The following is a 48,921-nucleotide window of genomic DNA, read 5'->3' as shown; positions in this document are numbered from 1 at the left end:
CGTTTTGCCGGGCGCGAGAGTTTTTCGGAAAAATCTAACTCCACCACGCAGCCCTAGGAATGGAAGACGGATGAATTTTTTACAGCTAAACACTTGCCGAGGAGCCATCCAAACCAAGTTTTTTCAGCATGCTGCGAACGTGAGCAAGGGACGCGGCTTCGAGGCGCGGTGCCGCGAAACGTTTCTCCAAAATCTCATCAGCATCGATCAATGTCTCGCCGTTCAGCCCTTCGTGGCGCTCCAGCGATCCAAACTCCAGCATTGCATCCACCCAAGTAATAGGGACATCCATCATGTCGGCAGCTTCCTGTCGGGTCAGCAGGCTCATGTCTTCTTCTCCTTTCAATCACATTTCACCTATATAGCAGAAAACCTTGTCGCAAGCAATTGTTATTTATGGGTTTTTGCCAGCAGTATTTTCAGCCCATCGACTTGCGTGAAAAAAATCGCGTTCATGATAATAGTAGTTATCATGAATGAGATATCGGCGCAAAGCACGCCGCCGGCGGATATGTTTTGCTCAGACCACCTAACTGTCTGTCGCGCGCCGGATTTTTGCGTCGAGGGTGGCGACCTATCCACAGAATTTGTGAGTCAAGTCCAAATTTTGCTGTAAATTCGCTTTGCTCCAGAACGTTGCCATATAAGCAGAACACGTAACAATCACCCGAGAGTGGATTGAGTAATGTGTGACAGCCTTCGCACTCGTAGAACCACTGACAAGCGTCGAGCGGCACGGTTTCGAGCTTGGTATGGCCACAGTAAGGACAAGTCAAACTCGATTACAGGACGGGCACGGCGACCATGGTCCGATTGACTCCCAAACCGCCACTGCTGTTGATCAATCGGACGAAGCGACGAGGATCAGCCGCCGTGCCGACTCGCTGTCGGCCCCAGGCCGGCGGATGGCGGCTCCGGAAGGAGTTGCGGCCTCTCGCATCGGACCGCACTCCATGCGCAAGATCCGCGCGGCCCGGGGTTTGCGTCCGGATGCCGGTTCGCCGGAAAGCCCCGCCGCGCGATTGAGCGCTATCCGGAACTCGAAAAACGTCTCCCACATCATGGCCGAAATGCGCAGGCAGGCCTTCAGCGGTGTGCGGGCGCGGAAGCGCTCCGCGTCCACCCGCCACTGCATGCGGCGCATGCGTTGCGGATCGTTTCCCCTGACGATGGCCCTTTCGATGAGTTCGCGTCTGGCGACCTCGAAAGCGGCCGGATCGGTATGTGCAAGACGCACCCAGGCGCGGAAGTCGAAATCTTCAAGCATGGCACAGCAGCGCCGTGTCGCCTTCGGCGCTCGTCGCGATCTTCTCCAGGGCGGTCACGACCTTGAGGCTCGCCGCCTCCATCTCGCCGACGCGGGCAAAGCAGGTCTCCATGTCGCCCCCCTCGTTGGCGCGCAGCGCGGCCAGCCCGGCGTCATGGAATTCCCGGTGCGGCGATTCCATTTCCGCGTAGCCGGGCAGCTTCGAGAAGCAGTCGCGGCCCTCGCCCTCGTAATACCACTTGCCGAGTCGGCAGGCGGTGTGCGGCGCGAAATCGCCGACGGTCTTCTGCGACACGCCCATCAGCACGCGATAGACCTCGAACTTGTAGACGAGATGGTCGATCTTCGCCACCTCGACGAAGCTGCGGAGCGCCGAGGCGGCGATGGTGCCCTCCATGCGCCGCGAGAGGTCGAACAGCGAGCGCATGCTGCCCGTGGCCGCCGTTCCCTCTTCGCCGAAGGAGGCGGTGCGGCGCGTCCATTGCTCCATCTGCTCCCGCGTCTGACGGGTCTCTCCCTGGATGGCGGTGACCAGCCCGGAAATCTCGTTGGTCGCCGCCGTGGTTTTCTCGGCCAGTTTTCGCACCTCGTCCGCCACGACCGCGAAGCCGCGTCCCTGCTCGCCGGCGCGCGCCGCCTCGATGGCGGCGTTCAAGGCCAGGAGGTTCGTCTGGTCGGCGATCTCGCGGATCAACTGGACGATGCCGCCGATCTGGTTGGCGCGATCCGACAGTCCTTCCACGTTGCCGGCCATCGAGGCGCTGTCGCTGGCCATGACCGACAGGCTCTCGGCGATCTTCTCCATCGACTGGCGGCAGCTGCCCGAAACGGTCGCCGCCTCGACGGCATGCCGCTTCTCCTCGCGCATGGCGCCGGCGATCGCCGCCTGCGAACGCTGGATTTCCAGAAACGAATCGCCGAAGGACTGCATGGTGAGGTAGATGCGCCGGCAGCGATCCAGATCCCGGTGCGTTCCGGCCAGGTTCGCTTCCGCATCGCCCCGCGCCGACTCCGCCGCTGCCAGACGCGCCTCGGCCGCCTCCCGTCGGGCGCGTTCTTCGCGTAGCTCGGTTTCCAGCGCCTCGATTTTCTTCTTGTAGCCATTGCAAAACATCGTTTTCTCTCCCCTCCAGTCAGCCAACCACCTTGAACTGTCCCACCACCTGGCGCAGTTCCTCCGCCGCGTTCTTCATGGCATCTGCTGCGACCTTGGCCTGACGAGCCGCTTCGAGATTGCCGTCGATGAGCTGGGCGATCTTTTCCATGTTCTGCGCCACCTGCTCCGAGGCGATCGCCTGCTCCTTCGCGGCATCGGCGATGTGATGCGAGCGGTCGGTGACGTCGCGGCTGGTGTCGGTGATGCGTGAGAGTCCCACGACGCTTTCCTGGATCATGCCGATGCCCTGCTCGACCTCGACCACCGCATGGTTCATCGAGGAGACCGCGCTGTCGGCCACTTGACGGATCTCCGCGACCGTGGCCGTGATGTCCGCCGTCGAGGCCGCAGTGCGCTCGGCGAGTTTCCTCACTTCGTCGGCCACTACAGCAAACCCCCTGCCCATCTCGCCGGCCCTGGCCGCTTCGATGGCCGCATTCAGGGCGAGCAGGTTGGTTTGATCGGCGATTTCCTTGATGGTCTGACTGATGTCGCCGATCTTCGCGACGGCCTGGTTGAGGTCGGCGATGGTGCGGGAGGACGACTGCACGGCCTCGACCACCCGTCCCGTCGCTGCCGAGCTTTTCGTCATGCTCGCCTGCGCCTCGGCGATCTGTCCCTGCGCCTGATCGGCCGCCCGCGCCGCGTGGTCGGCGTCGTCAGCGACCTGGCGCACCGATTGCGAGAACTCCTCCGTGGCGGCGGCGATATCGGCGGCGCGATCGCGCTGCTGCTCCGACTGGTCGACCACCGAGGCGGTCTGTTGCTCGACCCGTCCCGACTGCTCGTCGATGGCGCGCGCCGCCGCGTGGATCTCATCCAGCATCACTTTCAGGTGCACCTGCATGGCCGCCAGCTGCGTGAGCACCTTGCCGGCCTCGTCGCGCCCCGAGATGTCGATGCGGTCGGTCAGATTGCCCTGCGCCATGCGGTCGAAATGCCCGATGACGCGGTTGAGCGGTCGGGCGATGGCGGTAATCAAATTCCACGCGGCGGCGGCGACGATGAGCAAAGCGATTAGCGTGCCCGCGACCGCCAAGTTGCGCAGCCTTTCATAGCGCGTCTGCGCGGCGGCGTATTCGTCGCGCGCTGCTTTCTTGAGCGCGTCCTGGATTTCCCGTGCGAGATTCGCCGCCTGGGTGTAGTTCGGATTCACCTTGGTGAGCAGGATCTGGTTGGCGCGGTCGAAGTCGCCGGCGAGGATAGCCTCGCGCGCCGGCACGAGTCCATCATTGACATAGGCCTTCCTCGCTTCCGCATAACGCACGAGCAGGGGCTTGAGGTTCTCTCCAAGCTCGCGCTTGTCGAGCTCGGCCACCAGCGCGCTGATTTCGTCGCGGTTCTTGACGATCGCGTCGGTATGCAGCGTCACCGGATGATCGTGCAGCTTCGCAAACGGGTTGGCCGGATTGTGCTGGAGGGCCAGCATCACCTGCCGGCTGTTGTCCGACATCAGGGTCGAGATGCGGCCGATCATGTCGACCGGTTCCAGCCGCGCCTGGTAGGTGCGGTCGAGGGCATTGTTGGTGAGCGCGATGCCGCCGATGCCGATTGCCGCGCCGACGACGAGCAGCGCGCCCATGAAGGCCATCGTCGCCAAGAGCCGCGCCCGGATCGAGATCCGCTTCACGAGCGGCGGCCGGGTGTCGAGCCTGGCCTTGCTCTCATTGAGTTTCTGGTAGAGCGCCTCGGCGGCGGCGATGTCGGCACGCGAAGGTTCCTGACGCACCGACATGTAGCCGACGGTTTGGTCGTTCTCGCGCACCGGCACGACGAAGGCGTCGACCCAGTAGTGGTCGCCGTCCTTGGCGCGGTTCTTGACTATCCCGCGCCAGGGCAGCCCCTGCTTCACGGTGGCCCACAAATCCTCGAAGGCAGCGGGCGGCATGTCCGGGTGGCGCACGACATTGTGGTTCTTGCCAATGAGTTCCTCGCGGGAAAATCCCGAGAGTTCGACGAAGGCGTCGTTGGCGTAGGTGATGATGCCCTTGAGGTCGGTTTTGGAGACGAGATAACGCCCAGGCGGGTAGGGCTTTTCCCGCTGGGTGACCGGCTGATTCACTTTCAACGCAGGCTCCTTGTTCGTGTTCTTGGCGTCGAACAAGGGAGAATCCTCCGGTCGCCGGCAGGATCGCGCCAGAAAATCCCCCCCTTTCCTGGCATCCCCTCGACCATGGGCACCCGCGATCCCAAGGTGCCGACAGGCCGGGGCTTTGCGCCTCCGCCTTTCGCGCGGAGTGGCCCCTGCAGGTCCGCGATGCGCGTCTTCACGGCGCATGCGCCGCGCGATATTACTTTTGGATTGGGTTCTACAGCAAAAAATAAAACTTTTTACATCATAAAATATTTTAATCAACTTGCAGCCCCGGAAAAAGAAATACGGCCTGGATGCCGGCACCCTTGGCAAGATCGTCCTGGCGCGCTGCCTCGCGCAACCGCTGAACGCATACGAACGTTCGATCATGCGAATCGAAGCCTCGCCATCGTTCCGCAGCGCATACTGGGCACGGGCCGCCCTCGTTTCAGGTGCGAGCGTCGATGCGACACTCGCCATGCGCCAATCCGCTTCCCCGGTCCTCGGCAGGATCGTCCCTCGTGAAGACGGGCTTGCATTCATCTATCGACATGAGGTTCTCGCCCGCGAATACCATCTCGACGAGCACGCTCTCTCCGGTGTCGTCGGAAACGGGATGTCCGCGTTGGTGCATCGTTTGCGATTGATCAACAGCCGCAACCGGCTGACCCATGCGCTGATCGCGGCGCTGCTGGAGCTTCAACGCGATTTTCTTGTCACCGGCAACCCGCTTGCGCTCGTCCCGCTGCCGCAGGCGCGCATGTCGAGACATCTTTCCGAACGGGCGGGATTGCCCATGGCGGCCGATCCGGGACGCATCTCCAGGCTCGTGCGCGGTCTCGCCGTCGCTCTGCCCGACGGCAGGAGCCTGGCTCTGATCAAGTTGTTCCCCAGCGAACGGCTACTGCATTGTCATCGTCTCGATTTCTTGGTAAAAAAGGAAAAACAACTGCTCCTTGCAGGCGAGATCGCGCGCCCATGGTCCGACGCACAGCTCGTCGCGCTTCTGGAGCAACAACACGGAATCCGCCTTTCGCGGCGATCGATCGCCGCCATCCGTCACCAACTCGCGGTTCCCGACTGCCGCCGTCGCGCGGCGCTCGCGGACTATCGGGCGGCAACGGAAGGATTCTCCGCGTTGCTGCCCCTGACGCCGTCGGCCTTGGCAACGCATGTGCCGCCCCGGTCGGGTGTCTACGAGATTCGCGCGCCCGTCGGCGCCGACGAAAACCGATGCTCGACCGACGCGGTCGAGCGGCTGCCGGTGGTGTATATCGGCTCGACGCGCGATTTGCGCAAGCGGCTTTCCGATCACCTGCGGGGCAACAGCGGCAACATGACGCTTCACCGCCATCTGGCGGAAGGGAGGGCGAAGGTGAGGTTTCGGATCGTCGAAGAACACTGGCGTCATCTCGAACGACGCTTGTATCTCGCATACCGCGAGACCTTCGGTGTCCCACCGCCGTGCAACCGGATGAGTCCATGAACAACAAGAACTACCGTGAATTGGAAAGCGTCTTGCGCAAGCAAGCAAGCAAGCAAGCAAGCCTGACGGTCATTTCGTGTCGCCGGAATGGATGGCTGCGCGGGCGGGGGCGATGAAGCCGGCCGACGAGATTGCCCATGCGATGATGGCCGCGCTCGGTCTCGACGAGGGCGGTATCGCCAAACGCAAAACGTTTCTGGAATTCACGGACGAGGATGCCGCCCGGCTCGAACGCCTGCATGCGCTGCTGGCAGGCCAAGAGCAAGATTTCGCGCGGCGATTTTACGACCATCTGTTGCGTTTTGAAGAAACGCGGCGCTTCATTCCCGACCAAGCGGCGCTCGACCACCTCCGAACCACCCAGGCGCAGTATTTCGAGACCCTCACGGCCGGGACCTACGATGCCGAGTACGTGCGCCATCGTCTGCGCGTGGGGCTCGCGCATCAGCGCATCGGCCTGGAAACGCAATGGTATCTCGGGGCGTACGCCAAGTATCTGTCCGATGCGCTGCCCGACCTGTGGCAACGTCTCGGCGGCGATCCCGACCTGGCCATCGCGACGCTCCAGTCCCTGCTCAAGATCGTCCTATTCGACATGGGGCTGGCGATGGACACCTATGTCCACGCGGACCGGCAGGCGATCCTGTCCCTGCGGGAATACGCGGAACTGGTGTTTTCGGCGATCCCGGATGGACTGGCCGTGCTGACGGCCGACCTCACGGTCATCTCGATCAACCGCGCCTTCGCCCGGCGCTTCGAGTTGAGCGAAGCGGACGCCCACGGCCGCCCGCTCGCGACGCTGATCCGGGCGGAAGGGCTCGACCGACACCTGCGCGAGGTTCGGGAAAGCGGCATCGTCAAACGCGACCTGCTGTTCGAAATGGCGCGCGTACCCGATGGCCCGCTCATCCCGGTGCGTGCCACCCTGACTGGCATCCGCCTTGCGGAAGAAGAAGAAGAAGAAGAAGCCCGTTTGCTGCTCATCGTCGAGGACATGACCGAGCAGGCCCGGCTCCAGGACGCCTTGCTTGAAAGCGAGGCGACCCTGTTGCGCGCCCAGGAGGTCGCCCGCATCGGCAGTTGGCGGCTTGATCTCGTCGGTGGCGACTTGACGTGGTCGCCGGAGGTCTTCCGCATCTTCGGCATCGACAGGAATACATCCGTCAGTTATGCGGTCTTTCTTGCCTGCGTCCACCCGGAGGATCGGGAGATGGTGGATGCGGCCTGGCAGGCGGCGCTCGCGGGCGCACCCTATCACCTTCAGCACCGCATCCTCGCGGCCGGCGAGACGCGCTGGGTGGAGGAGCGCGCGCAGATCGAATTCGACGACGAACGACGACCGATCAAGGCGGTGGGGACGGTGCAGGACATCACCGACCGCAAGGCGGCCGAGACGCGGATCGAGTATCTGGCGTTCTACGATCCGCTGACCGGCTTGCCCAATCGCGCGCTCTTCATGGACAGGCTGCATCATGAGCTGGCTGCCGCCGAACGGCGCGGTCAACGACTCGCCGTGCTCTTCCTCGATCTTGATCGCTTCAAGGATATCAATGACACGCTAGGACACGACGCGGGCGACCGCGTCCTCGTCGAGGTGGCAAGACGTTTCCGCGATGCCTTGCGCGAGGAGGAAACGCTGGCGCGGTTGTCGGGCGACGAGTTCGTCGTTATCGCCTCAGACTCGGGTAAGGCCGCCGTCCGGATCGCAGAACGGGTCGCCCAGGCACTGGCGCATCCGATCAACGCCGGCCGTCAGGAATTCGGTATCTCCGCGAGCATCGGCATCGCGATTTTCCCGGAAGACGGTAAGTCCAGCGAAGAACTACTGAAAGCCGCCGATATCGCCATGTATCGCGCCAAGGGCGGCGGAGGGGGTGGCTACCGCTTCTATCGGGCCGAGATGGGCGAGGAACTGGCGCGCCGCCTCGCGATCGCACAGCGACTGGAAAAGGCGCTTTTCGCCGGACGGCTGCAACTCCATTACCAGCCGCAGGTGAATCTGATGAGCAGAAGCCTGATTGGCGCAGAAGCCCTGGCGCGGTGGACGGATTCCGAATGGGGTGCCGTCAGTCCCGCCGATTTCATCCCCATCGCCGAAGAACGCGGCCTGATCGTTCCCTTGGGCGAATGGGCGCTCGCCACGGCATGCCGGCAAGTGCGGCAGTGGGAGGCTCGCGGTTGTCCCGCGTCCTTCCGGGTAGCGGTCAATGTCTCGGCCCGACAATTCGAGGACGACGGCTTCGTTGACGCTGCCATACGGATTGCCCGGGAAAACAAGACTCGCCCCGCTCTTGTCGAGCTCGAGCTGACGGAATCCGGCATGATGCGCGACCCGGACAGAGCCGTCGAGATCACCCATGCCCTGGCAGCCGCCGGATTCGCACTCTCCATCGACGACTTCGGTACCGGCTATTCCTCGCTGACCTATCTCAAGCGGTTCCCGGTGAAGAGGTTGAAGATCGACATTTCCTTCGTGCGCGACATGCTCAGCGACCGCAATGATCGCACCATCGTCGGCACCGTCATCGCGATGGGTTCCAGCATGGACATGGAAACCCTGGCCGAAGGCGTCGAGCATGCCGATCAGGCGTCGGCCCTGTTGGCCATGGGATGCTCCCTGGCGCAAGGCTTCCATTTCGGCAGGCCAGAGCCGGCCGACGGTTTCGAGGCGCGCTGGCTAGCCAAGGGGTAATCCGGTCCCCGCCAACCGGCCAACTCATCATGCCACTACATATAGTGCCCTCAGTCGTTACTCGCACTATATCTAGTAGGTTCCACTTGACAGTACGACATTCACAAAAGTAGACTCCCCCGCGTCGTCCATGATCGGACGACGCAAGCGTCGCGGTCGCCCCCCCCGCAAGGGGTGAGGCGCGAAGAGGGAATCCGGTGACGAATCTTGGATTCGAAATCCGGGGCTGCCCCCGCAACTGTGATCGGCGAGTCTGGCGCCAACCCATGCCACTGGAACTTTTCCGGGAAGGCGGGCGCGAGATGACGACCCGAGAGCCAGGAGACCTGCCGCGACATCGGTGGTTCGTTGTTGTTGGGCGGGGTGTCCCTGGCACGAGGTCGATGATGTTTGCGTTGGTTTTTTCCTCCTTGCGCGTTTCTGCGCGACCGGCTCACGCCAGTCGCGTCTCCTCGTCCTGTCCGGTTGCCACAATTCGAGGAGAGCACGCATGGAACGTTCCCACATCGACCTGAATCTGGCCGCCCCCCCAGATGGTTCGCCGCAGCGGCGAGGGGGCGCCGCGCATACGTCCGGCAACTTTGACGTCTGCAATACTGTCTCCGCAGCATCGACATTGATTTTCCAAACCAGCGGTCTCCCCATACGCATCGTCAAGCGCAACGGCCGCGACGAACCCTTCGATGCTGCGCGCATCGCCTCGGCGTTGATACGCGCCGGCGCGGCCAGCGGCGAGTACGACGAGAATGAAGCGCACTTGCTGACCGCGCGGGTGCTCAAGGTGCTGCGCCACCGCCACGGCGGCACGGCGCCGACCGTGGAACAAATACAGGACATCGTCGAGCAGACGCTGGTGGACGCCAACCACCTCGGCACCTTCCGCGCCTACGTCGCCTACCGCGACCAGCACCGCCGCCTGCGCGAAGACCGCAAGACCCTGGTGGACGTCGCCGCCGCCGTCGACGAATACGTCGGTCGCGCCGACTGGCGCGTGCAGGCCAACGCCAACCAGGGGTATTCGCTCGGTGGCCTGATCCTCAACGTCTCCGGCAAGGTGGTGGCCAACTACTGGCTTTCCCACGTCTATCCGCCCGAGATCGGCCAGGCCCACCGCGACGCCGACATGCACATCCACGACCTCGACATGCTCTCCGGTTACTGCGCCGGCTGGTCGCTGCGCCAGCTGCTGCACGAAGGTTTCAACGGCGTGCCCGGCAAGCCCGAGGCCGATCCGCCCAGGCACTTCTCCAGCGCGCTCGGCCAAATGGTGAACTTCCTTGGTACCTTGCAAAACGAATGGGCCGGCGCGCAGGCTTTCAGCTCTTTCGACACCTACCTCGCGCCTTTCGTGCGCAAGGACAAGCTCGACTACGACGCCGTGCGCCAGGGTATGCAGGAGTTCATCTACAACCTCAACGTGCCCTCGCGCTGGGGCACGCAGACGCCGTTCACCAACCTGACCTTCGACTGGGTCTGCCCGGAAGACCTGCGCGAGCAGATCCCGACCATCGGCGGCGTCGAGATGCCCTTCGCCTACGGCGACCTGCAGGTCGAGATGGACCTCATTAACCGCGCCTACATCGAGGTGATGAGTGCCGGCGACCGGCGCGGCCGCGTATTCACATTTCCGATCCCGACCTACAACATCACCGAGGATTTTCCCTGGGAATCGGAAAACGCCGAGCGACTGTTCGCCATGACCGCGAAATACGGTCTGCCCTACTTCCAGAACTTCATCAACTCCGACATGAAGCCGAACCAGATCCGCTCGATGTGCTGCCGCCTGCAGCTCGACCTGCGTGAGCTACTGAAGCGCGGTAACGGCTTGTTCGGCTCGGCCGAGCAGACCGGCTCGATCGGCGTCGTGACCATCAACTGTGCCCGTCTCGGCTACCTGCATGCCGGCGACGAGGCGGCGCTGATGGCGCGCCTCGATCGCCTTGCCGACATGGCGAAGGACAGCCTGGAGATCAAGCGCAAGGTGGTCCAGCGCCTGATGGATGATGGGCTGTTTCCCTATACGAAACGCTACCTCGGCACGCTGCGCAACCACTTCTCCACCATCGGCGTGAATGGCATCAACGAGATGGTGCGCAACTTCACCGGCGACGCGCACGACATCACGCATACCGAGGGCCACGCGCTGGCGCTGCGCCTGCTCGACCGCCTGCGCGAGAAGATGCGCGACTACCAGGAACAGACCGGCAACCTCTACAACCTGGAGGCGACGCCGGCCGAGGGCACCACCTACCGCTTCGCCAAGGAGGACAGGAAGCGCTGGCCCGGCATCCTGCAGGCGGGCACGCCGGAGAAGCCCTACTACACCAACTCCTCGCAGCTGCCGGTCGGCTTCACCGACGACCCCTTCGAGGCGCTGATCCGCCAGGACGAACTACAGACGCGCTACACCGGCGGCACGGTGTTGCATCTCTACATGCGCGAGCGCATCTCCTCACCCGCAGCCTGCCGGCAACTGGTGCGCACGGCGCTGACGCGCTTTCGCCTGCCCTATATCACCGTCACGCCGACCTTCTCGATCTGCCCGAAACACGGCTATCTGGAAGGCGAGCACGAGTTCTGCCCGAAGTGCGACGCGGAAGTCCTCGCCCGCAAGGCCGCCGTCCACTGATTTTTTCTCACGCCACGAAAGGAAACGCCATGTCCGAAAACACCCATACCACCCCCCTGCAGGACCACGAGCGCCAGCGCTGCGAAATCTGGACGCGCGTCATGGGCTACCACCGCCCGGTGTCCGAGTTCAATCCCGGCAAGCAAAGCGAGCACCACGAGCGCCGCCATTTCGCCGAACCCTGCGCGCCGGCGCGTGCCTGAGCCAACGCTGGCGGTGGGCGGCCTGGTGCCGTTCACCACCATCGACTTTCCCGGCCGGCTCGCCGCCGTGGTGTTCTGCCAGGGCTGCCCCTGGCGCTGCACCTACTGCCACAACCCGCACCTGCTACCGCGCGGTCCGGGAGCCTTAGCTTGGCCCGACGTGTTCGGCTGGCTGGCCAGCCGGCGCGGCCTGCTCGACGGCGTGGTCTTCAGCGGCGGCGAACCGCTCCTGCAACGCGATCTGCCGGCCGCGCTCACCGAAGTGCGTGCGCTGGGCTTCGCCACGGCGCTGCACACGGCCGGCGCCTATCCGGAGCGGCTGGCCGCCGCGCTGCCGCTGCTTGACTGGGTTGGCTTCGACGTCAAGGCGCCGTTCGCCGAATATGCGCCGATCGTCGGCTGCGCCGCCGGCTGCGCCGCCCGTCAATCGCTCGAACTGCTGCTCGCCTCTGGGGTACCACACGAAATCCGCTGTACCGTGCCGCCGCAGCTCGACGAAGCAACGCTCGGTCGCATGGCTGCCGAGTTGGCTGGTTTCGGAGTGGCGCATTTCACACAGCAGGTCTGCCGCCCCGCGACTCTCCCCATGAAGCATCCCGAATGAACCGCCATTCGAAGATCATGCTGTTACCTCCGTCCCGCCCGCGCAGACTTTTCGGTCCTTCGTGTCTTTATCTATCCATGATTCGCATCGCCCACTGATCGAAAACCTGCTTTCCCAAGCGCTCTCGACGTGAAAGCGCTTAGAAAAGCCCCCGCGCCTCGCGGCGCAGGGGGAATGCTTAACGGTCAGGCGGCCTCGGAAGCTTCTGCTTCCTCGGCTGCTGCCAGATCACCCTTTGTAAGATCGAGTACTGCATCGATCTCACGCTGGCGCTGCTGGAGCCAGGCCAACCGCTCTGCCTTATCGAAAGGCTTTGCGATCTCGACCTGGATGTCTGCCATGCGCTTCTCCGTCCGAGCCAGATACTCACGTTCTTCTTCGAGCACCTGTTCCATTTGGTTCAGCGCATTTTCTAGCACCCTGACATAGCCGATTGGTGTTTCGGCTTTGTCGACCTCGTATTCGGCGCCGCCTAGCATCACCAGCTTCTTGCCGAAACCTGTCGTTCTAACGACGACCCTGAAACCAGCAATACTGCCGATGACACGCTCGCCGTAACGGACTCCATGCGTAGCAAGCATGATCGCGTTTCCGGCTTTCGTGCGGTCCGTATACTGCTGCCCTTCGACTTCCATCAGGAATCGGTTTCCTGATACGTCGCGGCGAGCTTCAATGTCGGCTTTGATCGCTGCAATGCGATCCTTGAGCCGTTCAATGCGGGCCGGCAGAACAGCCAACTCCTGCTTGTTACGCCATTGCTGCTGATCCCATTGGGACTTAAGCAGCGAGAGCTTGGCAAGTTCGGTGTCGACACCCGCCTTTTCCAGCACCAGCGGGTTGCCGGACGCCAGAGCCTTGACCTCTGCGTAGGACAGGGCCGCAAGCTCCACGTCCTCGGCGCTGCGCATACCGGTATCCCCCTGCATGACCTGAGCGATGAATCGCGCCTTGGTCTCCAGAGTTTGCCAGATATACGCATCGAAGCTGCCTTCGGTGACGTAGCGGTAGATTCGCACTTCCTCGTTCAGGTTGCCCTGACGAATGATGCGGCCTTCCCGCTGCTCCACGTCCGCCGGACGCCACGGGGCATCCAGATGATGGAGCGCCACCAGCCTGGTCTGGACGTTGGTGCCAACACCCATTTTGCCGGTGCTGCCCAGCAGGATGCGGACACGCCCATCACGCACGGCCTTGAAGAGTTCCGCCTTGGCGGCGTCGCTCTCGTAGTCATGCACGAAGGCGATTTCATGGCCGGGAACCCCCATCTCGACAAGCTTGTGACGCAAGTCTTGATAGACGCTGAACCGGCCATCGGCATTGGGCGTCGACAGATCGCAGAACACGATCTGCGTGCCACGGATTGCCGTTGTCTCAAGCCAGACCTCGTGCACCTTGCGGGCGCAGAGATTGACTTTGCTGCCTTCGTAGTCACCGGCCAGGGGATCGACGAGCCGCATATCCAACGCCGCCTTGCGGCCGTCGTTGGTCACGGCCAGCATGTTGTCTTCGGACGGCTTGACCATGCCGTTTCTGATCTTCTCCGCCCGTTCCACGAGGGTCTGGACGAATGCCTTGAGTGCGTCGGTGGGTTTGGCCGTCACCGTTTCCTTCCTGGCTTTTGGCACCGGAAGATCGAGCATTTCCGCCGTGCGAATATCCGCCACTTCTCCGAACATGGACATCAGTTCGGGAAGGTTGACGAAACGTGCAAAGCGGGTCTGCATCCGGTAGCCACTGCCGTCCGGAGCCAGTTCCAGCGCTGTCACCGACTCGCCGAAGTTGCCGGCCCAGGCGTCGAACATCTCCACCTGGAAGCCCTCCAGCGTCTTGGGTTGCAGATACCGTTGCATGACCCACATTTCGGCCATGCTGTTGGATACCGGCGTTCCGGTGGCGAAGACCACCCCTGCTTTACCTCCATGCTTTTCCATGATGTAGCGTGTCTTGACGAACATGTCGAATGCCCGTTCGGAGTTGCTGTTGGGCAGCCCCGCGACTCGCGTCATCTTGGTATGACGGTAGAGATTCTTGAACAGGTGCGCCTCATCCACGAAAAGCCAATCCACGCCCAGATCCTCGAAGTTCAGAAGGTCGTCCTTCTTGTTCTTCGCGGAGAGTTTGGCAAGCTTGGCTTCCCAGTTCTTCTTGGCGCGCGCCAGTTCCTTGACGATGCGGTTGCTCTTGTCCTGCTTTTCAGCGCGGATGGCGGCATCGATGAGATCGATTTCGTCTTCGACATATTGCCGCATGAACTCATCACTCATCTTCAGACGCTCGAACGACGCATGTGTAATGACCACTGCGTCCCAGTCGCCCGTTGCAATCCTTGCGCACATCTGGCGGCGCTTGTCACCCTGAAGGTCGTCTTTCGACGCCATTAGGATGTTTGCGCCAGGATAAGCCGTCAGAAATTCTCGACTTACCTGTTCCAGCATGTGGTTCGGGACCACGATCATGGGCTTCGTCGCCTTGCCAAGACGCCGAAGCTCCATGCAGGCGCAGATCATTACCAGCGTCTTGCCCGCACCGACCACATGGGCCAGCAAGGTATTGTTACCGCCGGCAACGATCCGCCAGATGGCGTTCTTCTGATGCTCGTAGAGCTGGTACACCCTTGAAAAACCGGGCAGCACCAGATGCGAGCCGTCGTACCGGTGCGGAACGACGCTGTTGAACAGGTCGTTGTAGAGCCTGACAAGCTTTGCGGCCCGCTCCTCGTCCGACCACAGCCACTCCTGGAATTTCTCCTTGAGGAGTTGCTGCTTCTCACGAGCCGCGATCGTCTCCTTTTGGTTGACGACGCGCTTGCCCGTGATGCGGTCTTCGTCATAGACGGTCGGGACCGTCTGGTTCAACGCCTGCTCGAAGAGCGTGGTGGCGTTGACCCGGTCCGTGCCGTAAGTCTGGGTTGCCGCCACGGACCACCGCGTGCTGTAGTCTGGATCGACTTGCCAGGCCCCGGCTTGAGCGTTGAAAAAAACCTGATTGTTCATGATGCCTCCATAAAAACGCGGAGACAGCACGCCCCTTGCGGGAGCGTGACAGCCCCCGCTGGGGTTTGAGTTACGCAAGCAATTCGTCAAGGAACTGCTCGTAATACTGGGTCGGAATCCAGGTCGATCCGATTCGCGCACAAATTTCGTGCGGAGCTAGATCGGACGGGATAACTGCCTCCAGCGCCTTCACGTTACCGGCGAATCGATCTCCCGCCAGCCTTGCAACCGTCAGCTTGTGGCGGACGTTGCCGGACAGGTAGGCGTCTGCCGTCTCCCATTTGCCCGTTTCCGGGTCGAGGAACACGGCACCCAGATCTTCGAGTTCCTTCATGGCCTCATTGCCCGGCTTCCCGAGCAATTCGCCGATCCGGTTCTCGTCGACCGCGCCCTTTTCCGCGAGGGATGCGATCAGCGCGTCCTGCGGGATGTCGCACTTCTCGACGCGCCTGGGCACGCCCACCGTGCGATGGTAGAAGATGTCCGCCTTCTCCGCCACTTCCGCTTCCTCGTCCCACCGCTCCAGCGACAGCAGTAGCGGCAGATCCGGGTCGGAGCGGAACGCCTGACGATTGGCTTTGGCATGGATGAACCCATGCTTGCCAACGAACATGTCGTAGGACATGTTGAGCGACAAGCGATAGGTATCCAGCAGCGCATCGTCTTCCGTCTCGGCTTGCGCCTTGACGAGCTTGCGCGCAGCATCCCGAACCTCGCACAGCCCAGCGATGCGATCGAGAGTCTTCTGCGGCGCTTTGACGAGCACCGCTTCCGACCCTGCTATCTCATACACTTTGCCGTCGATCACCCGATAACCTGGGCGATGCTGCTCGGTAATGGAGAGTGAAACGACGTTGCCGCGTTCGACATCTTCCTCTCGCGAGGTGTAGATGCCTTGCGGCAGCATCTCGATCCGCTTCGCGAGTTCTTCGGCAATATCGCCATCGAACACGCAGCCAGTGCTCTTGCCGTAGCCGTTATCGGTCAGCTTGAGCTTGCCGATCACCCATTGCGGGTTCTCGGCGAACCACTGGTTACAGCGGATCATGTCGCGGTTGTAGTAGGACTTGAATCCGCCGTAGATCGGCGAAGCCTCGTCCAGATACACCGATTCCAGCCACTTGTTCCTCCTCGTGGGTTTGTCATTCAGAGGCTTCTGCAAGATCACGATGTCGGTCGTGACCTCGCAGCCTGCGATCTTCTTGAACGCGGTGTTCGGCAGCCGGATCGCGGCCACCAGATCGGCCTGAGACGCCAGGTACGCACGCACCCGGTCATCGTAGGAGTCCAGCGTGAAGCTGGACGTGATGAAAACCACCAACCCCCCCGGTCGAACCACTTCCAGCGCTTTCGCGAAGAAGTAGTTGTGGATAGAGAAGCCGGCATAGGGCACATTGCGCAGTTCGGCCACCTTGTAGTTGCCGAATGGCACGTTGCTGATCGCCAGGTCGAAATACCCTGGCGGCAGCGGTACCGCTTCGAAGCCCATGTTGAACACTTGGACGCCGAAGGGCTCATACAGGGCCTTGGTGATCCTGGCCGACAGCTCGTCGAGTTCCACTGCCGTCACCACGCTCTCGCAAGCAAGGTGTTCGGGCATGGCTCCGACGAAGTAGCCTACACCGGCAGCAGGCTCCAGAACCCGCCCGCCTTTGAATCCAAGACGCTCCACCATCGCCCACATCGCCTCGATGACTTTCAGCGACGTGTAGTGGGCATTGGGCGTGCTTGCTTCTGCGAGTGCATGCTCGCCCGGCGAGAGCATCGTTTTCAGTCGTTCGGCACGCTCGCGCCATGCGTCGTCTTTTTGCTCCAGGTTGAATGCCTGGGGTAGACCTCCCCAACCGGTGTAGCGGTTGAGAGTGGCACGCTCATCGTCGGTCGGTTGCCGTCCCTCTGACTCCAGTTTGCGTAGGAGTTCGATGGCGGCGATGTTGTTCTCGAACTTCGTCACATCGCCGGACAGACCAGCAAAGGTGGAAGCATCGAGGCTGGGCCAGACGGCCCTGGTTTTGACCTCGGCTTGCGCCTTGGTCAATTGAGGAAACGGGATAATCTCAGCTTCCCGCTGCCCAATAGCCCCGTGAATCTCGATCGGGTCTTCATTGGGTGCAAAGCCGGGCAGCCAAAGGCATGCCTCGGCGATAGGCTTAAGTCTCATGATGTCTCCGGAAACAAAAAAGCCCCCGGAGACACCTCGCCCCTTACGGGACGAAAGCATCCCGCAGGGGCGGTTGGTGAAAGTCATCACGGCGTCCCGCGATGACTGGCTGAGTGCTGCTTATTTCTGGTCGCCAGCTACGACCATCTCCTGTCAGTTACCTGCCAGGAAGAATCCGGCTTTCCGCAGCCGGCCACAAAAAGACCGGCTCTGGAAAGCCCCGCGCTTGAGGCGCGGGGGATGGTTTATGACACACCGACCAGTTGCCTGATCGCCGTGTTATTTTCTATGGATCCAGGTGAGGATCCATCGGTTTGAGGCTCGCCTCGGTATGGTCATACCCATGGCGCACCTCACCAATCGCGACATAGTCGATAGAGCCGATCTGGGCTAGCGCTTCGAGGAAGGCCAAATCCTTCTCTTCGCGCGTGGCGCCCTTACGGCATTCGAACTCGACCTGGATGATCTCGCCGCTGGGAAGCGTGAACGTCCCGCGATATACGTCTACTGACGCTTCCCGCTCAATCCACGCTGCCTTCACCGCTCCATTGATCGCGGATTTGAATGTGGTGTTTCCGCGTAGCCAGCCCATGAACCCCTGACCGCCGTCATAAGGCGACGGCTCAAGCGCCACATCCTCCAGGATGTAGTCGTTGCCGTTTTTTACGGAAACGATCCGTAGTGCGCATGTCGACGACCAGTCCTCGTCGAACACCGCTTCCTCAAAGTCCGCGCTTTCGGTGAATGCGCGGACTCTTCTGACGATCTCCTCTTCCGAGGAACCCTTAGGGGCTTCGATTTCGATCTCGGCATATGCCGAGAGGTCTTGCCCAAGAACTACATTCAGTTTCATGTGGATCTCCTTTCAGAGTGAAAATCCACCAAGAGCCATCCCGCCGGATGGCTCCCAGCGGGAGGTTGTGTCTTAATGCGCCCCGTTGTTAAAGCAAGAACCGCAGATCTCGGCTCCATCTGGGCAACCGATCACTGTTTTTGTTCTTGCTCCGCATTCGGAACACTCGACCTCTTCATAAGAAGAGACCAATTCTTCTAAATCGCTTTCGCCATAGAACACGATCCCGTTCCGGATCATGAATCCTGGCAGCAGAGGATTTTCGGTATCCCCTATAGCGATCTTTTTGGCTACTTGAATCAAGAAATCAATGTCGATCATCCTGGTCTCGATATCCGAGTTAGCTTCGAACCAGAAGTGATCAGGCCATACCTTGAGGGTGTCACCCTCTATCCCCAGCTCTTCCTCGCGGTCCCATTTGTCTGGGGCTTGCGAGACGGAAACTGAGTCGAGACCAGCATCCTCGCAAACTGCACGCATCCGTTGCAGTTTGTTGAGGAAGTCTTCCGTCACGGTCAGTTCGGCCCATGATGGGCGATCATCGATTCCGCCGACCGTATAAGCCTCGATGACTAGCCTAAACGGGTTGAATGCCTTGACCGGAATATCCTTGTGGATCATCCGGTCGTCAAAAGCATCGCCCTCTTTGTAGCTGCCTCTGGCGATGGAAGCGTTCACTGATTCGTTGGCGGGATCGACCGACTCGAATTTCCAGTCAACGATCCAGCCCCGGTCCTCCCCATTCGGCCCGCCATACTGGGCCGAACGGAGCATTTCGTTGATCCCGTCGTAAACGTTAGCCTCGTTGGCTTCGTCTACGAGGATTTTGATGGCTGCAATATATGCCATGTGGATCTCCTTTCAAAAGAAAGGGACCGCCATCCCCAACCGGGGATAGTGGCCCCGGTTGGGGGATCCGCCTTTCGGCGGGGTCATGATGGTTATGAGGATTACCCCTCTACTCTCAAGACGGCATTTGGTGCCGCGATACCGACAGACTGCAGGTAATCCAGCAGCCCATCAGCGTCACGCCCGTGCCGCATGAAACCGTCTTCGATGAGCCACAGCCCATCGTCGCTCGGCCATCCGGTCTCCTCGTCCTCGTTCGAGAACTCAAAGACCGTCTTGCCGTTCCGGTTCTCGACGTGGGCCTTGAACCAGCCCCGCTCATCGAGATCCACGATCAGGATCAATTCCTGCCGGAAGGGTTTGAACGCGCCCATTACAGCAGCCCTCTCGCAGCGAACGACATGGCCTGATTCCCGGCGACGACGAAATGGTCCAGCACCTTGACATCCACCAAACCAAGGGCAGACTTGAGGGTACTGGTCAGCATCTCGTCGGCCCGCGAGGGCTCCGGTGATCCGGACGGATGATTGTGAGAGAAGATCGCTGCCGCGGCATTGACGGCAAGAGCCTTCTTCACGACCTCCCGTGGATAGACACTGGTTTGGGTCACCGTGCCGCGAAAGAGCTCGCCGGCGTCGATGAGACGGTTCTGGGCATCGAGCCACAGGCACCAGAACGACTCATGTTCCAGATGCCCGATTTTTGAGCACAGAAACGTCTTGACGGTTTCCGGAGAAGAAAAGCAAAGGTCTTCACCCTCCATGCGTTCCCGGATACAGCGAACGAAAAGCTCCTTCGCTGCAGCGAGAGCCGGATGGACGGTGTAAGCCGCAGACTCCTCGCACAACTGCATCTGCCTCGGCTTCGAAAAGCCGAACAACTCGGAGAGCGGTTTGGCCGCCAGCGCTTTGGCTGTTTCCCGACCCACCAGCGTCGCCAGCAGGTCAACATTGGACTGATTCATGGTGCCTCCTTGAATAAAAAAGGGGCACCACGCCCCTGACCGGGACATGATGCCCCGGTGGGGAAAATTGACGCGACCAAGATTTTCCTGATCGCCTTGATGCTGTTTCTTTCGCCTCCCCAGCTAGGAGGATCGAGCCAATGGTTTATCCATCGACCTGAATTCTGCTTTCCTCGGCACGCTTGCCAGCGCGTCTAGGAAAGCATACCAAAAATACATTCGGTTGCACATAGAAATGCCGGAAGCGGCCGCCCCTATGGGCAACCGCTTCCAGGCTAGTGAAAATCAGAAGAGCGCCAACTGTCCTTCATCAGAAGGTACGGTGCGCAGCTCTTCTGGTGGCGACAGAACATCGCTGTCTATTGCAAGCTCATGGATTTCGCCGTGGGCTTTCCAGAGCAACACAGCCATGTCCGTGCCGAGCGTTCTGTGAGCACGATACACGGCCACAGGATGCCCGCGCAGCCACCACCATTCAGGCGTCTTCCCATTGAACCACAGCGAACGCCAGCCCATCTTGCGGTGTCGCTCGTCGTAGGCCGCGGCTTCGTCTTGCGACAGCGGTCGCGTGCAAGGCAGGTCCAGCAAGAACTGAACCTTCTGGGCGCACACCATGCGCTCTCCGCCGACTGACACGATCAGGCCAGTTAGGTCTCCGCGTTCACGAAGCCCAGCTTGAATCGCCGCTTCGTCGTGGTATGCCGTGGTCGTGTCTCCGATATACATCGACTCGGGCAGGAGCCTATAGGCGTCGATGCAGGGTTTTTTGGCATCCCCATACGGCCCATAAGACACAGAAAAGGACGTATAGAGAAACCCTTCATAGCTGGCAATCCGAACAGGCAAAGGCTTATTGCCTTTGTGTTCAACTGCTAGATGGCATGAATTGGACGCTGCTATAGCCACCCATTTTTCCGCCGGAATCAGGATGCTGCCCATAGCAGTCTCCTCATTCTCAACAGAAAATGCCAACAACGGTCAATCCATTTGAACTGACAGTATCGGCCTCCAGCGCCCGGCGCCGGGATGACATAGAGCAGACCATCGCGCTCCAATGTGGAGAACAGCAATTTGCGCGTGCTCATGTTGCACCTCCTGTTGCCATGTCGATCGCCTTTTGAGCGTTCTCCAGGGCGGCCTGAATGGCGCTGTCGCTGTCGTCGAACATCCCGCGCATCTGCTCGATCTGTTCAACGCACCCCTCCAGGGCGGCGAGCAGAGCTTGGTGCTGCTCGATCAGCTTGGCTGTCAGGTCCTTCTTGGCCTGGCACTCAAGCGCCTCTGTCGGGATGCCCTTGCAGGCGTTTACGCAGGCGACGATCCGTCTGGCATCTTCCTGGTCGTACACGAACTCGCACACAGGAACAAGGCCGTTGGTCACGATGTGACGGCCCCGGTAAGGGAAGATCACAAGGTTTCCGTCCTCATCGTGGGTGTCCCGGCCCTCGGCGGTTTTGCCCGGCTCAACGATGCGCCAGGGCAGTGTTTCGTCCAAATAACTCACGGCTTCTCCTTTCTTGAAAAAAGCCGAGACCGCCCCGACCGGGGCGGCCCCGGTCGGGGTTGAGTTAGAGCGGCTTGATCAAATCGACCTTGCCGCTCGTCTTGAGACAGGACGCGATTGCTCGCGCCTGATCTATGTCCCTTGCGCTGATGAAGCGCTGGGTCGTGGATTGAATCCACCCTGGGCGATCGGTGTCGTGGTATTCGTTGGACACCATCACCGTGGCGCGTCCGGCGTGGTCGATGCCGTAGTAGGCCGTTCGGATTCGAGAGATCATTTTCTCCCCTCCTCACGACCTATCGGCGTCGAGCCATGGACCGAATACCGGGTGCTCCAGGAGTTCGGGGTTGATTTCGTCGCCGGCGTTGACGTTGTCCCAATCGACGACGGCAACTTCGACCTTGCCCTTGGTTCCCGTTACCTCGGCAACGCCGCCGCGCACTTCAATGAGTGCGTAGCCTTTGCTGGTAAACCGCTCTGCGACTTCGCGCGAGACGCAATCAGCGATCCAGGTCTCCGTGCCGTCGTCCTCTACCTCGTAGATACTCCAGTATTGGGCATCTACTTCGGTTGCTGGTTCGACGACCTCAAGCCCTTTCCGGGGGCGGATCACGAATTCATTCATGATCCACCCCCTCGCCAGCCTTGCTGCCGGCCTTGAGGATCTTGTCGGCCGCAGCAAACACCCGTGCCACGCTCTTCTTGGCGAACTCTTCGGCTTGCGCCGGCGAGCCCAGCCAGTCCTGGACGTAGCCGCGGGCTTCTTCGAGACCGGGCAATCCCAGGGTTGCGCAGCAGAGGAACGCCACTGCTTCCGCTTCGGCCTCCTCGATCGACCGGTTGATATGGCCGCCATCAACGAATGCCACATCCGCCTGCTTGCTATGCAGCAGACAGTGTGCCATTTCGTGGAAGGTGGTCTTCCACGGCATGGCCGCCAGCGGGTTGATGGCGATCTCGGCCCTGTCCGGACGAGCAAAGCCCTGACGATTGCCATCCACTTCCGTGAACGGCACCTCGGTGATCCCGAGGTTTTTCAGGGCAAGCTCCCGATCCCATGTGGGAGTTTCCGGGATAGGAACAGTGCCGGGGTTTTCCGGATCGATCGGCTCGGTCTGGGCGAGGGCGAACCAGTTGTTCTTCATGATGAAGAACCGCTTGGTCACCTCTTCATCGGTTCCGTCATCCTTCCGGATAGCATCCTTCTTGACGACGGGCATCCAAAGGGCGATGGCTTTCTCGCCCTTCTTTACCCTGCGCCCCAACCTTTTCCATCCGTTGAAACTTGAGATGGGGCCGATTGGAATTCCCCGAATCGTCATCTCAAACACCGCCATGGCCTGGTTGCCCAGGCTGTAGCGATGGAAAAGGCGGTAATGCTCGCCCAGCTTGCCCGGCTCGGTGAGCAGGGAAGCAAACAGTTTGCCCCAGTCGGGGCGGGTAGTGTTGTTGCTCATGATGCCTCCGAATGAAAAAAGGGGGCACCATGTCCCTTGCGGGGCAGAGGGTGCCCCGCTTGGGGTTGAAAATTTGACGCCAGGCCCGGTTAAACCAGGATTGGCGCAATTACTGCGTAACGGTCTTCTTCTGGTCTTTCGACACTAGCGAGTCCGTAACGCAGACAAGTAGCCGCCAAATGGCGACAATGGGAGCGAAGTAGCCTCGCGGCGTTTCTTTGGCTCCCTTAATAAATCCTTGCAAGAAATCACTCATCGGCCATCTCCTTGATCGCCTTGTAGGTGGAGTAGATCGCCCACCACACGACGAATCCAACATCCGCATACAGGATAATCTTCTCGACAACCTTCATCAAGAAGATAAACTGGGCATCACCAACTACAGGCTCAACCCAGTGCACCAGCATGCTGATGAATCCACCGAAGAGCAAAAGCGCCGCAAACATTGCTGCGCCAACAGCGAGATGGCCAACGAACTCTCCAAGAATCTTTACTTTTCTCATGGATCTCCTTTCTTCTTCGCGGAGATACCATGCCCCTTGCGGGACAGAGGGTGTCCCGCTTGGGGTTGAAACCGGGAACTGTGCCCCGGCGTGGTTTTTGAATGGCGCCCGGTTGTCCGAACGCCGCCTTGATGCTGCTTGTTTTGAGCGGCCAGCTACCGCTATCCCTGCGTGTCCATTACAGACGGCAGAGGATTTTCGAAGGAACGCCTCGCGTCCCTTTGAAAATCCCCCGCGCCTTGCGGCGCAGGGGAATGCGGATTACCCGCACGAGCCAGTATACCCACAGTTCGTGCATTTGTCACAGCCGTTGTACTTGATCACGGCTTTGACGCCGCACTCAGGGCACTCGCGGCCTGCCGCACCGCGCTTCGGCGCTTCGCTGGCGAATGCCGGTTCCACGCTTCCGCTCACCCGACCTTCCTCGTCGAGGATACCGAGTTGCGCATACCGATGCAGCAGCAGTCGCGCGATGTACGCGACCGTGGACGGGAAGCTCTGCTGCTTCTCGCTGCCCGGAACCTTGGCGAGGAAATCCCCTTGGGGTTCCTTGTAGGTCAGCAGTTTCCGCAGCTTCATCCCGATCCACGCCGGATCGACGATGCGCATGTCGATGGACAGCAGCTTGCACAGTCCGTCGAAGGTCTTGGGATACTCTCCGGCAAGCCAGACCGAGTACGGCCGGCGGGTGCCATCAGGCATCTCCAGTTCCTTGACGAACAGCACGAAGTCATCCCCCGTTGCCGGGTTCTTGACATCCACCGTCCAGGACAGCGTGCCACCCGTGCCCGTTTTTGGTTCCTTGCGGAACATCATGGCCGACGTGAGAGTGTTGTCTCCATCCTTGTCGAACCAGCCAATCTTGGCACAGTGGTAGGCCACCAACCACGTCAGCGCGGCAACCGCGCCAGGCATGATTTTTGTCGCCCCATCCGGTGGCATGGGCATTTCGAAGGGCTCGCCCTTGCATTTCTGCAAGGCTTCGAGCTTGAGCTTCAGCCAGCCGCGATCGTAAGACCGCATGTCCGCCGAAAGCGTCTTCGCAATGGCCCCAAGCCCGCGCGGGCATTCGGAACCATTGACCCATACCTCGAACGGGTGCACGTCGCCATTGACGAAGTGCCCGATCTGCACGGCGAAATCACCTTCCGGCGACTCGACCATGTAGGTGTGGGACGGGTTGCCATCCGCCATGTGCGGTCTATCCAGCCAGCGCATGCTCTTGAGCACCGTTTCCGGCACGCTCATAAGCTTGAGACGCCTATCAGGATCAGACTCGTCCAGGTCTTCCGCTTGTTTTTTGGCATCCGACGACGAAATCAGCACGGCGCCGATCTCATCGTTTGGCCGATAGGTGGTGATCCCTTTCAGGCCAGCCCGCCACGCTTCCATGTAGATGCCTTTGAAGTCTTCGAAGCTGTAGTCAGCGGGGACATTTACTGTCTTGCTGATGGCAGCATCGACGTAAGGCGCAAGGGCCTTCAGCATCTCCACGTGGTCGGCTACCTTGAGGGTTGCCACCGATTCGAAGTAGTCCGGCAGATTGTCCGTATCCCCGCCCATCTCGCGATAGACGAGGTAGGCATAGTCCACCAATTCCACTGCACGCCACGATCCGTCTGCTTGACGGATGCGGCGCTTTTGCACGAAGTCGAAGACAGGCTCGCAACCGCTTGAGCAGTTATTGCCGAAGGTCAGCGACCCCGTGCCGGTTGGGGCTAGGCTCAGAAGGTGGCTGTTGCGGATGCCGTGCTTCCTGATCGCGTCTTTGATGCTATCAGGCAAACGGCTCGCAAAAGTGCCGTCCTCCAGGTACTTATCGGCGTCGAACAGAGGGAATGGGCCACGTTCTTGCGCCAGCGCAATGGAAGCGTCGTAAGCTGCATCACGGATGCGCTCCATGACTTGCCTAGCGAACTCGCGCCCATGCGCAGAACTGTATTTCAAGCCCAGCATGATGAGCGCGTCACCGAGACCGGTGACGCCGACGCCGATGCGACGCTTGGCTTGCGCCTCGCGTTGCTGCTCCGGCAGCGGCCAAGGCGTGAGATCGAGCACGTTGTCCAGCATGCGGACAAGTACCGGAACCACTTCTTCGAGCTTGTCGAAATCTAACCAGGCCTTCGACGTGAAAGGCTCACGCACGAGCTTGGTCAGATTCACGTGCCCCAGATCGCAGCAACCATAGGGAGGCAGAGGCTGCTCCCCACACGGATTGGTGGCTGCAATGGTTTCAGCGTAGCGAAGGTTGTTTTCCTGGTTGATGCGATCCAGGAACACCACCCCAGGCTCCGCGCGGTCGTATGTAGCCCTGATGATCTTGTCGTACAGGTCTCGGGCGCGCACCTTGCGGTACACCCACTTCCCGTCTTCGCGCTGATACGCGCCTTGCGCCTTGATGTCTGGCCCCGGCTCGGCTATATGGACAAGCTCGAACTCGCCATCGGCCTCTACGGCGCGCATCAGCGCATCCGTCACCCCAACCGAGAGGTTGAAGTTACGGAACGGGCGACGATCCCAAGGCATGTTCGGATCATCGACGCGCTTAGCGACGATGAACTCCTCGATGTCCGGGTGATCGCAGCGCAGGATGCCCATCTGGGCGCCACGCCGCGCCCCGGCCGAGATCACCGTCGAGCACATGGAGTTGAAAATCTCCATGTAGCTGATCGGGCCGGAGGCAAGGGACTTGGTTTTTTTGATCCATGCCCCTTTGGGCCGGATGGGGCTGAAGTCGTAGCCGACTCCGCCACCCAGTCGCATCGTCTGCGCCGCCTGCCGCGCCGCCTCCATAATGCCCGGCACGCCATCGACCGGCTCGTAAACCGAGTCTGCAAGTGGTTGGACGAAGCAGTTGATCCACGTGGTCTGCACGTGGTCCACTCCGGCGCTGGCATTGATCCGGCCGCCCAGGATGCAGTACTGCAGCGCATCCCGAAAGACTGCCGCCCACTTCTCCTGGTCCGCTTCATTGCGGGCAAGCCCTCTCGCCACGCGGTCCAGGATTTGTTCTGGCGATGCCTCGCCGCGCCCATACTTCTGCATGAGGGTCTCATAGGAGACCGGTTGCAGCGCGAAGCCCGCGCTGCTGAACGTTTCCATTTTCATAGCATTCTCCTTCGCGTTGGTTGACAGATACCCATGACAGGGCCTGCCGTAACGCCCGCGACCAGGCGCTATGGAAGGCCCTGTCGAGGGGCGTTGAACGAACCCCCAGCGCAAAGGAGAGCCCCGACCGGGGTGTCTCTCCCCGGCTGGGGTTGACTTTTCCTTGTTTTGTAGTATCATGGTGATACTACATCAAGGAGGGTTCAGCATGTCTCTCGTCGTCCGCTTCTCCGATCAGGTCTCGAAGTTCGAGACCACCCACCAACGTCTGAAAGACATCGCCGAGTTTCTCGGCGTCAGTCAGAACAAGGCGGTTGCCTTCGCGATCAACCAGGCATGGGAATACCTGGCCGAGCACGAAGACATGCGCGAAGAGCTCGAATTCAAGCGCCACGGCGTCAAGGTCGGCGGTGTCACCTACCTCAACCACGATCCGGCCTTCATCGAGCGCGTGCGAGAACGGATCGCCAAGGGCGTTCCGCTGCCGCACGAGGACGACGACGGGCTGGACGGAGGCCTGACGTTTCTTTTCCTCACGGAAGAGCAGCAACGTCAGGTTAGGGATACCACCGATCCAGCCGAAAAGCGTCGCCTAAAGGCGAAGTTTCTCAGGGACAACGAAAAACTGTCGCCCGAGGAATGGGAAACTCAGGTGGCAATAGCCAAGCACTCGCCGGACTAGAACCGGAGCAGCCCGGCCTTTTTGGCCGCCTCCTTGCACTCCCAGAGTTTTCTTCTGGGAAGCTTTTGGATGTGCCCCAAAAGCTTCCTTACGTCTCCGGGAAGACAGACATCCGTCTTCCCGAAGTCGATGCGGCTTGACTTAATCAAGCCGATCGCTTTCGCCTCGTGATGGTCGAGGCCAACTTCAGTTTGATATCCACCATCGTGGCATACGTGCTGGCTTGAAATGTAAACCAGCAAAACAGCCACTGGTGTCACTTCCCAGACCAATGCAGGCCTGAGTTTTTTGTCCTCCGTCTCGGCATACCGAAACGGAGCTAGCACAACTTCACCGCCCTTCAATTCCATTGTCATCTCCAAACCGGATACCGTCCGGCATCGGCCGTGGAGACGCAGTATCCCCCGTGGGGATCGCATCCCCACAGGGGTTAGAAAAGCCCTGCCGGCTTCACGGCCAGGGCAGTTAAAGGCTGTTTGTTTCAAGTCCCCAGCTAGGACCATCCGCCCATCGGAATATCACGACAGGAAGAAACTTGGCTTTTCTCAGCACACCGTCCGATGTGCTGGGAAAAACCCCGCCTTTCGGCGGGGGGGTGCTAACGCGCCTCCATCAGTTTCCTGATGGTGCCCAAAGGACTCACCCTTGTCCGGCATGTTGCCGGCTTGGGTGTTGGCGCTTTTTTGATGCTCTCTGGCTGAACCGCCAATCGCGGCGCAGTCCAGAGATTGATCGGCGGAAACTTGAGATCAGGCCATGTGATCATGGCGACCTCCTTTCCATACGGCCTCTGCGATTCGCCTTGCCTCATCAGCGAAGGGCCCACGGAAGTGCACCCGCTCTCCTCTGGCGAGGAGGCGGCCAACTACCGCCACATGCTGCCTAACGCCTGGATCATGCTGCCAGCGGTAGCGCATGATCTCGCGGTAGTTTCCATCAAAGCCCATTGGCGGCGCAAACGCCGAAGGCGCTCCTTTTTCGGTGTCGATCCGAGTGAAGTCGATGATCCCGTACATAGCTCACCTCCTTCATGCGACCCGGCGTGCGGCCCGCTCGACCGACATCAGGTTCGGGAATCCGGCCCTTCCATCCCGAACCAGGATGTCCAACCAGTCCAGAGACTTCTGGCCTGGCGGAATCTCCCCTGCGGGAACGATGGCCGATGCCTTGATCCCCATCTCCCAGAGACGCTGGACGAGCTGCTTTGCGGCTTCTTGCCCATGTCCCTTCGGGTGTTGTTCGGTCGGTCGATCCTTGTCAGCGAAAACGATGACCCGGTTCACCCCGGCCGGGGGAGTAAAGTTCTCCAGCAGGAGTGCGTTGACCGCACACCACACTGGAAGTCCCGTTCCCTCCATGACCGCCAGGGCCGTTTCCAACCCTTCGGCGACAGCGAGCACGGTGCCCGGGTCAACCAGCCGAATCGCTCCACCAATGATCTTTCGATCCTTCGGGTAGCTCATCAGCTTCTTGGGTGACTCGACAGGGGCTTTCTTCCCGTCTGGCGTGAGGTAAGTCCGGTGAATCGTCACCGGATTCCCATGCGCGCCGGTCACCATTGCGATGATTGCCGGGTATTCGCCGATCCTCTTGTCGCCGTCGTAGTACGACAATGAAGGATGGAATCGAAGTGCGTCTGGCGGACGGATCGAGATGCCACGCCGCGCCAAATAAAGCCTGGCGGGCTCGGCATCCCGATCTGAGATCGGGACCGACTCGTTCCAGACCCTATTGAGCGATTGACGAAGTTTATCGTCGTCCTCGCCCCTCTGTGGCTCTGGCTTCGCCGCTTTACGCGCGGGTCTCGCCGTGCGAACTCCCACACGCAAGCAGTCGGCCACAGCCTTGAGCGCAGTCGAGAAATCCCAACCGTTCGCCCACATGAGCGTGGCGAAGCCGTCTGCAAACACCCCGCAGGTATTGCAGACGGAGCCGCCGGTCGCGTCCACATCCTTGAATACACGGTAGCCATCTCGGCCACCGTGTACCGGACAAGGCACGTGGCGTCCTTTGCGTTCCAGCGCTGGAACCAACTGCGGCGCAAGGCTTGCGAGGATTTCTCCCCACTGGCCTTGAGCCAACGATCTTACTTCTTCGGCTTTCATAAGGTTCTCCTCTGAAAAGCCCCCAGTCGGGGCATCCCGAAGAACCCCCAGAAGGAGGCACTTGGAGATGCCCCGGTCTGGGGTATTGAAGAAAACCAGCCGAAGAGCTTCCCCAAACCGGGGAGAATCTCCCCGGCCGGGGTTGGTCTGGTTCAGGGGATGTAAGCCCCTGAACCAGAGTTGAGCGCTTCATCCAGCGCCCGCTGCAAGCGATTGCTGGATTCAATCTCATGCAACAGCATTTCGCGGGTCTCGCGAAGCCGATCACAGAGGTAGTTCATGCCTTCCTCCATGTCGGCCACGTACTGCCTGATGAGGGTAGCGTCCTCTATCGTCGCAAGGCCAGCTTCGACACGCTTGAGTGCCGCCTCGAAGTCTGCTGGGCTCGGAGGAAAGCAATCGCTCATGGCTTCCTCCCAACCGGTGTGCATTGGTATTCCAAGCACTCCGTCAGCAGACCCTCGAATCTATGTACGAACGGCTCTTCACCGCACGAGAGCACGGACAACCCGGATTCCATCTGCCAGGCTTTCGCCTTGGCAGCTTCGTCCGGGTAGTAGTACTCCAGGCCGCTCCAATCGCCGTTGATGAGCGCCGGCGCCCACTGGGCCGGCAGGGTGACGGTAATGATTTCCATTGCACGCCCCATCAGAACGGCCCATCGTCATAGCTCGGCTTGGATTGCCCCTTCTGCGTCTGCTTGGACGCATCCGGCGCTTCCTTGGCCTTGCCGCCACCACTCGGGAGCATTTTCATGCTCTCGGCGATGATCTCTGTGTAGTAGCGTGTCTCGCCATCCTTGTCCTGCCATTTGCGGGTGCGCAGACGGCCTTCGACATAGACCTGCGATCCTTTCTTGAGATACTGGCCGGCGATCTCGGCAAGCTTCCCGAAGAGCACCACACGGTGCCACTCGGTGCGTTCCTGCTTGATCCCGTTGTCATTCCACACATCGGTGGTGGCCACACTGATGGTGGTGATGGCATGGCCGTCGGCGGTGTACCGAACTTCTGGGTCTGCGCCCAGAAAACCAATGATCATGGCTTTGTTTAGCATGGTGATTCTCCTTTTTTCACAAAGGCGGTCACACCATGCCCCCTGGCGGGAGACATGGCGTTTCCCGCCGGGGTTGAGAATAGCCTACGCAGAAGCGCAGGCGATGCGACGGACGGTCGTGGGTACCATCACTGTCTCCTCGACAACCTTGCAGTTGTCGATGAGATCAATGAAGGACTCCCTGATCTCATCGCATGCACGGTCGAACCGGCAGACCAGATCGACCTTGTCGCGTAGATCGGAAACAGAGAGATCCATCAGATCGTCCCTGGTGAGATCGTCGTCGATCCCGCTTGCACGGCTACGATGCAAACGAAGCGGATGCGCCAAGTTGACGCGCTCCATCTTGCCGCAACGGCCGCACTGACCTACTTCGCCGGTGACGGGTTGGTAGTTCATCTGGCCGCAGGAGCGGCACCGGCTCTTGTATCCCGGGTCGTAATACTCCCCGCGATAGAGAACCAGATAGCCGCCGGAACGCCCATTGGTGCCGATCGTGTAGTTCCCACCGGTTTCCTCGGTGAAATTGTCGATCGGATATCGGATCTCGTCCCAGTAATCCGTGTCCAGGATGTCCCAAACACGAGAATTCTGATCGCGCGACAGTCCGAGCCGATGCACCTTGATGCAGTTGGCGTAGCTGGTTCCTTTGTTCCACGAGTTCATCGTGTGGTAACGGAAGTGACTCGCCAGGAAATCGACCATGGCCCGTTTGGAGCGCATATCGACCTTTTGTTCAAAAAACATCTTCGCCTCCAAAGAAAGAGCCGAAGACGCCTCTTCCCACACCGGGAACGAACGTCCCCGGCGGGGTTGTGCATTGGCAACCGGTTTCCCGGATGCCGCCATGATGCTGTTTGTTTCAGAAGGCCAGCTACCTTCATGTCTCTTTGGCATAGCCAGAGAGAACAATTCCGCTTTCCGAAACGCACCTCACGATGCGTTTGGGAAAGCCCCGCGCCGAAGCGCGGGGGTATTGCTTAGATCAGGCTACCGATGTCGGCCTTGATGCGACGATATTCGCGCATCAGAGCCTCCAGGTCGGTTCCCTCGAAGTCGGCCTCAAGACGGATATAAATTTCGTCCAGGGCTTCGTTCGTGGTCGCCTTCTCCATCGTTTCGATCGCTGCCGTAAGCTTAGCGTTTGGCTTAGCCTGTTTGCCCTGCTTACGTGGATCAATGACGATGGTTAGTGTGTCGTCCTGTTTGACTGTAGTGGCTTTCAAACCAGAGATCTGAGTCTCCGGTGACTTCTCACCTTGCGCATCAGGACTGGCCTCTTGCTTGTCTTCAATGATTTCCCCGTTGTCTTCGTCGATGATCGGAGCGTAAGTACCCTCGACCACCTCCTTGACATCAAGGTTCTGGGCTTTGCCGTTTTCGGCTACGGCATCGAGCGCCAGCGCCGTCGCCAGCTCAGGCGACTTTGGCAAAAACTTGCACAGCCGCCGGATGACAGTCTTGAGACCCATCGCCACGAAGTCGGAATCCCAAACGGACTCCTTCTTGAACCGCTTGGCTGCCTGGTACCCGCGCGAGTTGTCGCGGATACGCTCCACCTCCTTGCGGCTCATCGCCACGAAGGTGCGGGAGCCATCCTTGAACACAGCAACAGCGTAAAACCCGACAACCTCACCCCGCTCCTCATCGGAAGCAGGGAAGCCGCCGGGCCCAGTGAGCGGCTTGTGCTCAAGAACGCGCTCAAGGCCGAGCTTGAGCGTGAACTTGTCGTTCACACGCACCTCGTGGGCGTAGATGTCCTGCACGAGACCGCTCTGGCGAGCGAGCTTCATCAAGCCGGTGTAGCCCGGGATCAGTTGACACTGATCCCCAAAAGGCACTAAGTGCGCCTCACCCATCAAGCCGACCTCCAGGCCGAGTTGGGAGGACTGGATGACGGCCGCGAAGACCGAGCGCGGATCGCATTCGCCCAGCTTCGGCGTCATGCGGAATGCCGTCAAGGCGATACGAGCCATGCGATCCGGGTTGATATGCTTGGGCAGCGCCCGCGCGATTTCCCCTTTGAACTTCTCCAGCATCGCCGGAAAGCCTTGCTTGGCTTCTGCCGGAGTGTCTCGGTTGATGTTTTTGAGAGTCTGTAGCATGGTGCTTCTCCTTTCGTAATGAAAAAAAGGGGCACCATGCCCCTTGCGGGGCAGAGGGTGCCCCGCTTGGGGTTATGAATTTGACGCCAGGCCCGGTTAAACCCGGATTGGCGCAATTACTGCGTAACGGTCTTCTCCTGGTCTTTCGACACCAGCGAGTCCGTGATCAGGCGTGCCTTAGGCCACTACCTTCTTGCCGTTTGGTGTTGCTATCGCGCTTCTGGAGCCAAATCAAAAAAGCGGCAAGACCGGCACCGCCGAAGGCGATAATGGCAAACGAGAGAATCAATCCGATTGCAAGGCTCATTTGACGCTCCTTTCCTCACGAATTGATTCTAGAGCAACGGCCGCGACCTGTAAAACAAGCCAACCGAGACCGCCTGCCACCAGTACCGAGGCGTTTTCGAGCTTGACACCACCAACCGCGGCTGCCGCTCCAACACCCCATGACGCCCTGCGTAGCTCCTTGGCAAGCGCTTCCAAGGCCTTTGGATTGAAGTAGAGCTTCAGCCCCATGTTTTATGTTCTCCTTGAAGCGAGTTAGATTCTCGGAGACACCATGCCCTCCTGCGGGGCAGAGGGTGCCCCGCAGGGGGTTGACTTACGCTACTACCTCAAAGGTCGGTGCATTTTCAGCTTGCGTCACAGCCGCTTTCGCCTTGCTGCGACGCTTGCGGGTCTTGGTTGATTTCACCTTGACCGGCTCCAGCTTCGGCATCGGAATGCCACGCCGGATGAACGTCGGGATGTCATACTTCGACCAATCAACCTCGGGCTGCGGACGGGGTTGCGGACGGGGTTGCGGGCTGGTCTGTGGCTTTGACTGATGAGTCTTTGCCGTCAAACTCGGCCTCGATACTGCAGTCACCACTTTCGCGACTGCCTTCACCACCTTCCACAACGCACCTACGATCATGTAGGCACTGCCGGAGAGGGCTAGAAGCAGCAAAAGTTTCTCCACGGATCCTCCTTCAAGCAAGAGTAAGGCGGTCACACCATGCCCCCGGCGGGAGACATGGCGTTTCCCGCCTGGGTTGAATTGACCTACGTTCAGTAGGCCGATTTGATGGCCTCGTCTTTCGCTTCGTTAAGTTTCGCGAAGCGATCGATTCGGCCTGACTGTGGTGATGGATCGATCGGACCTTGGCCGTTCACGCCTCCTGCCTGATCGTCACGCCGAGGCGCCTGGCGAGCTCATGCGCACGAAGCCATGCCGACTGGTCGTGCTGGTAGGCCGCAACCATTCCGACCATGAGGCCGCCGAATCGAATCACACGCTCCCCGATATGGGTTACATACTCCTCGATGTCGATGCCTTGGCCTCTATCAAACTCAAGCGGAGCGTCGCCGCTCCACTCGATGTCTAGGCCGAACATCATTCGCACACGGCGTTTCAGCCCATGCGAGGAATGGCAGACGACGAGAACCTCCCACCTGTCACCCTCCGGGTCGTAGCCCAGGAGGGCGAATGCAGTGACGCCCTCGCCTTCTCGCTCAACACGATTATCCGAGTCTTCGACCGAAGCGGTCGGAGAAAACACGCCATCCGGCCATTTGATCCCAGGGGTAAACATGTATTTCGTGTAGATCATGCTCACCCCTCCAGATCAAAGTTGGCTGCCCAGCGCGGCAGGTTGATCGTTTCGACCTCCCCGTTCGGCTGGTACGCAGGCCAGCATCCGTTCTCGCGGCACCACTTCAGAAGCTGAAGCGCGCCACGATACTTGGCGCGTCCCACTTCGATTACCTCGTCGCTCGCCTTGTAGGCCGCAACCGCGAACGGCGCCTCCTTCTCGACGGCGATGAAGAAAAAGTGGGTTTTTACCCCCGTGATTGCCTGGATTCCATCGACGTACAGGGCAGCCTGCACATCGTAACCCATCGTCGCGATAGCGCGAGCAAAGCCGTCGGCGCTGGCGTCTGTCGTGGTCTTTATGTCCACGACATGCTGTACGCCGCCATCTACCTGAAAGTAGTCCGGCCGGCATTTGCACTCGATGCCGGTGTCCTGGTCGATCCAGAATCCCGACATTTCGGCCTGGCCGCTCGCCAACAGGTTGGCGGCGCCTTGGTGGGCGCGTACGCTGGCAACCATCTGCTCGATGGCTGCCATCTGGTCGGCAGGGATTGCGGTTTTGCCCGCGTTCTCTGTCTCCCAAACTTCGGCCGCAGCCTTTCCTTCCTTGGTGCGCCGGTCGAACTTCGGCGCTGCCACGAAGGTCTGGCTGAACCGATCATGTTCGAGCAGCGCCGTATGGAAGGCCGTGCCCAACTGCATCGCCGGAGTCGGCTCGGGCGGATTGCTCACATACTCCTGGTAATGGGCGGGCGAGCGCATGATGCGCACAAGTCCCGAATGCCCCACCGCTGGGTGAGCGTGGTACTGATCGGCCGGCATGAAAAGCAGGCCGACGTTTTCGATCTTCATGGTGCCTCCTTTTGTGAGGATGGGTTGATGAAACACCCCAGGAGACACCACGCCCCTTACGGGACGAAAGCATCCCGCAGGGGCGGTTAGAAAACTTAGAAACTAGCGACTACTTCTTCGGTTGCTTAACCTCGTGCTTCTTGGCGTAGATTCCGATGGCCGCGAAAACCATTCCAAATACTACGAGGCCGACAAGTGACTCAATTGCCATTGCCATCTCCTTTTCTCAAGAATGCGGCGAGGGAAGCAAAACCGACGGCCATTGCATTGAGAACGATCACCTCGATCACGCCTATTTTGTGATCGACGAGGCCACCGATGACCGATGCAACAGCGCAGGCAGTCGCAAGGTTGTCCGCGATCTTTGCGAACCCCTCAAGCTGACTCCTATTGAACAGCATCCAGCCTCCACATTGCAAGACCGGATGCCGCAACCCATACCGGGTCGAAGCCACCCGGTCTGGGTTAAGAAAATGCCGAACCGGTTACCCGGATCGACGCCTTAATGCTGTTTGTTTAGAGCGGCCAGCTACCGCTTGCAGCTCCTGGACAACCAGAAGCGACAATCTTTTCTCTCCAGAACGCACTCTCAGGAATGCGCTCTGGAGAGCCCCGCCACCTGAGCGGGGCGGGTATTCAGGCTGCCGCACGCTGAACGAATCCAGCCATCCGCAATGCCTTGCGCAACATATCCCGCGTTTCCTGGCTATTGCAGCCAGATCGAAGACGCTGATGAAGTTCGCATGCCATTTGGAATGGAATGGATCGAAACATGCGGTTTAGGATCTGGTTCGACATGTCGTTCTCCCGGCCGTTAGCGCAATCCCAGCGCACGAACGATGGGACGGCTGATGACGAGACCGGAAAAAACACATACCGAGAGGATCACAAGTGTCATGGCTTTACTCCTTGCCGGGTTGTTGGACTTGACCCCGCAAGAGTTGCCAGGCTTGATACGCGCCAGTGGCAACCCCGCAGGCCGGAAGGCTCTCCACTGAAGAGACCTCTGGCCTGCGGGGAAACCCACAGGCGGTTTTTGTGTGTTACCGGAGCCCCAGCGCCCGAATGATCGGGCGGCTGATGACTAATCCGGTAAGGACACACATCATAAAAATGGTTAGTTCCATGATGCCTCCTTGGTTGAAAAACCACGGAGGCACCATGCCCCCTACGGGGACACGAATGCCCCCGTGGGGTTGAAAAATCTGTCGATGGAAAAACGAACGCCCCGACCTGGGTCGAGGCGCTGTTTCCCCAATCTATTCGGCAAACCCCCACTGAGGTAGGGGTTGTCACCATCGTCTTAAGACATGTTTTCTTAAGACGTGTTTGCCTTATTGCTGCTCAGTGTAGCACTGAGCGGCTAATCGAGGAATGGAGCGGACGGGAATCGAACCCGCAACCAACAGGGTGACAACCTGCTGCTCTCCCATTGAGCTACCGCCCCAACGGACGACGAATACCCGCCTTGTTGCGTTTGTCAGACGCACGGGTATCCTTCGTTGGCGACCTTCCAAGCCGCCCGCCGTTTTCTAATTCCCCCTTGTCGCAGGGGTTCACGGGCGCGCTGCCTCAAGCCTCATCTGCTCATAACAGACAAGGCGAGGTCTTACGATCTCGCGCCAGCCGATGCCACAATACCCCGTGGCAAGGGTTGGGCGAGATGCGCCCCCTGAGTGACCGCCGCAAGTCTCGATCGCGGCGACCAACTAATGCCGCCGCGCTTGAACGCGGTCGGCTGCTAAATGCTGCTTGTTTTGAGCGCCCAGCTAGCGCTTAACGACGGCATCACGCACGTCGGATGATTGGGCTCATTCTAACAACCAGATTTTGAATGTCAAGCGCTAATGCAATGCCAAATAGTGCATCTCTGTGCGCTTTTCGCCACAGTTTTGGATGTCTGATTGCATAGGATGGGAATCTATTTTTCATCGGGAGATGTAAATGGCAACCAAAAAATCAGCAGCGACGGCGGCACCGAATAACCAATCCACGCAAGGCGGGGCCAAGAGTCATGCTTTCTTCACGCAAAAGGTCAAACTGCACTCGTTCCATGCGCAGCAGGTATTCGACCGAGGCTTTGAAATTTGCTCGAATGCGGTCTTTACGCTCTCTGTTGTGCTGAGAATGATCAGCACAGAGGATCAGGCACGCGAGGTGGAGGGTATCGTCGATGAGCGCATCAACAAGACGTTCGAAGACCTGCGCGGCGAGGCTCTCCGCCTGGAGAAACTGGCCGAGTCGAACGGGATTGAATTTGTTGGTGTCGAGTATACCAACCCCAAGGAATTCGAGGCCAAGATCACCTCTCCACGTATTGTGCGCTACGTTGGTCTCATTCGGGAATTCGATGGCCTTGTCGCCAAGATAGACACCCTGTGGCTGTCCGGTGTCATTCCTGATAGCAACTACTCCCGCAGCATCTACGAATGGAAGCGCCGGCTTCTACGCTTGGCCGGCACCATTCGATCTATCTCTACTCGTGCCATGATCGCGGCGCGCAGAAAGGAAACGCAGAAGGAATCCGGCAAAGCCAGCAACACCAATCAAGCTGACGAGGTTGGTGATGTTGGTGACACCAAGAATAGCGGTTCCGATCCGGGTAATGGCGTCGAAAATCCAAGCCTCGCTGAACCATCTCTTGCTTAATCCATACCAGGAACGCGCAGTCGCTGCCACCGGCCACTGCACCATCCTCGCCTGCCCAGGTTCCGGTAAGACCCGCGTCCTCTCGGAACGCGCCGCGAGGCTGCTTGCGAATCACCCCAAAGGCCGCCTGTGCGCGGTTACCTTTACCCGCGATGCAGCCGAGGAACTGCGATCGAGAATCCTTGCCTCCTGCGGCCAAGACCATGCGAGGCGTCTGGCCGTTGGTACATTCCACTCCATTGCGCTTGCGCAACTAAAACGAGCCAGCCGAAAAAAACCTCCACGCCTGCTCTCCGACGGGGAACGTCTGGCCGTGCTGCGCCGATGTTGGAAACAGCATGCCACCGACATTCCGTTCGATGACGTGGTGCAAGCCATCGATGCCGCCAAGGCGCGTCTAGCGCCACCGTTGTTTTCGGATCCGTCTCTTGAAGCCCTGTTCCATGCCTACCAGAAGCTCATGGAATCCGAAGGTGCAATGGATTTTGCCGACCTGCTTTTGGTCTCTGTGCGCAAGATGGCAAATGGCGAGATGGAGCCGCTGCCCATTCGTTGGTTGCTGGTGGATGAAGCTCAAGACATGGACGAAGTTCAGATGGAGTGGGTTCTCCTGCACGGCCATGCAGGTGTCGAAGTAACTCTGGTAGGTGACGACGACCAGAGCCTTTATGCCTTCCGTCACGCTTTAGGCTATTCCGGGTTGCGCGGAGTAACTGTCGCCCTCTCCGCAGTAGAGACTACTCTACCCGTCAACTACCGCTGCGCACCCAACATCCTGGCTCATGCGGCCAAGCTGATCGCTCACAACAAAGATCGGGCAGCAAAGAAAATCGCCGCTCATAGGGAAGATCCCGGCGAAATTCGCGTCGTTCGCGCGCCCTCTCGATGGGACGAGGTTGATTTGATCGTCGAAGCGATTAGAAAGAGTAGCGATGATCAGGAATGGGCTGTGCTTGGACGCACGAACGCTATCATCGATGCCGTAGAGGTCGGCCTGTCTGGCGCAAACTTGAACTACTCCCGCTCAGGAGGAAAGAGCGTCTGGGAACACTCTATCGGCAGCGTGTTCATCGGTCTTTTGCGTAGCGTTCTCGATGACTCATGGACGGGTATCGCCAACACCTTGTCGTTTTGTGGAATCGCTCCCGAGTGGATCAATGGTCATTCCATCCGCTCCTCTGGTGGGTGTGTCGAGCGCCTCGATGCGGCTATCGAGCACGTCGCCGATGATGGCGTTCGCAAAGTCCTTTTGCGTCTTCGCATGGGTCTGGCGTCATGGCATGATCAGGCCGCAAAAGGGCGTCCAGCGCTCGTCGTGCATGGCGTGGCTGGTTTTCTGGCGGATTACTGCAAGCCCAACCAGTTGAACATCATGAAGCGCCTGGAGGCTTCCATCGTCAAGCTGTCCGGTTCCTTGGCGCAAAGACTCTCCGTTCTTGGCCGCGCAAGAAAGAAACGTCACGGCCCTGTAGTGCAAGTCTTGACACTTCATGCTTCCAAGGGACTTGAATTCGACAACGTGTGGATCATGGGCTGCGAGGATGGCAACCTGCCGCACACCGACTCGACCGAGGAAGATGAACGGCGTTTGCTCTATGTCGGCATGACTCGTGCCAGGCATCGGCTCATCCTTAGCAGCGCCATCGAGGAAGGTCTTGAATCGCGCTTTCTAGAGGAGGCTGGGCTTGCGCGAAATAATTCAAAAGTGGACTCGTGCAGGCGCGCTACGGACAGGGAATACTGAAAAAGTCCCAACTGCCGCGAACGATTTACAATCGCCCCCATGCCATAACCCTTGTGGAGGCCGCATGACCACGGCGACCGAACTTTCCTGGGATGACATCAAGCAGATGATCGCGGCTCTCGCCGAGCAGTCGAAAGAGACCGACCAACTGATCCGCGAATTGCGCGAGTCGGGCAAAGAAACCGACCGCCGCATGCAGGAGACTGATCGCCAGATTCGCGAACTCAAAAAGCAAATCGGCGGCTTGGGCGACAAGTTCGGCTACTTTGCCGAAGGCATGGCGCTGCCCACGATGGAAAAGCTCCTGCGCCGCCGCTTCAAGATGGAAAACATCGCCCCGCGCCATCGCGTGCGCCGTGGCGAGCGCGAGCGCGAATACGACGTGCTCGCCTGGGCCAATGGCAAGGTCAACCGCGTGGTGGTAGTCGTAGTCAAAAGCCGTGTGAAGCGCGAGGCGATCGAGCAGCTCATTGATCAGGTGGGAACCCTCTTTGCCTTCATCCCCGAGCTCAAGGGCAAGGAGCGCATCGGGATTCTGGCGGGCATCGACTGGGACGCAGGCGTCATGGAAGAAGCGCAAGCCGCGGGGCTTTACACCGCCACGATCCACGACGAGATGTTTGCGCTCACTACCCCCAAGGGTTTCAAGCCCAGGGGGCGGTAAAGCTTAACGCATCAGCGCTTTCCCTATCTGCTCCAAGTCCATCCCTTCCGTCGGCGGGCTGCCATCCCGGCACAGATTGATGCCGTAATTGACGGCGAACTCGGTCATCCCTCCGTCTTTGGTTGGCACGTTTGCCTGCGACAGCTTCAGGTTGAGTCGCTTGCACCCCTCCTGTTTGAAGCTCTTGAGGGTTGTCACTTCTGCAATTACCGGCGCACTCGATTTGGTCGTCTCACGGAATTTGTCCTCGATCGGGCCGACAATCTCACCCTGGGCGCGTCCATCCGGAGCGTCGATGGCTTGGACGAGAAGGTCTTTGGTGTTGGTGTATTGATCTGCTATTGCCGTTGGCACCCATGAGAAGAGAGTTACGGCGGCAATGATGATGGTGAGGTTATTGTGCACTGGTAAGTTCCTTGACTTGTTCTTTCCTTGGTTTGACGTCAGGAACGCCATTGACGATACCCTCAATGGCTTTTGCAAGAGCTGCATCGATCAATGTGTCTGGGGTTTCAGGGGTGTTGGCGGCAGCGATTACACCAAAGCCTAGTTTGGATACTTGATCAGTATCTATCCTGACGCTTAGTTCGACTACACCGGGGGTTCTTACAGCGTCTGCGGCCTTCTGATGGATGAAACGAGTAAGGAATGCCTCAGTAATTGCTACAACAATGCCGCCGGTCTGACTGCCGGTCAATTTCGCTCCTTGATACTGTGATCCAGCATCTATTTGAGCGACCCCCCGCCCAATGAAGGGGGACGTGATCCCGGTAATTTCGTTGCCTTTAATCGCCGGATCAATTAGCCCCATCCCTTTGCCGTAGACATCATCGACGTAGAGTCGCGGTGCTTTCCCGTCATCAGGGACAGATACACCCACTGCGATAACCACCTTGGTTTTGGCGTCGCCAGCTCTGTCAGCAACGATGTACCCTGCCTCCTTGAGCTTCTGGATAATTTTCTCCTTGAGCGTAGAACATTCGAAGCATTTAATCCAAACCGGCGATTCTTTGGATACTGCCGGAACATCCCCTTTGGGAGTCTCAAACGCCGTCAGCACTTCCGCGCGAGCAAATGAAGCCATCAGAAGCGCGATAAACACGAGCACCAGCCTCACTTCAATCCCTCCTTCTTCGCCATTTCCCGAATCGCCATCTCGATCACGGACGCCTGGCTGATCCCCTTGGCATCAGCCAGCAGCTTCAGCAGCCGGAGCGCCTCGGCCGATAGACGAAAACTCGTAGCCTGTTTCATGGCACGTATTGTAGCGCATTCAGCGTTACATTGCAACCGTGTCCAGAAATGGCGCTTACTGTCTTCCGCGCTGGTAGTAGTTCTGCATCTTCTGGTTCACGACCCCCTGCACGTTTTGCGTCATGCCCTGTAGATCTGGCATCTTGATATTCGCCATGATCTCGGCAATGAATTCCGATAGATCGATTTTGGAGAAGTCGATTTTTTCGAACTCAGCTTGCGTGAAGCCGGAGCAATTTGGGCTCTGCGCACTTCCCCAGCTCTTGCCGATCTGCGCCCTGCCTTGCTCGTTGATGATCCGGGCGAGGCGGCTATTGAAGCAGCAATGTGACTCGGTCCATTCAAGACAAATTTTAGTGAAGCCTAGATTTATTTTCTTTGAGCAATATTTATCACCCACCTTATAGCAGAGATTCTGCCCGCGTCGCATGGCAAGGATTTGCTCCTGCTGGTCGCAGGATAGAAGGTCTTGGAGAATCATGAGGCCGATTTGGATGGCAAATGAGGTTGGGTCGAAGTAAAAGCCTCCGCTAGTAATTCCAAATGCACCATTGAGCGAATCAAGTGAAATTGGATTGGGCAGCCCTAGTGCGCTTGTAAAAAATCCAGGAGCCGGAGCAGCCCCGAATGAAAAGGTAAAGCCATACAAGCTGATTGACGGCGACCAATTTGCAAGCGCACTTGATGTCTTGACTGGGTCAACTCCAACCAAAGCGGCCATACCTTGAACCATCCAATTAGGGGCATCAGATGTATATAAAGCATCGTAGGTATACCTGCTACCGTAGGCAAGCGCATTAGACCCAACCTGACCAACGATATTGAACAACAGGTTGTTGCTGTATCCTCCTCCCCCCCCACTCTTCTTGCAGCAATTAGCTAGGAACTTGATCTTGCAGCGCGAGACAACCCCCTTGAATATCTCCAGCGAGTTCGGGTCTATGTAAGTGCCGGCTTCCCTCGCTGCCTCCATGAGAGCCATCGAGCGGGCGAAATCGGGATCGTTTTCATATCCCTTGTCGAAGCACTTCCCATCCTGGCAGAAAAGTTGGCCGGAGCAGTCCGTCACGGTGTTGGTCTGCGGCGGACTGGACATGCACCTGTAGGTTTTCTTCTCGAACGTGCATTGCCCGCCCACCATGTCCGCCGGATCGCAACTGGAGGATTGAAGCGTGCAGTTCGGGTTCGATGCGTAGCCATCACACTCTGAGGTGTCAGTCCGGCCGGTTAGGCAGGCGTAGGCGTTCTGCTTCTGATAGCAACCATCAGGCGCGACCTGCGAAGGACTGATCCCGGGAGGAATCGTGATTGGCGGCGTAGTGGAAACGCAAACGCTTTCCGCAATCGAGCAATTGGGGTTGTTATCTAGCGATTGACACGGGCCGGGGTCGTAGTTGCTCGATATGAGCGTGTAGGTTTCGGAGAGCTTAATGGTATTGCTTGGTGTTGGTCTTGACGGATCGCTACAGCGCCAGGTCTGTGTGTATTTCATGCACCCGGTGTTGAGAACGGAATCCCATTGCGAGCATTGCGAATTTGTTTGCCAGCATTGTGGTTGGGCGTTGATGAACGGCTGGCAGTAATTCACCGCATTGGGTTTGAGGCAGGTGTAGTCGTATTTGTATTTCCAGCAACCACCAACCTCGCTAACGCTAACAGCAATCCCGCTAAATATTTTAGTGGGAGAAGAGTCAACGCATGTCGGAACACTCAATTTGCAGTTTGCCGCATACACCGTAGATGCAAGCATGAAGGCAAACAGCCATACTAGACTAAATTGGACAGTTGTTGCTTTCGTATACATTGCGAGCAGATTGGTAGGTGCAAGCGTTTACTGAAGAATTGAATGTGCTGCCCGCTGGGCAGCATGGAGTGCCTGTGTATTGGCCGTTACACAAGTAAACTGGCGATACCCAACATCCATTGTTGGTATAGTAATATCCCCTCAACGCAACCAAGGTCGATCCAGCCCAAAAAAACCAAGGCTTACCGGCGAGATAGTCTGGATACATTCTCCCCGGCAGGTTAGGATCTGTCCCGTTTAGGGAGTCCCCGCTATAACCGCACGCCCAGACAGTTATGCCTGTAGTCATGCCAGCGGTGGGAGCAACTATACAAAGCGAACCACTCAAAGTTCCGCCATTAGGGCACGAGAACGTGACTACCTTTTCCTTGTAGCACGAACCTGTTTCATACGCATGTATCGTTTGCTCGCACTGGAAGTTCGAATCGGCATCGATGTTGATGACCCGCCCCATCGTGCATTGCTGCCCCTCAACTTCCTTGATGGAAGAACACGTTTCGGTGGTGTACTGCGCCTGGGTCGTTTCGGTCCTGGTTACACACTGCGTGCTCGATTCACCGATGTTCAACCCAAACTGCTGGGCGACCGCCTGCGCGTTCTGACTGATCGCCTGCTCACGGATCAACATCGAGTCGTTCTTGCTGATGTTGAATTGCGGCCGGACTTGCGGATTATGCGCCAGGAAGTTCACCGCCTCGCATTCCTGGCGCTTGAAGGGATCGGGGTCTGGAGTTGCTGTCGCACAGGTCTGCATCTTCTGCACACCAAAGCTGGAAGTCTGGCCTTGCCCACCAGCGAAGTAATTCGCCTCCACCGGGCTTGTGCCGTAGCCAGGAATCTTGTCTTGCGCGCTGCCAGCATTGATGTTGCCGTATCCTGACACGGCTTTCCCAGCCGCGAAGTTCTTGGCGTCGTTGAAAGTGGATGTTTGATCCGCCAGCGCCGCTCCAATGGGAAACACAAGGGCCAGAAAAAGCGAACCAATCCGCATTATTTGATCCCCCCGACGATCTGGCTGCGGTAGGTTCTTGCCACAGCCGCCCAAGCAGGACTCTTGCGCTCGATGTAGTCGAGCGCGTAGTCCAAGGACACGTCCCCGGAGACCTTCACGAACGTGTCGGCCTGGGCGCAGCCGTTTTCCATTACATTGGCCGCCTCGGCCTTGGCGAGAACCACTGCAGGCACGCGAGTCACGTTGAACTGCTGGAAGGCCGGAGGATGAACGGCGACCGACACATTCCGTCCGCCGATGATCTTCTGCACCTCCTCGCCCATCTTCATCATGGAATCCCCCTTGAGACCCCGGAACACCATCGTTGCCCCGGCCCGCTCCGCTTGTTCCGCTGTGCGAACGAGCGCCTCTTTCGGCATCGAGAGAGACACGAAGACCATCAAGTCGGTCTTGTCGCCCTGATTCGGTTTGGCAACGCCAAGCTGCTGATATTTCTGCGCGATGCTGGCAATATCCGGCGCAGGGGCTGCCGGTTTGGGCAAGCTATCGACTTTCGGAACGCTTGGCGATCCGTATTGCTGCAATGCCGCCTTGCTATCAGGCAGCTTCTCAAGCATCTCCCGAGTCCTTTGCTGCGCTCGCGCGATGTCGGCATCGGTTGGAAGTGCGACCCCTCCGTTTTTCTGCGAAGAAAAAGCATCCTGGGCTGACGCCGGGAATGACGCCAGCGCCAGGAGCAAGTGAGGGAGGAGGACGTGGAAAAACCGAAAACGCATCTTGTTAGCCACCAAATTTGACAGCGCCTTGACAGCAGTTGCGCTTGCGGAAAATCTGATAGACAAAATCCTCTCCTACAAACGGGAACTCCCGTCCAGCCCCCCAGATCATGGTCGTCCGTCCGAACGGCTGGCAACAACGACCGATCCAGTCTTGCGGTGGCGTGATCTTGGATGGTGTCCCCCTGGTCTGCGGAATCGGATAGAGCATCTGATACTTGTAGGCAGTCTTGTCCATGAGCGGGATCGGGTAGTAACCGCACAGACCGTCTTCGCCATGTGCGCCCCACATCAGAAGTTCACGGTGCATCTTCGCGGTCAAGCGCTGAACGATGAGCGATGATGCCTGCACGCCACCGATATGTGTCCCCACGTTACCGTTGAGCGGATAAAGCGAGCCTTGGCACCCCCCGCACCAGTAGAAGAGGTTGTTGGAGAACCCGGCTGTCGCAGCGACACAGTCCGCAGCGCAAGCGGCCTGTGCCGGAATGTTCGCGAAGAGATAGACATCCGGATTCAGGATACGGGTGAGCTCATCGTCGTTCCACAGCGGGTCGAGCTCGGTGAGGTAGGCTACGTCGAAGCTCAGGTTCTCCAGGCAACCGTTGTCGAGAACGGCCTGTAACACGAAAATCTCCGGGTCGATGTACCAGTGCGCCTGGTAGAAGGAACTCGTCGTCTGTGCGTCAGTCTTGGAGCGCCCATGAACCGGCGCATCGAAGCCTGGGTTCATCTTGATGCCCCCGAGACCTGCCATGCAGAACGGTTCGCGCACCACATCGACACGGCGCAGCGGTTCCCAGAATGCGACCTTGACTCCTATCTTTGGAGGGTTTCCACACCAGCAGAGCGGGTTTCCGGCAACGATGTTCGAATCCTCCTGCTGGAACGGGTTGATCTTGGCACCGGCGATATAGATCGGGAAGACACAAGACCAGCAAATTTCGGTGATGGGGTTGGCGAACTTGCCTTTGCAGGTCGCAGCCCACGACTGGCTGGCAACGAAGAGAAAAATCGCTGCAAAGATCAGGCTACGGGCGAACTTCATCGACACGAATCCTTTTTCCTTCTTGGGCGACTACGGCGGGGGACTGGGTAATGGCAAAGCGCCTGGACAGCGCCCCGCCTTGGTCATAGAACACCTCCCGCTTCCACTCGCGCATGAGCTTGAGCGGCTCGCCGGCGACCAGGATCGGCTTCACCGGTGTTTTGGATTCCGCCATGAACCGCTTTGCGAATGCCACTTGCCCCTTGTCCCGACCGTCGAAGAAGAGCAATACCTTGCTCATGCGGTCGTAGTCGAACGGGTTGATCTTTGTACCGGCCGGATAGAGGATCCGGCCGTGTTCGTCCACGACATTCCTATCCAGCGTAAACGTTGGATCGATGTAATGGGTTTTCGCAACTTCCGTGGGCTTGATTCCAGGCACGGGGCGCGGGCGCTCTACACCTTCGATGACCCGCTTCTTGTAGTTTTCTTGCATGGCCGCAAGCTCGCCGGTCTTTTCCATCCGGCGGAACTTGTCCTTGAAAACCTCGATCAGATCGCGCTCGGTAATGTCGTAAGTCGGGCCGATCACGCCCAGATCTTCAGCGCGAAGAGGGGTGCAGAAGACGAGAAAGATCAGCGAAATGGCGGTAATCGATCTGGATGGCATGTTGGGTATGCTTGCACAGTCCGCAACCAAAACTGGCGTTAAAAACGCTCACTTTGGTTGCTTTTCGGATCAAAACTTGAATCGGACGACTCCCCCATCCACAGATAGCCTATCCGGCTCCTTGCCACCCATCTCTCGTAAGCGCCTATACGTGATCCTAAGGCCGCGCTTTCTGCACTCCTCAAGCACATCCCGAACGGCGACGAGAAGGAATCCATCGGTCTGCGTGGTTGCCGGGAGTTCTTTGATTGCCTCTATGACATCATCTATGGATGGCTGCCCTGTTGCTTCCGCAGCATCCTGCTTTCCTTGATCCGCGTCCGTTTCCATATCGGCGCTTACCGGTATCTCGCCTGGCCGCTCATCCATTTGTCGAGTTTTGGCTTCGCCGGAACTCCTTGGAGTCGCTTTGGTTTCACTGGAACTCGCTACGCGAGCTTTCTCATCAAGGCTTGTTGCCTCGCGCTTTGGCTTGCGACCATGATTTACCGGTTTCTCTTGCTTCTGCGAGGACTCTGGTTCGGCTGGTTTCTTCTTTGCCTCCTGGCGCGGAGAATCTTTGACTACGACATCGGCGTGACCGCCATCCAGTGCTGCGCCGGCCTCACGAATCAATGCTTGGCTGATTTCTCGCGTCAGGCGGATGGCTTTCGCAACGCTGCCATCGAACTGCGCTTCCACGACCTTTTTCAAGGGGGCCATAGGATCGATCCACAACCACCCCCGGCTGCCCAACTCGTCGAGAATCGACTTGGCGGTCAGCCCGTACCCGCTGAATGCGTCCGGCCATCGGAGCAGCACATGCTGCTCGGCGTCGATGATGACATCGCCCCCCCATCGCTTGTCGCCGGACTTGAGGTCTTGCGCGAGCGCCTTGAGAGCTTCGCCTACTGCTCCGTCTAGCACGATCGCGCAGCGGTTGATGGGTTGCGCGTCGTCCTTCGGGTCGCTGTGTTTGGCCTTAGCATCGCCGGTCAGGGATGGCATGCTCCGGGCCGTCTTACGAGCCTGGCCGTCGTCCGTCTTGACGACGGCAGCTTCTTCCACGCCTACGGCTGGCGCGCCCGCATGACTTGTCTGGGGGTTAGTAGGCGCTGAGGTTTCGTTTTTGTCCCCAGCTAGCCCTGTCGCGCTCACTTGTTCGTCGTGCTGAACCTGGCTATCCGTATCGACAGGTTGTTGGCGCACAGATGAGCTTTCAGTCCCTTCCTGTCCATTGACGATTCTCCCCTCGACCGAAGGGATCGGCGCGGACGACACCATCGCCTCATCCCTCAACCTGATGGCAGTGAGCCTGATGTCTGGGATCTTTTCTGCCAGGATCGCTGGCGCGATCTTCCAGAGTCGATCGCCCGGCGCGGTGCCGTCACGGACGAACGCGATCTGACGTTCAACCAGCATGTCCAGAATGCCATCCGGCGTTCTCGGAATGCCCGGAATGCCATCCTCATGAACCTGCCTGGCGATTTCCTCGCCAGCGGCGGGCCAGATCAGATACAGGTGGCCGTCGATATTCCACAGCCGCGCGCCAGGTTCATTGACAAGCCAAACGCCCTCCTTGATGAAGCGGCGCATGATGTCCGTCAGATGGCGCTCCACGGGAACACCCAGGTCGTAACCGGCCATCGCGACGCCGAGCGTCTTTAGGTCGCGTTCCACGCTCGTTTGATCCGCCTTGATAACCAGATCGTGGATGAGGTTCGTCGGGCTTGGATTGCAGTTGAGCGACTCCATGAGCCATACGATGAGTTCCGTGCCGCCCTCTTCGATCCATTCGAGCGCCTCTGCGCCAATGATTCGATCGGCGATCAGATTGGAAAGGACGGTGTGCTGCCGGGAACGGCCTTCACGCCAGTCGAGGAAGTAGGCATCGATTCTGTTTCGTGTGGCCCAGTCGTACAAGTCTTCCTTGATCGGCTTCCACACCGCCGACCGATCCCGATTGGCCACGGTGAGATCGGTTACCGGCTTGCCCGCGTCGTGACACAGCGCCGCCACGAACACGGCGAACTGCCAGCGTGGCTCCATTTCGCGCCGTTGGGATGGCGTCTTCGCTGCATCGAGCAACACCTTGTCCGCGGATTGGAGCGCCCACAAGCCAACTTCCAGTGAATGCCTGAGAAGACCGCCGGCGCCTCGATGGTGGTGTGACTGCGACGCCGGCAGCAGGTGGGCGAATCGCGCAAAGCGCTCGATTGCAGACAGGTAGTAGCGCTCGAACTGCGCGGGCAGAGCGATCGCCGTGTCGGCGATGCGTTCGATCAGCTCGGCCTGTGTTTCCAGTAGCTTTTCTGGCGATACGGCCGGGAGGCCCTTCATGAATGGCGGGTAGCGCGGGATATCGTCATCACGCCATTGCATGACGTGCTCGCGCGAGATGGGCTGCGAATCTGGCTTCGGTCTTTTCTTCCAGAAGATCACGCCGCAATCCTCTCCCTCGTTGCTTCGCGCCACCGGTTGTAACAGAAGGCAAATCTCCTGCGACGCAAAAGAGCAGCGCGGACTTGATCTGGATCGATTTCCAGCCATGAACAAACGGCC

Annotated in this window: 50 protein-coding genes, 1 tRNA gene, 1 pseudogene and 1 riboswitch (1 of these 53 cut by a window edge); of the genes and pseudogenes, 9 read left to right on the top strand and 43 right to left on the bottom strand. The window is 59.1% G+C overall.

Annotation, left to right across the window (positions count from 1 at the left end; all coding sequences use genetic code 11):
* Positions 1-85: 85 nt before the first annotated feature.
* The 5 genes and pseudogenes from EL335_RS14240 to EL335_RS14535 form a co-directional block, all read right to left on the bottom strand.
* Complete coding sequence (locus EL335_RS14240) at positions 86-328, bottom strand: hypothetical protein (protein WP_126448428.1); 243 nt, start codon at positions 326-328, stop codon at positions 86-88.
* Positions 329-632: 304 nt separating this feature from the next.
* Positions 633-776 (bottom strand): annotated as a pseudogene (locus EL335_RS14540) (GDCCVxC domain-containing (seleno)protein); the annotation flags it as partial.
* A 65-nt stretch (positions 777-841) separates the two neighbouring features.
* The gene (locus tag EL335_RS14230; protein WP_126448424.1) at positions 842-1,267 is read right to left on the bottom strand and encodes a DUF3135 domain-containing protein; all 426 of its coding nucleotides are present in this window, start codon (positions 1,265-1,267) and stop codon (positions 842-844) included.
* Complete coding sequence (locus EL335_RS14225; RefSeq protein WP_126448422.1) at positions 1,260-2,381, bottom strand: methyl-accepting chemotaxis protein; 1,122 nt, start codon at positions 2,379-2,381, stop codon at positions 1,260-1,262. The genes EL335_RS14230 and EL335_RS14225 overlap by 8 nt, the downstream gene beginning before the upstream one ends.
* Positions 2,382-2,400: 19 nt before the next feature.
* A complete protein-coding gene (locus EL335_RS14535) occupies positions 2,401-4,527 on the bottom strand; it encodes a methyl-accepting chemotaxis protein (RefSeq protein ID WP_126448420.1) in 2,127 nt (708 codons plus the stop codon).
* A 358-nt stretch (positions 4,528-4,885) separates the two neighbouring features.
* On the opposite strand from EL335_RS14535, the gene EL335_RS14215 reads away from it, so the two are divergent.
* The 5 genes from EL335_RS14215 (at position 4,886) to EL335_RS14195 (ending at position 12,111) form a co-directional block, all read left to right on the top strand.
* Positions 4,886-5,983 carry an RNA polymerase factor sigma-54 gene (locus EL335_RS14215; protein ID WP_126448418.1) on the top strand — a complete coding sequence of 366 codons (1,098 nt, stop codon included), beginning with the start codon at positions 4,886-4,888 and terminating at the stop codon, positions 5,981-5,983.
* A 142-nt stretch (positions 5,984-6,125) separates the two neighbouring features.
* Positions 6,126-8,675: an EAL domain-containing protein gene (locus EL335_RS14210; protein WP_172600144.1), complete on the top strand. Its 2,550-nt coding sequence runs from the start codon at positions 6,126-6,128 to the stop codon at positions 8,673-8,675.
* Between the two features lie 136 nt (positions 8,676-8,811).
* A riboswitch (cobalamin riboswitch) is annotated at positions 8,812-9,023 on the top strand.
* 142 nt (positions 9,024-9,165) lie between these two features.
* Positions 9,166-11,304, top strand: a complete 2,139-nt coding sequence (locus EL335_RS14205) for a ribonucleoside triphosphate reductase (RefSeq protein WP_126448414.1) — start codon at positions 9,166-9,168, stop codon at positions 11,302-11,304.
* 29 nt (positions 11,305-11,333) lie between these two features.
* Positions 11,334-11,507 carry an anaerobic ribonucleoside-triphosphate reductase gene (nrdD, locus tag EL335_RS14200; protein ID WP_126448412.1) on the top strand — a complete coding sequence of 58 codons (174 nt, stop codon included), beginning with the start codon at positions 11,334-11,336 and terminating at the stop codon, positions 11,505-11,507.
* Positions 11,500-12,111 (top strand): anaerobic ribonucleoside-triphosphate reductase activating protein, encoded by a 612-nt coding sequence (locus EL335_RS14195; RefSeq protein WP_126448410.1) that lies wholly within the window; start codon positions 11,500-11,502, stop codon positions 12,109-12,111. Before nrdD ends, EL335_RS14195 begins: the two co-directional genes overlap by 8 nt.
* Positions 12,112-12,296: 185 nt before the next feature.
* Here EL335_RS14195 and EL335_RS14190 read toward each other — a convergent pair whose 3' ends face one another.
* From EL335_RS14190 to EL335_RS14130, 13 genes are all read right to left on the bottom strand, one after another.
* The gene (locus EL335_RS14190; protein WP_126448408.1) at positions 12,297-15,104 is read right to left on the bottom strand and encodes a DEAD/DEAH box helicase family protein; all 2,808 of its coding nucleotides are present in this window, start codon (positions 15,102-15,104) and stop codon (positions 12,297-12,299) included.
* Positions 15,105-15,174: 70 nt separating this feature from the next.
* Positions 15,175-17,352: a hypothetical protein gene (locus tag EL335_RS14185; RefSeq protein WP_126448406.1), complete on the bottom strand. Its 2,178-nt coding sequence runs from the start codon at positions 17,350-17,352 to the stop codon at positions 15,175-15,177.
* 199 nt (positions 17,353-17,551) lie between these two features.
* On the bottom strand, positions 17,552-18,118 hold the full coding sequence (locus EL335_RS14180) for a hypothetical protein (RefSeq protein WP_126448404.1): 567 nt from the start codon (positions 18,116-18,118) through the stop codon (positions 17,552-17,554).
* Between the two features lie 72 nt (positions 18,119-18,190).
* Positions 18,191-18,967, bottom strand: a complete 777-nt coding sequence (locus EL335_RS14175; protein WP_126448403.1) for a hypothetical protein — start codon at positions 18,965-18,967, stop codon at positions 18,191-18,193.
* Between the two features lie 101 nt (positions 18,968-19,068).
* Positions 19,069-19,341, bottom strand: coding sequence for a hypothetical protein (locus tag EL335_RS14170; RefSeq protein WP_126448401.1), 273 nt, complete (start codon positions 19,339-19,341; stop codon positions 19,069-19,071).
* Positions 19,341-19,979, bottom strand: coding sequence for a JAB domain-containing protein (locus tag EL335_RS14165; protein ID WP_126448399.1), 639 nt, complete (start codon positions 19,977-19,979; stop codon positions 19,341-19,343). The genes EL335_RS14170 and EL335_RS14165 overlap by 1 nt, the downstream gene beginning before the upstream one ends.
* A gap of 237 nt (positions 19,980-20,216) precedes the next feature.
* Positions 20,217-20,870, bottom strand: coding sequence for a hypothetical protein (locus tag EL335_RS14160; protein ID WP_126448397.1), 654 nt, complete (start codon positions 20,868-20,870; stop codon positions 20,217-20,219).
* A gap of 142 nt (positions 20,871-21,012) precedes the next feature.
* Complete coding sequence (locus EL335_RS14155; protein ID WP_126448395.1) at positions 21,013-21,435, bottom strand: hypothetical protein; 423 nt, start codon at positions 21,433-21,435, stop codon at positions 21,013-21,015.
* A gap of 64 nt (positions 21,436-21,499) precedes the next feature.
* Positions 21,500-21,712, bottom strand: a complete 213-nt coding sequence (locus EL335_RS14150; RefSeq protein ID WP_126448393.1) for a hypothetical protein — start codon at positions 21,710-21,712, stop codon at positions 21,500-21,502.
* Between the two features lie 12 nt (positions 21,713-21,724).
* A complete protein-coding gene (locus EL335_RS14145) occupies positions 21,725-22,060 on the bottom strand; it encodes a hypothetical protein (protein ID WP_126448390.1) in 336 nt (111 codons plus the stop codon).
* Positions 22,053-22,892: an ArdC-like ssDNA-binding domain-containing protein gene (locus EL335_RS14140; protein WP_126448388.1), complete on the bottom strand. Its 840-nt coding sequence runs from the start codon at positions 22,890-22,892 to the stop codon at positions 22,053-22,055. The genes EL335_RS14145 and EL335_RS14140 overlap by 8 nt, the downstream gene beginning before the upstream one ends.
* A gap of 248 nt (positions 22,893-23,140) precedes the next feature.
* Positions 23,141-23,395, bottom strand: coding sequence for a hypothetical protein (locus tag EL335_RS14135; protein WP_126448386.1), 255 nt, complete (start codon positions 23,393-23,395; stop codon positions 23,141-23,143).
* 261 nt (positions 23,396-23,656) lie between these two features.
* Complete coding sequence (locus EL335_RS14130; protein WP_126448384.1) at positions 23,657-26,503, bottom strand: adenosylcobalamin-dependent ribonucleoside-diphosphate reductase; 2,847 nt, start codon at positions 26,501-26,503, stop codon at positions 23,657-23,659.
* Between the two features lie 208 nt (positions 26,504-26,711).
* Here EL335_RS14130 and EL335_RS14125 point away from each other — a divergent pair, with 208 nt between their 5' ends.
* On the top strand, positions 26,712-27,185 hold the full coding sequence (locus EL335_RS14125) for a hypothetical protein (RefSeq protein WP_126448382.1): 474 nt from the start codon (positions 26,712-26,714) through the stop codon (positions 27,183-27,185).
* Here the strand turns inward: EL335_RS14125 and EL335_RS14120 are convergent.
* From EL335_RS14120 to EL335_RS14055, 15 genes are all read right to left on the bottom strand, one after another.
* Positions 27,182-27,535, bottom strand: a complete 354-nt coding sequence (locus EL335_RS14120; RefSeq protein WP_126448380.1) for a hypothetical protein — start codon at positions 27,533-27,535, stop codon at positions 27,182-27,184. The two genes, EL335_RS14125 and EL335_RS14120, sit on opposite strands and share 4 nt — an antisense overlap.
* Positions 27,536-27,934: 399 nt before the next feature.
* Positions 27,935-28,201 carry a hypothetical protein gene (locus EL335_RS14115; RefSeq protein WP_126448378.1) on the bottom strand — a complete coding sequence of 89 codons (267 nt, stop codon included), beginning with the start codon at positions 28,199-28,201 and terminating at the stop codon, positions 27,935-27,937.
* A 12-nt stretch (positions 28,202-28,213) separates the two neighbouring features.
* Positions 28,214-29,290, bottom strand: a complete 1,077-nt coding sequence (locus EL335_RS14110; RefSeq protein WP_126448376.1) for a DUF7146 domain-containing protein — start codon at positions 29,288-29,290, stop codon at positions 28,214-28,216.
* 152 nt (positions 29,291-29,442) lie between these two features.
* The gene (locus EL335_RS14105; RefSeq protein ID WP_126448374.1) at positions 29,443-29,697 is read right to left on the bottom strand and encodes a hypothetical protein; all 255 of its coding nucleotides are present in this window, start codon (positions 29,695-29,697) and stop codon (positions 29,443-29,445) included.
* Positions 29,694-29,927: a hypothetical protein gene (locus EL335_RS14100; RefSeq protein ID WP_126448372.1), complete on the bottom strand. Its 234-nt coding sequence runs from the start codon at positions 29,925-29,927 to the stop codon at positions 29,694-29,696. Before EL335_RS14100 ends, EL335_RS14105 begins: the two co-directional genes overlap by 4 nt.
* Positions 29,928-29,938: 11 nt before the next feature.
* Positions 29,939-30,346, bottom strand: coding sequence for a single-stranded DNA-binding protein (locus EL335_RS14095; RefSeq protein WP_126448370.1), 408 nt, complete (start codon positions 30,344-30,346; stop codon positions 29,939-29,941).
* 84 nt (positions 30,347-30,430) lie between these two features.
* Positions 30,431-31,195: a cysteine protease gene (locus tag EL335_RS14090; protein WP_284155518.1), complete on the bottom strand. Its 765-nt coding sequence runs from the start codon at positions 31,193-31,195 to the stop codon at positions 30,431-30,433.
* Between the two features lie 131 nt (positions 31,196-31,326).
* Positions 31,327-32,451, bottom strand: a complete 1,125-nt coding sequence (locus EL335_RS14085; RefSeq protein ID WP_126448368.1) for a recombinase RecT — start codon at positions 32,449-32,451, stop codon at positions 31,327-31,329.
* Positions 32,452-32,617: 166 nt separating this feature from the next.
* Positions 32,618-32,758, bottom strand: a complete 141-nt coding sequence (locus EL335_RS14410) for a hypothetical protein (protein ID WP_172600143.1) — start codon at positions 32,756-32,758, stop codon at positions 32,618-32,620.
* Entirely contained in the window at positions 32,755-32,967 is a 213-nt protein-coding gene (locus EL335_RS14080; RefSeq protein WP_126448366.1) for a hypothetical protein, read from the bottom strand. Before EL335_RS14080 ends, EL335_RS14410 begins: the two co-directional genes overlap by 4 nt.
* 85 nt (positions 32,968-33,052) lie before the next feature.
* Positions 33,053-33,412 carry a hypothetical protein gene (locus EL335_RS14075; RefSeq protein WP_126448364.1) on the bottom strand — a complete coding sequence of 120 codons (360 nt, stop codon included), beginning with the start codon at positions 33,410-33,412 and terminating at the stop codon, positions 33,053-33,055.
* A gap of 190 nt (positions 33,413-33,602) precedes the next feature.
* Positions 33,603-34,043: a hypothetical protein gene (locus EL335_RS14070; RefSeq protein WP_126448362.1), complete on the bottom strand. Its 441-nt coding sequence runs from the start codon at positions 34,041-34,043 to the stop codon at positions 33,603-33,605.
* Between the two features lie 2 nt (positions 34,044-34,045).
* The gene (locus EL335_RS14065) at positions 34,046-34,879 is read right to left on the bottom strand and encodes a PD-(D/E)XK nuclease-like domain-containing protein (RefSeq protein ID WP_126448360.1); all 834 of its coding nucleotides are present in this window, start codon (positions 34,877-34,879) and stop codon (positions 34,046-34,048) included.
* Positions 34,880-35,079: 200 nt separating this feature from the next.
* Positions 35,080-35,280 carry a hypothetical protein gene (locus EL335_RS14060; RefSeq protein ID WP_126448358.1) on the bottom strand — a complete coding sequence of 67 codons (201 nt, stop codon included), beginning with the start codon at positions 35,278-35,280 and terminating at the stop codon, positions 35,080-35,082.
* A 974-nt stretch (positions 35,281-36,254) separates the two neighbouring features.
* A tRNA-Asp gene (locus EL335_RS14055) sits at positions 36,255-36,326 on the bottom strand.
* A 497-nt stretch (positions 36,327-36,823) separates the two neighbouring features.
* Here EL335_RS14055 and EL335_RS14050 point away from each other — a divergent pair.
* The 3 genes from EL335_RS14050 to EL335_RS14040 all read left to right on the top strand — a co-directional run bounded on the left by EL335_RS14050 (position 36,824) and on the right by EL335_RS14040 (position 39,936).
* Positions 36,824-37,528: an AcaB family transcriptional regulator gene (locus tag EL335_RS14050; RefSeq protein WP_126448356.1), complete on the top strand. Its 705-nt coding sequence runs from the start codon at positions 36,824-36,826 to the stop codon at positions 37,526-37,528.
* A complete protein-coding gene (locus EL335_RS14045; RefSeq protein WP_172600142.1) occupies positions 37,485-39,272 on the top strand; it encodes an ATP-dependent helicase in 1,788 nt (595 codons plus the stop codon). Before EL335_RS14050 ends, EL335_RS14045 begins: the two co-directional genes overlap by 44 nt.
* Positions 39,273-39,336: 64 nt before the next feature.
* On the top strand, positions 39,337-39,936 hold the full coding sequence (locus EL335_RS14040) for a DUF3782 domain-containing protein (RefSeq protein WP_126448352.1): 600 nt from the start codon (positions 39,337-39,339) through the stop codon (positions 39,934-39,936).
* Between the two features lie 3 nt (positions 39,937-39,939).
* On the opposite strand, the gene EL335_RS14035 is transcribed toward EL335_RS14040, so the two are convergent.
* The 10 genes from EL335_RS14035 to EL335_RS14400 form a co-directional block, all read right to left on the bottom strand.
* Positions 39,940-40,341, bottom strand: coding sequence for a hypothetical protein (locus EL335_RS14035; protein ID WP_126448350.1), 402 nt, complete (start codon positions 40,339-40,341; stop codon positions 39,940-39,942).
* Positions 40,331-41,053 (bottom strand): hypothetical protein, encoded by a 723-nt coding sequence (locus EL335_RS14030; protein WP_126448348.1) that lies wholly within the window; start codon positions 41,051-41,053, stop codon positions 40,331-40,333. Before EL335_RS14030 ends, EL335_RS14035 begins: the two co-directional genes overlap by 11 nt.
* Positions 41,050-41,190, bottom strand: a complete 141-nt coding sequence (locus EL335_RS14405) for a ribbon-helix-helix protein, CopG family (RefSeq protein WP_172600141.1) — start codon at positions 41,188-41,190, stop codon at positions 41,050-41,052. Before EL335_RS14405 ends, EL335_RS14030 begins: the two co-directional genes overlap by 4 nt.
* Positions 41,191-41,245: 55 nt before the next feature.
* The gene (locus tag EL335_RS14025; protein ID WP_126448345.1) at positions 41,246-42,994 is read right to left on the bottom strand and encodes a conjugal transfer protein TraN; all 1,749 of its coding nucleotides are present in this window, start codon (positions 42,992-42,994) and stop codon (positions 41,246-41,248) included.
* Entirely contained in the window at positions 42,963-43,985 is a 1,023-nt protein-coding gene (locus EL335_RS14020) for a hypothetical protein (RefSeq protein WP_126448343.1), read from the bottom strand. The genes EL335_RS14025 and EL335_RS14020 overlap by 32 nt, the downstream gene beginning before the upstream one ends.
* On the bottom strand, positions 43,985-44,563 hold the full coding sequence (gene trbC / locus EL335_RS14015; RefSeq protein WP_172600140.1) for a type-F conjugative transfer system pilin assembly protein TrbC: 579 nt from the start codon (positions 44,561-44,563) through the stop codon (positions 43,985-43,987). The genes EL335_RS14020 and trbC overlap by 1 nt, the downstream gene beginning before the upstream one ends.
* Before the next feature lie 163 nt (positions 44,564-44,726).
* The gene (locus EL335_RS14010) at positions 44,727-45,770 is read right to left on the bottom strand and encodes a TraU family protein (protein ID WP_126448339.1); all 1,044 of its coding nucleotides are present in this window, start codon (positions 45,768-45,770) and stop codon (positions 44,727-44,729) included.
* Complete coding sequence (traW, locus tag EL335_RS14005) at positions 45,754-46,380, bottom strand: type-F conjugative transfer system protein TraW (protein ID WP_126448337.1); 627 nt, start codon at positions 46,378-46,380, stop codon at positions 45,754-45,756. Before traW ends, EL335_RS14010 begins: the two co-directional genes overlap by 17 nt.
* 69 nt (positions 46,381-46,449) lie before the next feature.
* Positions 46,450-48,801, bottom strand: coding sequence for a MobH family relaxase (mobH, locus tag EL335_RS14000; RefSeq protein ID WP_172600139.1), 2,352 nt, complete (start codon positions 48,799-48,801; stop codon positions 46,450-46,452).
* A protein-coding gene (locus EL335_RS14400; RefSeq protein ID WP_172600138.1) for a hypothetical protein crosses the window boundary here: on the bottom strand, positions 48,798-48,921 show its 3' portion. Its footprint extends 146 nt past the window's final position; only the last 124 of its 270 coding nucleotides appear in the window; the start codon falls outside the window, past its right edge — the gene reads right to left on this strand; its stop codon occupies positions 48,798-48,800. The genes mobH and EL335_RS14400 overlap by 4 nt, the downstream gene beginning before the upstream one ends.

This window comes from Sulfuricystis multivorans (genome assembly GCF_003966565.1).
Classification (GTDB): Bacteria; Pseudomonadota; Gammaproteobacteria; order Burkholderiales; family Rhodocyclaceae; genus Sulfuricystis; species Sulfuricystis multivorans.
Note: the sequence above shows the minus strand (reverse complement) of the source record. Positions and strands in the feature narration are given on the sequence as shown.

What these genes read in the sequence shown, in the direction of transcription:
- EL335_RS14240 (WP_126448428.1), bottom strand. Translation starts at nt 328, where the DNA reads ATGAGCCTGCTGACCCGACAGGAAGCTGCCGACATGATGGATGTCCCT.
- EL335_RS14230 (WP_126448424.1), bottom strand. Translation starts at nt 1,267, where the DNA reads ATGCTTGAAGATTTCGACTTCCGCGCCTGGGTGCGTCTTGCACATACC.
- EL335_RS14225 (WP_126448422.1), bottom strand. Translation starts at nt 2,381, where the DNA reads ATGTTTTGCAATGGCTACAAGAAGAAAATCGAGGCGCTGGAAACCGAG.
- EL335_RS14215 (WP_126448418.1), top strand. Translation starts at nt 4,886, where the DNA reads ATGCGAATCGAAGCCTCGCCATCGTTCCGCAGCGCATACTGGGCACGG.
- EL335_RS14210 (WP_172600144.1), top strand. Translation starts at nt 6,126, where the DNA reads ATGATGGCCGCGCTCGGTCTCGACGAGGGCGGTATCGCCAAACGCAAA.
- EL335_RS14205 (WP_126448414.1), top strand. Translation starts at nt 9,166, where the DNA reads ATGGAACGTTCCCACATCGACCTGAATCTGGCCGCCCCCCCAGATGGT.
- nrdD (WP_126448412.1), top strand. Translation starts at nt 11,334, where the DNA reads ATGTCCGAAAACACCCATACCACCCCCCTGCAGGACCACGAGCGCCAG.
- EL335_RS14190 (WP_126448408.1), bottom strand. Translation starts at nt 15,104, where the DNA reads ATGAACAATCAGGTTTTTTTCAACGCTCAAGCCGGGGCCTGGCAAGTC.
- EL335_RS14185 (WP_126448406.1), bottom strand. Translation starts at nt 17,352, where the DNA reads ATGACTTTCACCAACCGCCCCTGCGGGATGCTTTCGTCCCGTAAGGGG.
- EL335_RS14180 (WP_126448404.1), bottom strand. Translation starts at nt 18,118, where the DNA reads ATGAAACTGAATGTAGTTCTTGGGCAAGACCTCTCGGCATATGCCGAG.
- EL335_RS14175 (WP_126448403.1), bottom strand. Translation starts at nt 18,967, where the DNA reads ATGGCATATATTGCAGCCATCAAAATCCTCGTAGACGAAGCCAACGAG.
- EL335_RS14170 (WP_126448401.1), bottom strand. Translation starts at nt 19,341, where the DNA reads ATGGGCGCGTTCAAACCCTTCCGGCAGGAATTGATCCTGATCGTGGAT.
- EL335_RS14165 (WP_126448399.1), bottom strand. Translation starts at nt 19,979, where the DNA reads ATGTCCCGGTCAGGGGCGTGGTGCCCCTTTTTTATTCAAGGAGGCACC.
- EL335_RS14160 (WP_126448397.1), bottom strand. Translation starts at nt 20,870, where the DNA reads ATGGGCAGCATCCTGATTCCGGCGGAAAAATGGGTGGCTATAGCAGCG.
- EL335_RS14150 (WP_126448393.1), bottom strand. Translation starts at nt 21,712, where the DNA reads ATGATCTCTCGAATCCGAACGGCCTACTACGGCATCGACCACGCCGGA.
- EL335_RS14145 (WP_126448390.1), bottom strand. Translation starts at nt 22,060, where the DNA reads ATGAATGAATTCGTGATCCGCCCCCGGAAAGGGCTTGAGGTCGTCGAA.
- EL335_RS14140 (WP_126448388.1), bottom strand. Translation starts at nt 22,892, where the DNA reads ATGAGCAACAACACTACCCGCCCCGACTGGGGCAAACTGTTTGCTTCC.
- EL335_RS14135 (WP_126448386.1), bottom strand. Translation starts at nt 23,395, where the DNA reads ATGAGAAAAGTAAAGATTCTTGGAGAGTTCGTTGGCCATCTCGCTGTT.
- EL335_RS14130 (WP_126448384.1), bottom strand. Translation starts at nt 26,503, where the DNA reads ATGAAAATGGAAACGTTCAGCAGCGCGGGCTTCGCGCTGCAACCGGTC.
- EL335_RS14125 (WP_126448382.1), top strand. Translation starts at nt 26,712, where the DNA reads ATGTCTCTCGTCGTCCGCTTCTCCGATCAGGTCTCGAAGTTCGAGACC.
- EL335_RS14120 (WP_126448380.1), bottom strand. Translation starts at nt 27,535, where the DNA reads ATGGAATTGAAGGGCGGTGAAGTTGTGCTAGCTCCGTTTCGGTATGCC.
- EL335_RS14115 (WP_126448378.1), bottom strand. Translation starts at nt 28,201, where the DNA reads ATGTACGGGATCATCGACTTCACTCGGATCGACACCGAAAAAGGAGCG.
- EL335_RS14110 (WP_126448376.1), bottom strand. Translation starts at nt 29,290, where the DNA reads ATGAAAGCCGAAGAAGTAAGATCGTTGGCTCAAGGCCAGTGGGGAGAA.
- EL335_RS14105 (WP_126448374.1), bottom strand. Translation starts at nt 29,697, where the DNA reads ATGAGCGATTGCTTTCCTCCGAGCCCAGCAGACTTCGAGGCGGCACTC.
- EL335_RS14100 (WP_126448372.1), bottom strand. Translation starts at nt 29,927, where the DNA reads ATGGAAATCATTACCGTCACCCTGCCGGCCCAGTGGGCGCCGGCGCTC.
- EL335_RS14095 (WP_126448370.1), bottom strand. Translation starts at nt 30,346, where the DNA reads ATGCTAAACAAAGCCATGATCATTGGTTTTCTGGGCGCAGACCCAGAA.
- EL335_RS14090 (WP_284155518.1), bottom strand. Translation starts at nt 31,195, where the DNA reads ATGGCGGCATCCGGGAAACCGGTTGCCAATGCACAACCCCGCCGGGGA.
- EL335_RS14085 (WP_126448368.1), bottom strand. Translation starts at nt 32,451, where the DNA reads ATGCTACAGACTCTCAAAAACATCAACCGAGACACTCCGGCAGAAGCC.
- EL335_RS14410 (WP_172600143.1), bottom strand. Translation starts at nt 32,758, where the DNA reads ATGAGCCTTGCAATCGGATTGATTCTCTCGTTTGCCATTATCGCCTTC.
- EL335_RS14080 (WP_126448366.1), bottom strand. Translation starts at nt 32,967, where the DNA reads ATGGGGCTGAAGCTCTACTTCAATCCAAAGGCCTTGGAAGCGCTTGCC.
- EL335_RS14070 (WP_126448362.1), bottom strand. Translation starts at nt 34,043, where the DNA reads ATGATCTACACGAAATACATGTTTACCCCTGGGATCAAATGGCCGGAT.
- EL335_RS14065 (WP_126448360.1), bottom strand. Translation starts at nt 34,879, where the DNA reads ATGAAGATCGAAAACGTCGGCCTGCTTTTCATGCCGGCCGATCAGTAC.
- EL335_RS14060 (WP_126448358.1), bottom strand. Translation starts at nt 35,280, where the DNA reads ATGCTGTTCAATAGGAGTCAGCTTGAGGGGTTCGCAAAGATCGCGGAC.
- EL335_RS14050 (WP_126448356.1), top strand. Translation starts at nt 36,824, where the DNA reads ATGGCAACCAAAAAATCAGCAGCGACGGCGGCACCGAATAACCAATCC.
- EL335_RS14045 (WP_172600142.1), top strand. Translation starts at nt 37,485, where the DNA reads ATGGCGTCGAAAATCCAAGCCTCGCTGAACCATCTCTTGCTTAATCCA.
- EL335_RS14040 (WP_126448352.1), top strand. Translation starts at nt 39,337, where the DNA reads ATGACCACGGCGACCGAACTTTCCTGGGATGACATCAAGCAGATGATC.
- EL335_RS14405 (WP_172600141.1), bottom strand. Translation starts at nt 41,190, where the DNA reads ATGAAACAGGCTACGAGTTTTCGTCTATCGGCCGAGGCGCTCCGGCTG.
- EL335_RS14025 (WP_126448345.1), bottom strand. Translation starts at nt 42,994, where the DNA reads ATGTATACGAAAGCAACAACTGTCCAATTTAGTCTAGTATGGCTGTTT.
- EL335_RS14020 (WP_126448343.1), bottom strand. Translation starts at nt 43,985, where the DNA reads ATGCGGATTGGTTCGCTTTTTCTGGCCCTTGTGTTTCCCATTGGAGCG.
- trbC (WP_172600140.1), bottom strand. Translation starts at nt 44,563, where the DNA reads ATGCTTGAGAAGCTGCCTGATAGCAAGGCGGCATTGCAGCAATACGGA.
- EL335_RS14010 (WP_126448339.1), bottom strand. Translation starts at nt 45,770, where the DNA reads ATGAAGTTCGCCCGTAGCCTGATCTTTGCAGCGATTTTTCTCTTCGTT.
- traW (WP_126448337.1), bottom strand. Translation starts at nt 46,380, where the DNA reads ATGCCATCCAGATCGATTACCGCCATTTCGCTGATCTTTCTCGTCTTC.